The following is a 46326-nucleotide window of genomic DNA, read 5'->3' as shown; positions in this document are numbered from 1 at the left end:
GCGCCAACACCCGCACCAAGAGGATCATGAGACAGATGCACGGACGCGCCGGATTCGACCTCCTCCGGCACCGCATCCTCCTGTCCTGACAACTACCCGATGTCACCACCGACTACGGGCCAGAGCCGAACGTTTGACAGACCCGCACCCGGACCCGCACCACCACCCAGCGCCCGTCGACCGGCACGTCGGCCACCGTCCGCAGCTGATGGCCGTGCACCCGTCCTGACGATGCCCCGCACGCCGGGCAGACCGCAGCGCCCCGCGGCGTCCGTGCCCGCACCACGATCCGCTTCCTCTCATCGATCACATCCTCGATGACCAGCGGGGACAGCCCCGAGAACACTGTCTGGACAAGCTCGTCGACATCCTTCACACGGACATCAACGACCCTCGCGACTCTCCGTCACCACCGGATGTGAGACAGGGCCGATCGTTTTACAGTCCCAATGCTCGAGAGGGAGTGGGCCTGGAGAACGGCGATATTGAAGCAGATGGCGTTCGAGATCTGATCAATGAATCTGGAAATAAGCACGGCTGCCATACTTGCGATGCCACGACCCCCGGCACCAAGAACGGGGACTGGATTCCGGATCACCAGCCACCGTCTAGTCTTGTTGCTCCGGGATCTCCTCAGACGGCGTATCCTCACTGTCTGTCCTGCGCCAGGCGGCAAGGTGGAGTCGTCTCGCAGCTTTCGCAAGGAAAGAGCAAGAAGAAATGGTAGCTAACGGCCCTGTGGTTTCATTCCTGGCAAAAATCGAGCACGGATGCCTGATCTTGCGGGATGCGGGGAGTAGCAACGATGTCAGTGACTGGGACCCGGCGTCGAGCAGTTGGCATAAGGAAGGCAGTTCACTCATCTTCGGCGTTCAGGCCAGTGTCGACGGTCCTGTCGAATGCGAGGTGTGGAAGTCGGTTCCGCCTATGGTGCTTCCTGCGAACCTCTTTGAGGTGCCTCTCCCGTGTCGGTCCGGATGGCTCGTGTTGCACGATCCGAACGAATACGCCCGAATGCAATTCACGGGATTTCGTGGCTCTGTGATCTGTTCGGTAATGGTAGATGATCCGCAATTTCCGTCAAAGGTTCAGATCTTGCTGAGGAAAGGAGATGAGTAGCTTCTTTGCTCGTAGAAACGGTCGAGGATTCATTCGGATCCTCGCCGGTTTCTCGCGTGCGCGTGAGAGTGTCGTTCCGGTGAGGGATGCCAACCTTCCCGCGCCATTCTGAAGTGCAGAGTTGAAGCCCTGTGGGGTGCAGGCCCTTTGAAAAGTGATTTTATGCCCGGATTCGTCAGGCCAGCCCGAGGGCGGTGAGAGACCTCTGGGGTCCCGGCTGGTGTGGCGAAATGCTGATGCGATGTTGGTGTGACCGTCCTGTCGGTGGACGCCGGTGGCGAGGTTCCGCGGGCCTGCCGTGATCCGGGGTAGATGCCGGGCGCGTGTCTTCAGTGGAGTCCTTGCCGGAGGTGACATTGCGGACGTGGCGGGACTGGTCCTCGATCTTTCAGTGTCCGCGGATCCAGGTGGTGAGCTCGGCTCCGGTGGCCGTGCCCGGCTGGCCCTACTCGGTGATCTGCGTGCTGGAGACGGGGCGCAGATCGTGGACCGTGCCGCTGGACGTACTGCGTCTGGCCCCGGGCGATGACGCCGTCACCGCCACGGCTGACCAGATGCGTGAACTGGTTGAGCGGCTGGTCTCAGCCGGGCAGTGGGGGAGGGAGACCTGATCGTGGTGGACGCCGGATACGACGTGCCCCGCCTGGTCTTTCTGCTCAGAGATCTGCCGGTGCAGGTACTGGGCCGGATGCGCTCGGACCGGGTCGTCCTACGCCGCGCGGTCCCGCCTTGTGAGCCCGACGTCCGGGGCCGGCCGCGCCCCACCATGGAGGGCGGTCGTCTTCGGTGCCCTAATCTCCTGTTAGGGAGGACGAACTGGGACAGGGAAGACGCCAGGGGACGTGACTGGTCAGCGCAGGATGCGGCGTCCGGCTTTGGCCGGTTCGGCGACAAGCGGTCGCATGGATACTGTGCACCGCGGCCCTGCCGGGGTGCGGCCAGGGCATGTTGAGCCTGTGTGCTGCCGTGGTCCGGTACGGCGCGCTGGTGAGGAGGCACTCCGTTCGAAGGGAAGGGGAACCAGACCGTGAAGCGTGTCTGGATCACCTTGTTGTGCGGCACTTGCGCTCCATCCATTCCCGGATTTCGGCAGGGGAGAAGCGCAGTTGCCAGCCGATGCGGAAACTGGGGATGGCTTCCTTGGCGTGGTTGTCGTAGATCCAGGAGACGGGCTTTCCGAGGAACTCGGCCAGGGCAGCGACATCCCAGAGCGGCTCGGTCATGGTGCCTCCGTATGACTTGATCCTCTGGTGAGGACGAAGGTATGTAGGGGGAGCGGCCGCGCCAAAGGCGTTGTCCGTTCCTCTGGTATGCGGTCACCCTCGGTGAGAGGTAGCCGTCTGGGTGGGGGAGCGTGGTGAGGGGAGGGCGCTGGTGTCCCGGGCCGGTGGGCGGAGTCAGCACCGAGCCAGCACGACGGGCCCGAACGGACCGGAACGGGCGGCAACAGGGGTCAGCACCGAGTCAGCACGGGGGCGGCGTGAGCCCGTCCGCAGGGGACGGGCCCACGCCGTTGAACTGGTCGTTTGCCGTTCGGTGCCGCTTCTGGTACAGCGCGTTGTAGCAGTTCGAGAACATCTGGCTGAGGACGAAGCGCTACAACGAGAAAGGCCAGGTCAGAAGCGGTACGGGAGGCATCTGCTACATCCTCTTCCCGGCAAAGCCCTCCCCGGCCCTGCGCGCGCTCGGCATCCGCTGACCCGGCGTCGCCTCCGCGGCCGCGACACCCGTGCTCCGCCGTGACTCCGAGAAGCCAGTGCTCCATCCGAGAGAACGCCTCAGCGGAGGGGAACACTGTCACTCGGAGTCACGGTGGAATCCTTTTCGTCGTACACTGAACCTTTTCCATCTTGATCAGCTGGCGAGTTCGAGGGCGACGACGGCACGGACGACGGCGGTGGTCCGGGTGGTGCTGCAGCGGAGCTTCCGCAGGAGCCGCCAGTACTTGAGAGTCGCCATGGCGCGTTCACCCAAGCTGCGGATCTTGGCGTGATCCCGGTTGTGACGCCGGCGCCAGCCGCGAAGATGCTTGCCCCGGATCGGGACACGGATCGCGGGACCGGCGCCCTGATACGCCTTGTCGGCCCAGCACTTGACGTCATCGGCGGCGAGGACAGCGGGAATGCCGTGGGTCCGGGCCGCGGTCAGGTCGTGAGTGCTTCCCGGCAACGCGTCCGAGGCCCAGATCAGGCGCCCGGCTGGATCGGCGAGGACTTGCACGTTCATCCCGTGGTGCTTCTTCTTGCCCGAGTAGAAAGGGCGGTCGGCGGCGATACGGTCGATCGGCAGCACGGTGCCGTCGAGAATCACGTACGCCTTCTTGCGTGCGGTCGCCATGGCCTGCTCCAGCGTGGGCGCGAGAGCAGCCAGGAGGTCGACGGCCTCGCGTATGTAGCGGTAGGCCGTGGCGATCCCGATGCGGAAACCCGCGGCGAGGCGGGCGTAGGTGTCACCGCAGCGCAGGTGGGCCAGGACGAGCAGGGCCTGCCGGCTGCAGGTGAGGCGACGCCATCGGGAGCCGATGCGGCGTCGGTGAACTGCGAGAAGGCCGGAGAGGTGCTGCAGGGCGCGGCTGGACAGATCGATGGCGGACGGGTAGACAAGCACGAGAGCTCCTGGCGGACTGGTGATCTTGGTCGTGAACCCGTCTACCAGGAGCTTTCTTCATGCCCGCCACCGGGGTCGCTGGTCCAACCACCCGTCAGGTTGGAAGAGGCTCCCTGTGCGCCGTCTGAAAAGCAGGGCACGCAAGCGGGTCTCTACCATGCCCATCGAGCCTTTTCCAGCCCGTCTGCGGTACGGCCGTAATCCATGGTCTCCGGCCGGTTTCGGCGTCGTAACCGCCACGGTGTGCCGGGACGCTCCTGGGTCCGTCGAGCTTCCGGCTGCATGTGCTCCGGACGTCTGTGCCGCCGCACCGGCAGCGACTCGGAAGGCGTCCCCGATCCTGGACGGCGTGCTGTTGCTGACCGACCGCATCGCTCGGGCAGGTAAGGAAGGCACGGGACGAGCGTCTTGGTATCGCTGATTTGGTGGGAAGGCCGGTGCGCCGTGCCCGCACCGGGCCGTCGACGGCCCGGTGCGGGCACCCTGCTGCGGCCGCCGGGTAGCAGGGCTTGGAGAACGTTCCACTGCTGCGATACGTCCGTCGTGCGAGACCCACCGTCTGCAGATGTACGGCTCCCTGGCAGCGGGACACAGGGGTGTATGTGACATGCCGTCTTCGGTTCGTGACGTGCCCCCGATCCACCTTGAACGTGAACTTGGCGTATACGCAGGAGATGTGGCACACCCTCAACTTCATGTGAGGTTAATCACCTTGTCGTGAGGTGTGATTGTTCCGTAAGCGGTTTTCGAGAGCTTTTTCCATGCTGGACAGGCAGTTATGCGACCTTTAATTTTCTCACGGTGATCAGTCAAGATCACTGCAGATGGAGGGTCCTTCGGGGCCGGGGGAGGGGGGCTGGTGGGCGGGTCTGTGCGGACAAGCCTCGGCAACAGGGGCCTGGTCGGATCACTGGCAATGGCGGTCACCGTGGTTGTGGCGCCGCTTTCCGAGGCCGGGCCGGACCACATCGACATCTCCTCGGAGACACGTACCGCGTCGTCCACGTCGACATCGCCGGAGACGGCGCTGACGGAGGAGGCAGCGCACGCGAAAGCGGTCTCGACCAACGAGAAGGTCGAGATCATCTCGCAGCGCGGGGAGTCAAGCGAGGTCTACGCGACGCCGGAAGGCCATCTGGAAGCGGTCCAGCACCTGCGCCCGGTACGCGCCCGTGTCGACGGCGAGTGGAAGCCCGTCGACAACACGCTGCACCGACGCGGCGACGGCGCGATCGTTCCGGGCGCCACGACCGTGGACATGGTGTTCTCCGGTGGAGGCAACGGGCCGCTCGTGACGCTGGGGCAGGCCGGTCGCACGCTGTCGATGTCATGGCCGAAGTCGTTACCCGCGCCGACCCTCCAAGGAGACACCGCGACTTACGCTTCCGTGCTGCCGGGAGTCGACCTCCAGGTACGGGCGAACACGGATTCGTTCTCCCACCTGCTGGTGGTGAAGTCGGCCGAGGCTGCGCTGCATCCGGAGCTGGCGGAGCTGAAACTGGCGATCGGCGGCAAGGGCCTGAAGGTCATAGAGACCGGATCGGGCGGGTTGCAGGCAGTCGACATCAACGCGGGCGGAGTGGCCTTCGAGGCGGCGCAGCCGGTGATGTGGGACTCCCCCGTTTCTCCCGCTGCGGAAGAGTCTCCGGCTGCGGCTGAGAAGAAGACGAGCGTGACCTCGACCGAGGGTTCGCAGGAGACCGGTACCGCCGCAGAGGGACCCGGGGACGGGGCGATGCTGGCCCCGATCGGGGTCGAGGTCACCAACGGCGGGTCCGAGTTGCGGCTGACACCCGACCAAGCGCTGCTGAAGGACCCGGACACCCGGTACCCGGTTTACATCGACCCCCAGTGGTATACGCCGAAGGCCGGCGAGTGGACGATGGTCTCCCGCTACTGGGCAGACTCTCCCCAGTGGAAATTCAACGGCAAGTCGGATGCCGGCATGGGGTACTGCGGGTGGGACTACTGTGCCCCCTACGACCTGAAGCGGCTTTTCTACAAGTTCCCGACCTCCAGATTCGCCGGAAAAACGATCCTTTCCGCCCAGTTCATCGCAAAGGAGACGTACTCCGCCTCGTGCGACGGCCGGACGGTGCAACTGTGGAGAACGAAGAGCTTCAGCTCGTCCACGACGTGGAACAGCTCGTCCGACAACTGGCTGGAGCACCTGGACACCCGTGACGTGGCGCACGGTTACAGCGCCTCGTGCCCCGCCGACGACGTGGAGTTCAACGCCAAGAAGGCGGTGCAGTACGCTGCGGACCACTCCTCCTCCTACACGTCCTTCGGACTGCGAGCGGGGTACGAGGACGACAAATACGGCTGGAAGCGGTTCTCCGACGACGCCTACCTCCGGGTGCAGTACAACCGTCCACCCAAGCAGCTCGCGATGTCCCAATTGCGCATGGAGTACGGCGGCACCTGCAAGAAGCCGGACTACAAGGCGCGAGTGCGCACCCTGGGCAAGATCTACGCCGAGGACGTGACAGACCCGGACGGGGACACCGTGTCGGTGGAGTTCGAGGCGAAGTGGGACTCCGGTGACGGGCAGGGCCTGATCCGACGATGGAACCCACCGAAGACGTCGTTCAAGAAATCCGGATCGACGTTCTCCATCTCACTGCCCTCGTCGGTGCCGGCGAACAAGACGGTGCACTGGTACGCCCGGACCTACGACGGGGCGCAGTACTCGCCGTGGTCGTACACGGGTTCGGCGACCGGCTGCTACTTCGTTTACGACCTCTCCGTTCCCGCAGCGCCGAGCATCGCCTCGGGGGACTACCCGGAGTCGAACCCCGAGAACCCGGATGACCCCTGGTACGACGGGGTGGGCCGTTACGGCTACTTCACCCTGGACTCGTCAGCCACCGACGTGAACCAGTACCGGTTCGGGATCAACGGCGACCCGACGTCGCCGAACTCGATCCAGACCTCGAGTGGAGCGGCGAAGACGGCCCGGATCAAGCCGGTGAAGTCCGGCGTCAACTTCGTCACCGCGCAGGCGTTCGACCAAGCGGGCAACGGCAGCGAGATCCGCACCTACCAGTTCCGGGTCAAGGCCGGGCAGCCGGAGCGCGCGCAGTGGCGGCTGGACGAGTCGGCCGGCGTCACCCAGGCGGAGGGCTCCTCGCCACCGCGCACAGCGGAACTGCACGGGGCGACGCCCGGGGTGGAGGGTGTGCTCGGCACCGCGGTGTCGTTCGACGGCGTCGACGACTACGCCAGCACCGACATCCCGACGGTAGACACCTCCCGGGGCTTCGCGGTGTCGGCGTGGGTGAAGCTGTCGAGAATGCCGGACACCGCGGCGATCATCGCGGCCCAGCCGGGCAACAACAGCCCTGGTTTCGAGCTGTACTACTCCAAGGCTTACGACCGGTGGGCGTTCAACCAGTACTCGGCCGATACCGCCGACGCCAAACCGGTGCGCGTGGCACCGGATACCGCAGGCGGAGTGAGCGCCGACCGCTGGACCCACCTGGTGGGCATGCACGACATGACGCTGAAGGAGCTGCGTCTCTACATCGACGCACAGCTCGTCGGCACCGTCCCCTACACCACCGCCTGGGACGCGCGCCGGGGGTTGCAGATTGGAGCGGGCAGCTACAACGGCAGCCAGGGCTCCTACTTCCCCGGTGTCATCGACGAATTGCAAATCTTCGACAAGCCGGTCACGCAGGCCGAGGTGACCGCACTGTTCAGCAAGGAGCCGATCGGCAACGGGCGGCCCGCGCGAACGGTGTTCAACCTCGACGAGCCGGCCACCGCGACGCAGATCACCGGATACGCCGATGTCAAGCCGATGGTGTTCAAAGGCGGGGTCAAACCGGGGACGGCGGGCGCTGACGGCAACGCGGCAGAGTTCGACGGCGTCGACGACTACGCCGACGCTGGCGCACCGCACGTGAACACCGAGGGGAGCTTCTCGGTCGCGGCGTGGGCGAAGCTCCCGGCGACCCGGCCGAGCAAGGCGGCGATGGTGGTGGCCCAGTCGGGCAACTACAGGAGCGGACTCGAGTTGTACTACTCGGCCGCCTACGGCTGGTCGTTCAACCAGTACTCCGCCGACACCGCCGACGCGACACCGATCCGCGCGGCACAAGGCAGCACGGACAAGGTCGTCCCTGATGAGTGGACCCACTTGCTGGGAGTGCACGACACCGTCGCCAACGAGCTGCGGCTGTACGTCAACGGCGCATGGGTGGCGACTACACCGCTCGGGAAGGCTTGGTACGCCGGGAAGTCCACCCTCATAGGCGCGGGCAGGTACAGCGGTTCGATGAGCAACTTCTTCCCCGGCCAGATCGACGACGTGCGGATGTTCGACCGACCGCTGTCGGCAACCGAGGCGAAGGAGCTTTTCAAGAACCGACCTCTGGTCAAGGGACGGTGGAAGCTGGACACGGCCAGTGGCAGCCCAGCCGTCTCCCCAGACGACTCCACCGGGAGACGCGGAGTGACGCTGAGCGGCGACGCGGTCATCGACGACTCAGGCAGCTCCAACTACGTGGGCACCGGCAGCCTGCTCCTGGATGGCGACGGTGACTACGCGGCCACCGGCACCTCACCGGTGGGGAGCACCACCAGCTTCACGGCGACCGCGTGGGTGGCCACCGCTGCACGACCGGATCACAAGGTCACGGTGATGTCCCTGGCCGGATCGGTCAACAGCGGTTTCGCCGTGCGCTACGTACCGGATTCCAAAGATCCGGCCAATGCCGGCCGGTGGCAGCTCGAGATGACCGGAGCCGACACCTCCGGCGCCGACACCGTGACCTCCGAGCACGCCAATTTCCAGAACAACACCATGTGGAACCACATCGCCGTCGTTTACGACGCCTTCTCCGACCAGATGAGGCTGTACGTCGACGGCGAGCTGGAACAGGCACTGTGCCTCGACAGTGACGACGACGGGGCGCCCGACGATGCGTCTTGCACCGAGCGCGTGTCGTGGAACAACGACGTGCTGACGTTCAACGCCACCGGCGGCCTGCAACTGGGCCGGTCGAGGACCGCAGGAACCTGGGGCGAGTATTGGCCCGGCGCCATCGACGACGTGTGGGTGTTCCAGGGCGCGGCCAGTGAGGTACAGATCGCCCGCCTCGCCAACGGCGAGGATCTGGCCACTTCGCCGGGACCCTGACCTACGCGGCGCCGGGGCCCTTCGGACCGCCGAAGGGCCCCGGACGCCACTGCGGCCCGGTTCCCCGGGCCTTCACAGACGGCACCGAAACCCCCATGACGGCATCCCCACCCGGACACCCGGGGCCTCCGGGACAGCACCGTCGGCGACAGGAAGTAGTTGGAGATGGGCGGGGCAATGCGCAGACGCACACGAAAGGGGCTGCGCCGCAGGATCGCGGTGGGCCTGGCCGCCGTCATGGTCGGCACATTGATCCAGCAGGGCACCACCGTCACCGCCGAGGCGTCCGACCGAGGACGTCCTGCGGCCGTAGACCCGGACAGGCCCGTCGCCGGACACGCGCTCGAGGCCGAGCCACGCGGGACCGGCAAGGCGTCGAGGACGCCTGAGGGGAAGCCAGAAGCCGCCTGGCCCCGGGGCAGGTCGGCTATGCTTGCCGTCCCGCGGACGGGTGCCAAGGGCACGAGCGGGAAGGACACGGGCCCCACGGACGCCGACGGCCTGCCGGTCTCGGTGACTGCGCCCAAGGGCGGCGGGAAAGCCGGGAACGAGGCGAAGGCGAAAGCCGAAGCGGCACCCGAGCCCGTCGAGAAGATCAATCTCAAAGTCCATGACCGGAAGACCGCCGAACGGGCCGGAGTGGACGGCCTGCTGTTCTCGGTCGCCCGCGCGGACGGTGCCGGGGAACGGGGCGCAGTCGGAATCCGGCTGGACTACGCAGACTTTGCCGAGGCCTACGGGGCGAACTACGGCGCGCGCCTCCGCCTAGTCGAGCTGCCCTCCTGCGCGCTGGCCACCCCTGCGGTCGCCAAGTGCCGCGACACGGTGGAGATCCCCGCCATCAACGACGCCAACGGGCAGACTCTGACCGCCGCATCGCTGACCGTCGGGTCCGCGAACAGCTCCCCGACCCTGCTGGCCGCCGTCTCCGGCACCTCCAGCGACCAGGGCGACTTCACGGCCACCTCACTGTCGCCATCGGCGACCTGGAGCACCAACCTGCCATCGGGTGACTTCTCCTGGTCCTACGGCATGCCGGTGCCCAACGTACCCGGGTCGCTCAAGCCCGATGTTGGCCTGTCCTACTCCTCGGGAAGCATCGACGGGCGCACGGGGACGACGAACAACCAGTCCTCATGGATCGGCGACGGCTTCGACCTTTGGCCCGGGTTCATCGAGCGCCGCTACAAGTCCTGCGCGGATGACGGGATCAAGATCGACGGCAACGACCCGGGCGATCTGTGCTGGGGCTACGACAACGCCACGATCAGCTTCAACGGCAAGGGCGGCGAACTGGTCCCCGTCGGCAACGGGGTGTGGAAGCTGAAGGACGACGACGGCACGAAGATCGAGCGGCTAGAGGGCACCAGCCGGGACAACGGCGACGACAACGAGGAGTACTGGCGCCTCACCACCACCGACGGAACCCGCTACTACTTCGGCTACCACAAGCTGCCCGGCTGGGCGGACGGCAAGGGCACCACCGACTCCACCTGGACCGTGCCCGTCCACGGCGACGACGCCGGCGAACCCTGCCACGGGTCCTCCTTCATCGACTCCTGGTGCCAGCAGGCCTGGCGCTGGAACCTCGACTACGTCGTCGACGTGCACGGCAACGCCATGGCCTACTACTACGACAAGGAGACCAACCACTACGGCCGCGCCCTGAAACCGGCCAACGGCACCCCGTACGTGCGTGGCGGCCACCTCGACCGGATCGAGTACGGCCTGAAGTCCTCGGCCATGTACGCCGATAAGGCCCTGGCCAAGGTGGACTTCACCTCGGCCGAGCGCTGTATCCCGGAGACCGGGGTCACCTGCGAGCCTGACACCATCGACGACAAGTCGTTCTACTGGTACGACACCCCGTGGGACCAGAACTGCAAGTCCGGCACCGACTGCACCACCTCTCTGGCGCCGACCTTCTGGACCCGCAAGCGCCTCACCGACGTCACCACTCAGATCCTCAAGTCCGACGGCACCTATACCGACGTCGACACCTGGAAACTCGCCCAGCGCTGGGGCATGGCCGACATCGACTACAGCCTGCTCCTGGAATCAGTCCAGCACACCGGCAAGTCCGCGGCGACGGCCATCACCCTGCCCAAGGTCAGCTTCGCCTACCACCAGGACGCCAACCGCCTTGACAAGGCCGACGACGACACCGCTCCGTTCATCAAGCACCGGCTGGCCACTGTCGCCGACGAGTCCGGCGGCCAGATCGACGTCAACTACTCCGCCCCCGCCTGCGACTGGAACGCGCTGCCCACACCCCAGAGCAACACCACGCGCTGCTACCCGCAGTACATGGAGCTGGGCAGCGAGAACCCGGTGACGCACTGGTTCAACAAGTACGTGGTCACCTCCGTCACCGCCACCGACCGCACAGGCGGCGCCCCCGACGAGGTCACCCAGTACAGCTACCTCGACGGCGCGGCCTGGCACTTCGATGACGACGACGGCCTGACCAAGGAGAAGTACAAGACGTGGTCGACCTGGCGCGGCTACGGACGCGTACGGGTCAAAACCGGTGGTCAGAGCGGCACCATGCTCTCTCAGGAGGACCACTACTACCTGCGGGGCATGGACGGTGACAGGGCCGGCCCCGACGGCGGCACCAAGAGCGTCACCGTGCCGGACGGCGAGGGCACCACGCTGACCGACCACGCGGCGTACGCGGGCTTCGAGTACCGGACCGAGAAGTATTCCGCACCGGGTGGGAAGATCCTGGAGAAGAGCGTCAACCACCCCTGGAGCCACGAGACCGCCAAGCGCGTGCGCTCCTGGGGCACCATCACCGCGAACCTCACCGGCACCGCCACCTCCAAACGGTTCGTCTCGTTGGACGACGGCGCCGGAAGTTCGTGGCGCACCACCGCCACCGCGACCACCTATGACACGGTCGCCGGGCGGGCGGCGGAGGTGAACGACTACGGCGACACCACCACGGCCGCGGACAACCGCTGCACCCGCATCACCTACGCCGACAACACCGACAAGCGGATCCTCGACAAGCCGTCGCGGGTCGAGACCGTCGCCGTCAAATGCGCCGAGATTCCGAACCGAGCCACCGACGTCATATCCGACGTGCGCACCGCCTATGACGGCGGCGCCTACGGTGCCGCCCCGACCAAGGGCGACGCCACCACCATCGGCACTCTCAGCAAACACGACGGCAGCAAGGCCACCTACACCGAGTCCTCCGTCACCTTCGACGGCTACGGCCGCGCGCTGACCGCCACCGACCTGTCGGGCACCACCGTCTTCGACGCCGCAGGCACCTCGGCCCACACGGACGAGGCCAACAAGCGCACGACCACGACCGTGTACACCCCAGCCACCGGCCTGCCCACGCAGAAGAAGGTCACCACACCTCCCGCCAAGGCGGGCACCAGCGGCACCGCGCAGACCACCACGACCACCCTCGACCCGGCACGCGGGCTGCCGCTCACGGTGCTCGACACCAACAACAAGCGCACCGACTACGCCTACGACGCGCTGGGACGCCGGGCCGCGATCTGGCTGCCCAACCGCTCCAAGGCCAACGGCCAGACCCCCAACTACGCGTTCACCTACAAGACCGAGGAGGGCGCGCCCGCCGCCGTCGGCACCAAGTGGCTCGGCTCCGGCGGTGCCCAGCTGACCAGCTACACCCTCTACGACGGCTTCCTGCGCCCCAGGCAGACCCAGGTCCCCGGCCCCGACGGCGGCCGGCTGGTCAGCGACACCTTCTACGACGAGCGCGGGCTGACCAAGAAGGTCTTCGCGCAGTACTACACCACAGGTGCCCCGTCGACCACGCTGTTCGGACCGGACGACTCCCTCAGCGTCGAGACCCAGACCCACTTCACCTACGACGGGCTGGGCCGGACCACCGTCGAGAAGCAGATCGCTGGCAACGGCGACGGCGGCACTGAGCTCGCCGTGACCACCACGACTTACAAGGGTGACCGCACCACCATCGACCCTCCGGACGGCTCCACGCCCACCACCAGGGTCACCGACGCCCGCGGACAGATCACCGAGCTCTGGCACTACCGGGGCGGTACACCCGAGGGCGACCACGACACCACCCGCTACAGCTACACCCCGGCAGGCCAGATCGCCCGTGTCGTAGACGCCGCGGGCAACACCTGGAGCTACCTGTACGACCAGCGTGGACTGCTGACCGAGTCAAACGACCCTGACAAGGGCAAGACCGCCCTCTCCCACGACGACTACGGTCTGCTGACCTCCACCAGCAACGACCGCGGCGGCAAGCTGTACCACAGCTACGACGACCTCGGACGCAAGACCGAGACCCGCGAGGGCGCCGCCGGCGGCACCCTGCTCGCCCAGTGGACGTACGACCCACTGGGGGCGAAGGGCCAGCTCGCCTCGGCCACCCGGTATGTGGGCGGCAACGCATACAAGACCACGGTCAACATCTACGACAGCCTCTACCGGCCGAACCGCACCACCGTCACCATCCCCGCCTCCGAGGGCGCCCTGGCCGGCTCCTACCAAATCAATACCAAGTACAACGCGGACGAGACCGTCCAGTCGGTCAGCTACCCGGCCGCCGGCTCCCTGCCGGCCGAGGTCGTGACACCCACCTACGACTCGATGCAGCGCCCGGTCACGCTCGGGGGCGCGAGCACGTACGTCACCGACACCGTATACAGCAACACTGGCAAACTCCTGCAGCACGAGCTCGCCTCCGGAGGCAAGAAGACCTGGGTCACCAACACGTACGAGTGGGGCACCCAGCGGCTCAAGACCTCCCGCACTGACCGTGAGGACGTCGCTGGCGTCGATCGCCACGCCACCTACGGCTACGACCAGGCCGGCAACGTCCGCTCGGTCGTCGACACCTCGCGCGAGGGCACCGACGCGCAGTGCTTCGTCTACGACCACCTGCGCCGTCTCACCGAGGCATGGGCCCAGTCGAACAGCCAGTGTGCCTCCCAGCCGTCGGCGTCCGTACTCGGCGGCCCCGCCCCGTACTGGACCACGTACGGCTACGACAAGACTGGGAACCGGACAGAGGAGATCCAGCACGACATCCTGGGCGACACCACCAGTGACGTCAGGCGTACCTATACCTATCCCGCGCCCGGTAGTCCCCGGCCCCACGCACTGACCAAGGTGGAGACCACCGGACCGGGCGGAACCCAGCTGGACACCTTCACCTACGACGCCACCGGGAACACCACCGACCGGGAGCTCCACGGTACCGACCAGGAGCTCACCTGGGACGCCGAAGGCAGGCTCACCAAGGTCGTCGAGACGACCGAGCAGGGGCAGAAGACCACCAGCTACGTCTACGACGCCGACGGCAAGCGCCTGATCCAGGACCACGACGGCACCAGGACTCTCTACCTCGGCAACACCGAGATCACCCTTGCCAAGGGCTCCACGATCCCGAAGGCCACCCGCTACTACGACATCGGCGCGGGCACCGCGATCCGCACCGACGACAACAAGGTCTCCTTCCTCGTCGGCGACCACCACGGCACTGCCGAACTCGCCATCAGCGCCGCGGACCTGTCCATGCAGCAGCGTCGCACCACTCCCTTCGGCGGCTACCGCGGCACCCAGCCCACGAACTGGCCGGGAACCAAGGGTTTCCTCGGCGGCACCGAGGACGGAACTGGCCTCACACACCTGGGCGCCCGGGAGTACGACTCGGACACAGGTCGCTTCATCAGCGTCGACCCGGTCATGGACCTGGGCGACCCCCAGCAGATGAACGGTTACGCGTACGCCGGCAACAACCCCCTCACCTTCAGTGACCCCGATGGACTGCGCTGCCTCCACGGGGCGCCGGGCGGCGGGAAAGACGGCATCTGCGCTGGCGTGAGCGGAGACACCGACGGCGTCATCAATGGCACGTCGAACAACTGCCCGCGCACCTCGTCCTGCTACGACGCGGCCGTCGAGATGTCGCAGCACGCCCGCAAGATCGGCTCCTACGGCAAGACCCCCAGGCAGTACAAGAAGTGGCTCAACGACGGCCGTAAGGCGCGCGAGATCTACCGTTGCGGATTCGTCGGCTGCGACGGACAGGTCGCCAACCCAGCCGCCTGGTGCTACCGGAACGCGGAGCTGTGCACGATCTTCCACCTGGCGTACGAGCTAGAACCCGTGCTGCACAAGGTATGGGAGGTGGAGAAGGAACTGCTTGGCCTCGGCGGCCTGGAGGCGTGTGCGGCTGGCGACATGGATGCCTGCGTAGACCTCACGATCGACGTCACCGTCGCGTCGAAGATGAGACTCGCAGGCAGACTGCTGGGCCTGTGCAAGGCGTTGAACAGCTTCGTCGCGGGCACGGAGGTCCTGCTCGCGGATGGTTCGCGCAAGAAGATCGAGGACGTCAGGACCGGTGACAAGGTCCTGGCCACCGATCCGGAGACAGGCGAGACGACGGCCCGCGAAGTCGTCGCCACCATCATCACCGAGGACGACAAACGGTTCACCGAGCTCAAGGTCACGGCGGACGACGGCCACGCCTCGATCGTCACCACCGACCACCACCCCTTCTGGTCGCCTTCGAAGCAGGCCTGGCTCGACGCCGCCGACCTCAAGCCCGACATGACACTGCGCACACCCGATGGGGACCTGGTGGCCATCGTTGGAGCCCGACACTTCACCGACCGCCGACTCACCTACAACCTCACCGTCGATGACGTGCACACGTACTACGTGGCAGCCGGAGAGGAATCCGTGCTGGTCCACAACGGCGGCGAGGACATCGGACTCACCCGCGAGCAGCACGTCGCCCAGCTGCTCGGCGGCACCGTGGCCAAGGGGCCCAACGGCCAGGACATCAAGATCACGATGCCGAACGTCGGATCATCGGGGCTCGATGTGATCTCGGCGGACGGAGACTATGTCTTTGTTGGAGGCCCTGCTAAGGCCAAGAACCCGTCCAAGTTCGGGCAGGCTTTGAAGATCAACAAGTACGCCGCCGACCAGGCAGGAGTCAGGGCCATCTACTACTTCGAGGAGGGCACGCCCGAATCCGCGTTGAAACAGGCGCGCAAGGTCTTCGGTGCGGAGAACGTGCATACTTTCTCCATGCACAAGGGGCCTACAACCGACGGCGGGTGCTGATCCGTGTCGGACGCGTACATCGCGTGGTACAGGACGCGCACCACGGAGAGCGGATTTCTAGCCCTCGCCGACGAGTTCCAGCGCAGCGGCATCTCCATCCGGCATCCGAACCTCGGCACCGGGATCCTCCTGAACGCTGACGGCGATCAGGTGAGGATGTCGGTGGAGCGCATCGCAGAACTGGTGGGACTCGCCGTCGCGTGCCTCAACGTGGAGTGGTGGCTGACCGCCGATGTGGACGTCACCTGCCGCTTCACGTACGAGCCGCTGGGCGGGGAGTGCCAGACGTACTACCTGGATGGTCTCTCCGCAGACGAAGTGGCGTGCGTGGAAGAAGTGATCCTTCGCCAGGTCTCCAGACAGCCGGAACTGACAGACGCCCTTATTGTTGATCGGTCGGGGGCCAGTGCGGAGGTCGACTGGGACGAACAGGTTCTCGGGGGCCCGACAGAACTCACGGTGTCCCCCGACCTGATGATCCTCCCTCATGCACGGATACGGGAGATCGGCGGAGTCCTCCAGCGAGGGCGGGTCGAGGAGTACGACTCCCGCCTCAGCATCTACAGAAAGCGGTGAGTGGTTACCGGCCTGTGTTCCGCACGGACCTTCCAGGTCATTCAGCCTGGTGAACCCTCGGGAGCCAAGGTCGCAACCGGGGTCGGTCTGACCGGGGCCGTATCCAAGTGATGAGGAGATGCTTCTTTTGGTCAGGGCGGCAACGTTTCAGAGGGGCTCGGTCTGGAACTCCAGGAAAGCTTGATCCTCTGATGAGGAGGAAGGTGCGGGGAAGGTGAGGCTACCAAAAGGCTCTGTTTCCTTCTTTGGAGAGTGACCACTCTCCGTGTATGGCGGTGGTTTGACCGGAGGAGGCGTGGTGCGGGACGGGTGTGGGGGTCAGCCGACGCGCGGGAGTCAGCACGGGGGTGGCGTGGGCCCGCCCGCGGGGGACGCGCCCACGCCGGTGAGTTGGGCGTTTGCCGTGCGGTGCCGCTTCTGGTGGGGCGCGTTGTAACGAGCTCGTGCACGGTAGGCGGTGAGGCGTCGAGGACCTCGGTGAGGCCTCGGTGTTCACCTCTGTCGTGTCGGCGTCAGGTCCGCGGTTTGCTGGTGGGAGAGGAGGCCGGCGACGGCTTGGACGGTGTCGCTGATGTGCTCGCGGCGACCGAGGTGGCGGGCCAGGGCGCGCCAGTTCTTCAGATGGGCGATGCCGTGCTCGACCCGGATGCGCCGCGAGGAGTGCGCCGTGCGCTGCCGCTGGTACAGCGTCTCGTACCAGTCGGGAGCGTTCTTCTTGAACTTCCGGTGCGGTGGTGTCACCACCCGTCCGCCGGTCTGCGCGCCCAGGCCCTGGTATCCGGCGTCGGCGAGGACCTCCACGGCCGGCCCGTCGGCCAGGCGCTTGGCCAGCCCCAGTTGGCGGGCGTGGGTGATGTCCGCGCGGCTTTCCAGGCGGGTCGGGCTGCCAAGCAGCACCCGGCCGTCGGCGTCGGTGACGACCATGGTCTTGACGGCATTCTGCTTGCTTTTGCCGGAGATGAATTTGTCCCGGTCCCTGCGTCCGGCGGCCGGGCGCCGGACGCGGATCTCGGTGCCGTCGACGATGCCCGACTTTCCGCCGGCGCCGAGGTGGTCGATGACCTCGGCCAGGGTTCGCAGCCGTACGCCGGGGGCGATGGCGCAGCCTCGCTCGGCGAGCAGGGGCCGCACTTCGCCGACGGCTCGGGTGATAGTGGAGCGGTCCACGCCGAACCAGCAGGCCAGCACGTCATGCGTGGTGGCGTGACGGAGGTGGACGAGCGTGGCCAGGAGCCGGTCGACGAAGACCAGCCGGTGGGTCGTGTCTCGTTTGGTGACCGGTCACCATCGGCTTCAGCGCGAGGCTGTCGTGGGTGTTGGCGGCCGAGAGGCCAACGAGGAGGGGCAGCCCTCCTGCATCGGACAGTACGTGCATCTTGGAGCCCGGCTTGCCCCGGTCCACGGGGCTCGGACCTGCAAGTTCGCCCCCTTTTTCGCTCGCACGTGGGCGGAGTCGAGCACCACACGGGTAACGTCGATCAGCCCGGCGTCGTCGAGCCGATGGAGCACGGCCTCGTGCAGGCGGCCCCACACCCCGGCTCTGGACCAGATCAGGAAGCGGCGGTGGGCGGTGGACTTGGAGATGCCGAAGCACGGCGGCAGCGCCCGCCAGGCGCAGCCGGACACCAGCACGTAGATGATCGCGGCGAACACCGCCTCATCAGGAGTGTTCTGCGTCCCGCCGCCCTGCGGCCGCACCCTCGCCGGCGGGATCAGCGGCCGCGCGAGCTCCCACAGCCCGTCCGGAACGATCCATCCCCACCGAGCACTCCCCATGCCCGGCCCAACGAGCCGACCACCACATAGGACACGCTCTTAGGGGGACTTGAGCACGGAGTGGATGTGGGTGAGCGTCAGCGGGGAGAGCAGATTGGAGCAGCACTGGCAGGTGGTGCGGAGCCAGTCGAGCCATGTGCAGACGTCCTTGGCGGCGAGCTTGGTGAGTTTCTTCTCGCGGGTGTGGGTGTTCTCGCGGAGGTGGTGGACGGCGACGTTCCTCAGCCGGTACGTCAGGTGTGCGCCGACGGTGCCCTGCGCGGAGGGGACGGGGATGCCGCGGTTGCCGGCGGCGGGCCTTCTGTGCCTCAGGTCGTGCGGGTTTCACTCCCGGAACTCCATTGGTTGTGGCTGGTGGCCCGCCGTCCGGTGGCGGACCTGGAAGAGACGGCAGGAGACGGGGCCGTCTCCCTCCGGGGCGTCGAGGGCGTCGACCTGGTCGGTGACGAGTCCGTGCTCGGTGAGCAGGCCTTCCCACAGCTCGGACGTGAGGACCCACATCCGTACGGTCAGCCGCCCGCCACCGGCCAGGGGCAGGGTCTCCGGCCGGGCGGTGACGGTGGTCGAGGGTCCGTGTCCGTCGGAGTCGGTGTGCAGGACGGAGAAGACCAGGCGGCCGCCGGGTCGCAGTGCGGTGGCGACAGCGGGCAGGAGCCGCCGGGGGTTGATGTAGGCGAAGCCGTGGACGGAGTAGATCACGTCGTACGGCTCCGCGGTGCGCAGGTGTTCGACGGCGTCGGCCAGGATCAGGTTCAGGCCGGGCTGTCTGCCGTACCGGGCGCGGGCGCGCTCGTGCTGGGTGGCCGAGGCGTCGACCGCGTCGACCAGGGCACCGTGCTCACGGGCCAGGTGGGCGGCGTACCTGCCCGTCCCGGAGCCGAGGTCCAGCACGCGTCGACCGCAGACGTCCCCGAGGATCTCGGCACCGGGGCCGGTCGGCCGGAAACCCCAGGTGAAGCGGTCCACATCGGGTGTTTCGGTGCCGCGCGCCAGGTGATGCGCGCCGTAAGCGGTCCAGGCGTCGGAGTTCACCGATTCGGCGTTCATGATGCCGTCCTTCCGGGGGGAGAAAGTATCGGGGCAAGGCATGGTGGATCAGCTCTGTGGCAGCTTCCGCTCTTTCGGGGGCATCACGGGAGGGCGCGTTGGGTGCCGGGGCGGTGGGCGTCGCAGTGCGGATACGCGGCCGGGGCGGCTCTCCCGTGCCTGCCGGACCTCCTTGAAACCCAACGCGGAGGCCCCCTGTCGGGTCCGCCGAGGGAGTCGAGCCGCAGCGGTGCTGTCCCGTCCCGGCTGGAGCGCAGTGCACCGGACTGCGGGTCCGGCCGTCGGACGAGGTGCCGGCGACGGCTGGAGGTGCCGAACACCTCGGTGTCGCCGATGCCCGGCTTCGGGCCCGGACTGCGGGTCAGCAGCGTCATGGGAGGTGAGGCGACCTCGTACACCTCCACGGTGACCGGGCTGCGCACCGACGCCATCGAGGGCGTCAACACCGAGGCCGAGCGGACCGCGCGCCGGACGCACGGGCGAGCAGGCCGGCGGGCACACCCCTGGGCATTCGCGCTGCGCCGTCTAGACTCGCCGCACGGCGCCCGGCGGCTCGGAGGGAGCAGGTTTTCCGTGCACACCTACGACAACCCTGTGATCAGCGGATTCCACCCCGATCCGAGCGTGTGCCGGGTCGGTGACGACTACTACCTGGTGTGCTCCAGCTTCGAGTACTTCCCCGGGCTGCCGATCTTCCACAGCAGGGACCTCGTGCACTGGGAGCAGATCGGCAACGTGCTCGACCGGCCCGGGCAACTGCCGCTGCCCATACCCGGGGCCAAGGCGTCGGGCGGCCTCTACGCACCCACGATCCGCCACCACGACGGCCGTTACTGGGTCGTCAACACCAATGTCGACGGCGGCGGCAACTTCGTCGTCTCGGCCGAGCGGCCCGAGGGGCCGTGGAGCGACCCGGTGTGGATCGACCTGCCCGGGATCGACCCCGATCTGGCGTGGGAGGAGGACGGCACCTGCTGGTGCGCCTTCTCCGGGGTCGAAGGCGGCATCAACATGGCCAGGATCGACCCGGTCGAGGGGAAGGTGCTGGAGGGGCCGTTCGCCACGTGGTCGGGCAGCGGCCTCAAGTACCCCGAGGCGCCGCACCTCTACCGCATCGGCGACTGGTGGTACCTGCTGATCGCGGAAGGCGGCACGGAACGCGGCCACAGCGTGTCCGTCGCCCGCGGCCGTTCGCCGCGCGGTCCCTGGGAGGGCGCACCCGCCAACCCCCTGCTCTCCCACAGCGGTACCGGCCGTTCCATCCAGAACACCGGCCACGCCGACCTGGTGCAGGCCCCCGACGGCAGTTGGTGGATGGTGCTGCTCGGCGTCCGTCCCAGCGGCTTCACGCCCGACGTGCACGTGCTCGGCCGCGAGACGTTCCTGACCCCCGTGGAGTGGGACGAGGACGGCTGGCCCGTCGTCGCGCCCGTTCCCGAGAGCCACGCGGCCCCGGGCGGCGCCTGGCATCCCGTTCCGGCCCCGCCCGCACGCGAGGACTTCGACGGTGCCGCTCTCGCGCCGCACTGGGTCTCGCCGTTCGCCCGCCCGGAGGGCTCCTGGTCGCTCACCGAGCGCCCCGGCCGGCTGGTCCTCCACGCCACCGGCCCCACCCTCGACCGCCCCGGGTACACCTTCGTCGGCCGCCGCCAGCAGCACCACGACTGCCGCGTCAGCGTCGCGGTCGACCCGGGCGCGGGACGCGGCGGCCTCTGCGTACGCCTGGACGAGGCCCACCACTACGAGGTGGAGGCCGGGGACGGGGAGGTCGGCGTCGTCGCCCGGATCGGTCCGCTGCGCCAGACCGTGGCCGCCCGGCCGGTCCCGGCGGGGCCGCTGACCCTCACCGTGACGATCCGGACGTCCGATCTCGTGCCCGCGTCGCCCGAACTCACCGACGGCGGGACCACGGGCCCCGACACCATCGCCTTCTGGCTCGGCGATCCCGGCGCCCCGGACGCCCGGCCGCTGGCCGAACTGGACGGGCGCTACCTGTCCACCGAGGTCGCCTGCGGCTTCACCGGCCGTGTGATCGGCATGTACGCCACCGAGGGCACGGTCGCCTTCGACTGGTTCGAGTACGTCCCGGACCCGGACCCGACACCGGACCCGGCCTCGTCCCCGGAGCCCTCCGCGTGACGCCCGGCGCGCGGCCTCGTGCGGCCCCCGGGCCCGCAGCCGGCCCGGCCGGTCTGCGGTACCGCAGGCGCCGCCCCGGCGCCCTGGAGGGCCTTCTCGCCGGTTAATCTGTCCCCATGCCCCCTCGACCCGTCGGATCGCGCCCCACACTGTCCTTGGTGGCCAAGACCGCCGGTACGAGCGTGCCCACCGTGTCCAAGGTGCTGCGGGGCGGAACCGACGTCTCGGCCGAGACGCGCGCGAGGGTCATGGAAGCCGTGCAGGCCGTCGGCTACACCCGCCGGGCCGGGTCCAAGGGCGAAGGCGCGCGGGACGAGAGCGGCCTGTCCAGCGTGCTCGACCTCGTGGTCACCCACTTCGAGGGGTCGTGGGCGAACCTGCTGACAGCCGGGGTCGGGCGGGAGGCGGCGGCAGCGGGGCTCGACGTCGTGCTGACGCTCGCCGAGCCGCACAGCGACTGGGTGTCGCGGGTCCTGAGAAGGCGCAGCGTCGGCGCGATCGGGACGCTGATCGATCCCACCTCCCGGCAGTTCAACGCGCTCTGCGCCGCGGGCGTCCCCGTGGTGCTGATCGACCCGATGAGCACGCCGCCGTCAGGGGTGGCGAGCATCGGCGTGGCGAACTGGGACGGCGGCCGCATGGCCGCCGAGCACCTCCTGTCCCTCGGCCACGTGCGGATGGGGGTCGTCGCCGGCCACGCCCGCCATCTCTTCAGCCGGGCGCGCGTCGACGGTTTCCGCGCGGCGGCCGACACGGCGACCGCCGGCAACGCCACGGTGTCCGTGGCCCATGGCGGATGGAACCGCGCCAAGGCGGCGACCGCCACCCACACACTGCTCGACGGCGACCCGGGGATCACGGGGATCTTCGCCTGCTCGGACTCCATGGCACTCGGCGTCTACGACGCACTGGAGGCCCGGGGCCTGCGGATCCCCGGGGACATCAGCGTCATCGGCTTCGACGACCTGCCCGAGGCGCAGTACATCACCCCCGGGCTGACGACCGTCAGACAGCCCAGTACCGAGTTGGGCGCCGCGGCGGTCAAGCTCCTGCTCGAGCTCTCGCGGAGCGAGGACGGCGCCGCCCGGTCCCCCGCCCGCATGGAGCTGGCCACCGAGCTGGTCGTCCGTGCCTCCACCGGTCCCGCCTCGGCGACCGCGGCGCCGCACCGGTGACGTGCCGGCGCCAGGCCGGTGACGCGGGCAGGCGTACCCCGGCCGGCCTCATCGCGGCGCTGCCGTCACGACCCGCAGGACGAGGCGGCTCGGATGAGCGGCGCCGTGGCGGATCGTGTACTCCGCGGTGGTCGGCGCCGCGGTCCGCCCGGCCGGCTCGGGCTCGAAGACGTTGCATCCGACGTCCCAGCGGGGTGACGAACTCGGTGCGATGTCGACCCGCACCCGGTGGCCCGGCAGGAACGTGTGCGCCGTCGACCAGAGGTCCACGACGAACTCCTGGTCCCGGCCCGGCTCGACCGGCCGCCTGTCGCCCAGGCCCGTGACCGGGTCGACGAACCGCGCCGACCCCCGCTGCACGCCGTCGGTGACGACGAGGCTGCTGCCGTCCGGGTGTTCGTCGCACAGCCGCACGACCACATCCGCGTCCGTCCCCGTGGTCGAGAGGTGGACGACGGCGTGAACCGCGCCCATCACCGTGATCTCCTCGGCGAGCGGCACGGTGCGCCACGAGACCACGTCCTGCCGCGACTCGATCGCCGTCTGGTCGGCGGGCCCCGCCCCGAACGGCTCGAAGAGGAGCACCGCACCGCCGCGCGTCGGCACCGGGGACGCCGGATCGCTGGTCAGCCGCCGTTCACCGCTCCCGGTCGGCTCGGCCGAAAGTGATCCCCCGGCGCCCAGGTGCAGCTCGAGCGTCCGCGTGCCGCGCGGGGGGAACTCCTCAAGCTCGACCCACCGGTTCGAACCCATCAGGAACACGCGCACCGGCGGCGTGTCCGCCGTGCCCGATCGAAGGGCGGCGTCGAACCACCGCACGTGCCGCTCGGTGAGGTCCCCACCGCCGCCGAGGTCACCGGCGGACGCGCCCGGCCCGAAGTCCACCCCGGCCGTCCGGCCCGACATGTCGCCGTGCGACCAGGGGCCGACGAGAAGACGGGGCACCGGCCCGCCGGTTTCTCCCGCGCGGTGCAGCAGGCGCCGGTAGATCTCCAGAGTCGACCCGAGAAAGACGTCGAACCATCCGCCGACCAGGAAGACCGGGACGTCGATCGCGTCGATCCGGTCGACGATCTTCCCGGCGCGGTGGTGCGCCGACCCGAGCGGCTCGCGCAACCGGTCCAGACCCCATACGACGATCGACTCGGCGTCCGGGCCGGAGCGCAGGGCGCCGGCCCGGAACGCGTCCCCGGTCGCTATCGCACGCTCGGTCGCCTCCCACCGCTTCCGCTCGGCCTCCCGTTCGCCGGCGGAGCCGATGCGCGCGATCAGGTCCGGGGCGATCGCGTAGTGCGTCCAGGCGAGGGTGCTCCCGATCTCCGGCACCCCGCCGCGGAACCGGAAGCCGTCGAGCGCCGACATCGCCGGGGTCATGGCTGGAGCGATCGCCCGCAGAGCCGGAGCGCCTCCCACAAGAGCGCTGAACTGGGTCTCCGAGGCGTAGGACGCGCCCCACATTCCGACGGCGCCGGTGCATTCGGGAAGTGCCGCGAGCCAGGCCACGGCGTCGGCGCCGTCGGCCACCTCCTGTGCGCAGGGGTCGAAGACGCCTTCGGAGCCGAAGCGCCCCCGCACGTCCTGGAGCGCGACGAGGTAGCCGGCGGCGACGAGGCGCCCGACGTCGAGCATCCCGTCGTGTTCCTCACGGGTCACGTCATAGGGGTGACGCGTCAGCAGGGCCGGCCACGGCCCGGTCCCGTGCGGGACCAGCAGGACGGTCCGAAGCCGTGTTCCATCGCGCAACGCGCAGGTCACCTCGCGGCGCTCGGCGACCGGGGCAGGCGGTTCGCGGGCCGGATCGCCGTTCCCGGGCAGCGTCATGGAGATTCCTTTCCAGGGGATGGCAGAGGGCGTGCCGCGGGCCGAGCGATGCCGCCGGCCGGAGGTCCGCCCCCGCCGGGGGCATGGCGTCCGCCCCCGCCGGTGTCATGGCAGGGGCGGACGCAGAAGACGGTCCGGTCCGGGCTGGGATCCTGGCGCCGCCCTCAGCCCTTCACGGCGCCGGTGAGGCCGCCGACGATCCGCTTCTCGAAGACCGAGAAGAAGACCAGTGCGGGCAGCATGGCGAGCGAGGTGAACGCGAGGACCTTCGCGGTGTCCGTGGAGTACTGCGAGGAGAACACCTGGACGCCGAGCGGCAGGGTGAAGTTGGCCTGCGAGTTGAGGATGTACAGGGGCAGGATGTAGTTGTTCCAGCTGCCGACGAACCCGAGGATGCCGACGGTGACCACACCGGGCAGCGACAGCGGTACCACCATGCGGAAGAAGAATCCGAGCCGGCTCATGCCGTCGATCGCGGCAGCCTCCTCGATCTCGTTCGGAATGGCCCTGAGGAACGGCACCAGGATGATGACGGTCACCGGCAGGCCGAAGGCGATCTGAGGGATGATCACGCCGAGCAGGTTGTCGACGAGGCCGAGGTCCTTGACGACGAGGTACAGCGGAGTGATCGCGACGACCAGCGGGAACATCAGGCCCGCGGCGAACAGGGAGTACATCGCGCCCTTGAGCCTGAAGTCGTAGCGTGCGATCACGAAGCTCACCATCAGGCCGAGGACGACGGTGCCGGCGGTGCTGGCGATCGCGACGATGAGGGAGTTGGCGAACTCGCCCCAGAACATCGGCGACTTCAGGACGTCGATGTAGTTGCCGGCCACCCAGGGGCTCGGCAGGGCGGCCGGGTCCGTGGTGATCTGCGAGTTGGTGCGGAATCCGCCGAGCACCATGTAGAGCACCGGTGCGACGCAGACGCCGACGAAGAGCAGTGCGACGAAGTAGGTGACGGGGTGCCCCCACTTCTGCTGCTGCCCGTCGCGGTCACGGCGGCGGCCGGTGGGCGCCTTCGGCTTCGCGGCGGAGGGCGTACGGGGGTTGGCGGTCGTCGCGCCCATCACACGGTCCCCTCGGTGACGGCGCCGCGCAGGTCGCGGCGCAGGACGAAGCGCTGGTAGATCAGCGCGACGATGAGCGAGATCACGAACATCACGACCGCCACGGCGCTTCCGTAGCCGTAGTTGCCCGCGTTGCGGCCCTGGGCGAGCATGTAGATCGCCATGGTCGAGGTGCCCGCGGTGCCCGAGACGTACTGGCCCCAGATGATGTAGACGAGGTCGAACAACTGCAGCGAGCCGATGATCGACAGGAACGCCCAGATGCGGATCGTCGGTCCCAGCAGCGGCAGCGTGATGCGGCGCTGGATCTGCCAGTAGGAGGCGCCGTCGATCTGCGCGGCCTCGAAGATCTCGTCGGGGATCGACTGCAGGCCGGCGAGCATCAGGATCACCGCGAAGCCGATGTACTTCCACGAGATGATGGCCATCAGCGTCCAGATGGCCAGGTCCGGGTCGGCGATCCAGTCGGCGGCCAGGGAGTCCAGGCCGATCCGGTGCAGCAGGTCGTTGACGGCTCCGTTGCTCTGGAGCATCAGGCTCCAGCCGGTGCCGACGATGACCTCGGAGATGATGTAGGGCACGAAGATCAGGACGCGGATGACCGAGCGGCCGCGGATCCTCTGGTTGAGCAGGAGTGCGAGGACGATCGCCAGCGGACCCTGGATGACCAGTGAGAGCACCAGGATCAGGCCGTTGTGCCCGAGGACGTCCTGGAAGGCGGGGTCGGCGAGGATCAGCTTGTAGTTGTTCAGGCCGACCCAGTCGGTGGGCTCCCCGTAGCCTTTCCACCGGTAGAAGCCGTAGTACGCGGCGAGCACGACCGGGAAGATCACGAACGCCAGGAACGTGATGACCGCCGGTGCGGACAGGACCGCGATCTCGACTCGCATCCTGGCACGGCCTCGGCGGCGCGCAGCCGCTCGCGGCGGAGCCGGGGGCGCGGGCGTGGCCGCGTCCCCGGCTCCGGGCGTGCCCTGCGACTGGCGGCCGTCGGCCGTGTCAGTGCCCAGGGTGTTGCTCATGTCTGCTTACTCAGCCCTTCTCGGCGGCAGCTTTGACGTCCTTGACGATGTCGGCGGCGGAGCCCTTGCCGGCCATCAGGTTCACGACGGCGATGTTCATGGCGTTGCCGACGTTCTGGCCGTACACGGTGTCGAGGAACTGCATCGAGTAGGCGGCCTTGTTGAATGCCTCCAGTGCCGAGATGTTGTAGGGCTCGGTGACGACCCCCTGGGCCTCCTTGTTCACCGGGATCGTGTCGAAGGCCTCGGCGTAGGCCTCCTGCTGCTCCTTGGTCACGACGAACCGGAGGAAGCCGAGTGCCTCCTTCGGAGCGTCCTTGGACAGCGAGTAGCCGCCGGCGCCGCCCATGATGGCGGTCGGGTCGCCCTTGCCGCCGGGAACGGCGGGGAAGGGGAACCAGCCCAGGTCGGGGAGCGGCTTCTTGTCCGGGGTCAGGTCGGCGATCACACCGGGGTTCCAGTTGCCCATGAGTTCCATGGCCGCCTTGTGGTTGGCGAGCATGCCCGCCGACGACCCGGCGCCCTGCTGCGACGAAGCGGTCAGGAAGCCCTTCTGGAAGGGGTCGGCCTCCAGGAGCGACGCCAGGTCCTCGCCGGCCTCGGTCCAGCACGCGTCGTCGAAGGTGAGCGACTTGGCGGCTTCCTGCATGACCTCCTGGCTGCACTCGCGCAGGGCGAGGTTGTAGTACCAGTGCGCGGCCGGCCAGGCGTCCTTGGCGCCGACCGCGATCGGCGCGACATCGATCGCCTTCAGCTTCGCGACGGCGTCCTCGAGTTCGTCCATCGTCGTCGGCGGTGAGGTGATGCCGGCCTTCTCGAAGAGGTCCTTGCTGTAGTAGATGCCCTCGGGCTGCGTGTCGAGCGGCATCGCGTAGACCTTGCCGTCGATCGAGACGCCCTCGAGGGCCGCCGTGCCCACGTTCGCCCTGTCGGTGTCGGTCAGGTCCAGCGCCTGGATCTGGCCGGCGTCGACCATGGCCTGCATCTTGCCGCCACCGCGCTGCAGGAAGACGTCGGGCGCCGAGTTCGAGTTGAGCGCGTTCTGCAGCTTGCCGTCGAGGTCCTCGTTCTGGACCGACTGGACCTTGATCGTGACGTCCGGGTGCAGCGCGTGGTACTTCTTCGCGGCGTCCCTCCAGTACTCCGCACCACGCCCTTCCATCGCGTTCGTCCAGAGGGTCAGCGTGACCTTGCCGTCGGACGATATGTCGCTGCCGTCGCCGCCGCCGGCGCAGCCTGCGGCGGCGAGTGCGATGCCCAAGCCGATCGCGGCAGCCTTCACGCTGCGGGTTTTCCTCATCACCGTGGAAACTCCCTGATCTGTCGTCAGTGCTCCAACTGCCTTTAGTTTGCGCAAACTAATGGGCTGTCCGCGAAGCGGGAGCTAAGGTGTACAGTCAAAAATGAGCGAGAAGCAACCAACGGTTTTCGCAAGTTGTCCAATCGTTACTGATGCGGTCGCCGCCGTGGGAGGCCGCGAAAGGGTGCGGTGACGATCGGAGAGGGGACCGCTCGCACCCGGCCGGGCCCCGGCTTCGGGGCCCCGGTCCGCAAGGCCGGCTCTCACGCCGAACACCTCCGGCGAGCCCCGCACCGCCCCGCCCCGCACCGCACCATCCCGCACCGCACCGCACCATCCCGCACCGCACCGCAGCAAAGGAACCCCCACCATGCGGATCGCCGTTCCCAGGCAGCCGACAGCCCGGTTCTCCGACGCCTGGCGCCACTGCGTCGGCACCGGTCGGATCGACCTCGCGCTGCGGCGCGACTACCAGGAGTCGCTCGCCCTCGTCCAGAGGGAGATCGGTTTCCGGCACATCCGGGGGCACGGCCTGCTCAGCGACGGGATGGGCGTCCACCGGCCCTACGACCACGCCGGCGAGCGGCGCGTACGCCACGCCTTCACATACGTCGACCAGGTCGTGGACGCCTACCTGGAGACGGGCATCGCGCCCTTCGTCGAGCTCGGCTTCATGCCGTCCGGGCTCGCCTCCGGCGAGGACACCGTGTTCTGGTGGAAGGGCAACATCACCCCTCCCCGCGACGAGAAGGAGTGGGCGGACCTCGTACGCGCCGTCATCGGCCACCTGGTCGACCGCTACGGCGTCGACCAGGTGCGCCGGTGGCCGATCGAGGTGTGGAACGAGCCCAACCTGGCGCCGTTCTGGGCCGCGGACCAGGACGCCTACCACCGCCTCTACGAGGTGACCTCGCTGGCCGTCAAGGAGGTCGACGCCGAACTCCAGGTCGGCGGACCCTCACTGGCGCCTGGTTACGAGGACGAGTGGATCCAGCGCTTCGCCGAGTTCGTCGAGGCCCGCGACCTGCCGATCGACTTCGTCAGCCGCCACGCCTACTCCTCCGGCCCCGTCCAGCCCGTGCCGTTCGGGGCTCACCAGACGCTCATGCCGGCGTCGGCGCTGCTGGAGCAGTTCGGCGCCCCGCGGCGGCAGCTGGCGGGCACCGGGCTCGCGGACCTGCCGGTCCACATCACCGAGTTCAACTCCTCCTACCGGCCGGACAACCCGATCCACGACACCGCGTTCCACGCTGCGTACCTCGCGCCGGTGCTGGTGAACGGGGGCGACATCGCGGACTCCTTCTCCTACTGGACGTTCTGCGACGTGTTCGAGGAGGTGGGCATCCCCACCGCGCCGTTCCACGGCGGCTTCGGGCTGCTGACGCACCGCCAGGTGAAGAAGCCCACCTACCACCTGTACGCCTTCATGGCCGAGATGGGCGAGCAGATGCTCGCCCGGGGCGAGGACCACCTGGTGACACGGCACGGCGACGGGCGCGTCACCGTACTGGCCTGGGCGCCGGCCGACCCGGCCGGCGGCGAGCCCGTCGACGGCCACACCGTCCGGCTGTCCCTGCCCGTCGGTGCCCCGGACGCGCGGGGCTCCGCCTTCGCGCTGCGCCGCTCCGTGAACGAGGACGCCGGCAACCCCTGGGCCGCCTGGCGCGAGATGGGGCGGCCGCTCGCGCCCGACAACCGCCGGCTCGACGCCCTCCGGGAGGCCGCCGAACCCGCCCGCTCGCACCGGAGCGTACCCGTCGCCGGCGGGCGCGCCGACGTGGACCTCGTCCTGGGCCGCAACGAGGTGACGCTGCTGGAACTCACCCCGGTCGTCGACGAGACGCCGCAGTGGTGGAACGACGACCGGCTGTTCGGCCTCGGCACCGAGGACCTCGACGCCTTTGCGAACCGGTCGTGAGCGCCCCGGCCGCCCACCGGACCCGGCGGCGGACCGCCGCCGAAACCGCGGCCGTGCACGGCTGACGGCGTCGCGGCACCGATGTGACCGGCTTGCGCCCACCGCCGAGTTCCGGCGCGGTTACCGCTCCGGTGTCCACGGACGGCCCGGACCGCGGACACCCGACCCCCCGGGCGGCGGGCATGCCGGCTCCGCGATGATGGGCCGTCATGGGGAGAGGACGCGGGCAGGGCTGGGGACTGGCGGTGCTGGCGGCCGTGGCGCTGGTGGCGGCCGTGGGGTTCGGGGCGCGCGCCGCGCGCAGCGGCGTCGTGGTGGACGGCGCGTTCGACGGGGTCGGCGCGGTGATCGCCCTGGTGTCCCTGGCCGTGGCACTGGTCGCCGCCCGGCACAGCGCCCAGGCCCTGCGCTGGCAGGAGACCAACCTCCAGGAGGTGGCGGCACGGCTGGCCGTCGCGGTGCTCGACGAGACGCGCACCGCCCGGCAGCAGCTCCTCGGCGACCACGACAGGACCGTCGACGTCCGGTTCGTCCTGTGCCCGGCCCCGGCCCACACCGCCGCCGGCGCCGGGGCCGACGGGCGGCTCGGGGGAGTCGTGGACTACTACCGCGACCTGCGCCCCCGCAGGCTGGTGGTCACCGGGGCCCCGGGAGCGGGCAAGACCGTGCTGGCCCTCCAGCTCATGCTGCACCTGCTGTTGCGGCGCACACCGGACGACCCGGTGCCGGTACTTCTGTCCCTGGCGTCCTGGGACCCCGACGAGGACCTCGGGGAGTGGATCGCCCGGCGCCTGAGGGACACCTACCGGCTGCCCGCGGCCTCGGCCCGGGAGCTGGTCAGGGCCCGGCTGGTGCTGCCGGTGCTGGACGGACTGGACGAGATGGACGCCGACTCCATGCCCGGGTACGCCTCCCGGGCCGGCCGGGCGGTGCGCGCCCTGAACCGCTACCAGGACGCCGACGGCAAGGCCGGGCTGGTGCTGACCTGCCGCACCCGCGCCTACACGGTCCTGGAGGGGCTGCGTGGCGTGTGGGCCCAGGACGCCGCCCGCGTGGAGATCCGTCCCGTCGACGCGGCCGGGGCGGGCGGCTTCCTGCGTGCCCGGGCCGCCGACCCCGGGCGCTGGCAGCCGGTGATCGACGAGTTGGAGCGGGCCCCCGACGGCCCGCTGGCCCGCGGCCTGTCCACCCCCTGGCGCCTGACCCTGGCCTCCCTCGTCCACGAGCCGCGCGACGAGAGGACCGGCGCCTACCTGCGCGACCCGGCCGAGCTGCTCGCCCCGGAGCTGGACACCGCCGAGGCGGTGAGCGAGCACCTGCTCGGACTGCTCGTCCCCACCGCCACGGCCACCGCCGACGCCCTGTCCGGCACACGGCGCCGTGCCCGGTACACCCCCGGGCAGGTCCGCGCCTGGCTCACCGAACTGGCCGTCCACCTCGACCGCAACGCCGCCACCGGGCGGACCGTGGGCGGATGGCCGCTGTCGGGCACCGACATCGTGCTCCACGAACTGTGGCCGCTGGCGGGCTCCCGCCTGCCCCGGGCCGTCCACACCGCCCTCCTCGCGGCCGCCTGGCTCCTCTGCGCCGCCGCGCTGCTTCCCCGGGCGACCGCCAAGCCCGGTTTCCTGCCGGTGCAACTGGCGGTCGGCGGGATGTTCTCCCTGCTGGCCTGTTCGTCGCTGTTCGCGGCCTGGGTGGTGGTCATGCCGCAACCGGACCGGATGGGGCTGCGGCGGTTCCGGACCCCGGCCGACCGGCGCCGTACCGCGAAGTGGCTCGGGCTCGGGGGCATGTGCGGAATGGCAGCCGGGGGCGCTGCCGGGATCGCGACCGGGGACGTGCTCTCCGGCCCGGCCGAGGGCGTGCTCTGGCTTGCGACCGGAGGCGGTATGGGATTCGGAGGCGTGCTCGTGTTCCTGCTCGTGGTTCCCGGGGCGGTGGGAGGCGGCGACCCGCGGGACGTCATGAGGGACAACCTCGTGCTCGGCGCCGTCTTCGGAGGCGTGTTCGGCCTCGTGACCGGGGGCGGTGCTCCCATCGTCCCGGGGGGCGTCGATCCGCAGGACGGCGAGAGGTGGTTCGAGGCCGGGCTCGTGTGCGTACCGGCGTTCACACTCGTGATCGGGTTGCTGTACGGGCCCGCGGGTGCGCGGTACGCGTCGCTGCTGCTGTGCACCCGGCGGTGGAACCGCCACCGGCTCCCGTGGCGGCTCGGCCGGTTCCTCCACTGGTGCTACGGCGCCGGGCTGCTGCGCCTGGCGGGCACCGCCTACCAGTTCCGGCACCGCGAACTCCAGGACCACCTCGCCTCCCGCGTCCGCACCCCGTAGCGGTCCTCTCCCCGCGCCGGCCTCCGCCGGCGGTCGGGTGTCGTTGGCCAGGCGTCGGCGGTCAGGCGTCCGGGAGGGCGGCGCGGGCGGCGCGGGTGGCGCCGGCCGACGCGGCCACCACGCACAGCACCGCCAGCCACTGCGACCAGTACAGCGACTCCCGCAGCACCACCAGGCCGATGAGGGCCGCGACCGCCGGTTCCAGGCTCATCAGGATGCCGAACACACGCGGCGGCATCCTGCGCAGCGCCTCCAGGTCCAGCGAGTACGGGATCACCGACGACAGCAGCGCCACCCCGAGCCCCGCGGCCAGGACCCACGGCTGGAGCAGCGCCGTTCCGCTGTCGGCCACGCCGAACGGCACGGCCATCAGCGCCGCGACGGCCATGCCCAGAGCCAGGCCGCCGCCTTCCGGGGTGTGGCGGCCCAGCGCCGCGCCGAGCAGGATGTACAGCCCCCAGCACAGCCCCGCGGCGAGGGCGAACAGGCAGCCGACGAGGTCGAGTTCGCCGCGTCCCTCCATCAGCAGCACCACGCCGCCCCCCGCGAGCACGGCCCAGAAGGCGTCCAGCCACCGCCTCGCCCCGGCCAGCGCCACCCCCAGCGGCCCGAGGAACTCGATGGTCACCGCGATCCCCAGCGGGATCCGGGCCAGCGCCAGGTAGAAGCACAGGTTCATCAAACCCAGGACCGCGCCGTAGCCGAGCACCACCGTCCACGCGCGGCGGCTCATGCGCGGCGACGGCCGCCACAGCAGCATCAGCACCGCCGCCGCGAAGAACAGCCGCAGCGCGACCGTCCCGAAACTGCCCGCCGCGCTGAACAGGTTCTTGGCCAGTGCCGCGCCCACCTGGACGCTGACGATGCCGAGCAGTACCAGCGCCGTCGGCGGGACCGCGTCGAAGAGGCGGTCGGCCGACGCGGTCAGAGGGGCCCGGGGGGACGGCGGGGGCATGCCGGTTCCGGTTCTGCCGGTGTTCGAGGTGTTCGAGATGTCCGGGGTGGCCACGCGCGGAGTATCGATGACCGGGCGCCGCGCGTCACACGGTTTTCCCGTTGCCGCCCGTATCCGGGATCATCCCGTGGTGGGCCTCCGGCGCGCCCCGGCAGGCTTCCGCATCCCGGACGCGGCACGCGAACCGTCCGCCCCGGAGCCTCTCGAAGACCCTGCTCAGCGAAGCGACCTGCTCCGCGAGACCTGCGCCGCCGCCGTCTTCGCCGGGACGATCCCCGATACCCAGCCGCCGGCCGTCCCGACGTCCTCCAGGGACACTCCCGTCGCCGCGGTGACAGCGCGCCGCGCGAGATCGTCGTACGCACGGCCGGGGATCTCCGTGGAGACGCCCTGGCCGTCGGGGAGGAACCCGGCCGCGGTGAGCGCGGCAGAGACGGGCGGGCTCATCTCCCCCCATCGGATCCCGCTGTCGAGCGCCATGCCGCCCCACCTGTCGTCGAGGTCCGCGTACAGCAGCTCGAGACGGTTGGGATTCTTGAAAACGGTCATCGCGGGAAACCCGTCGCCGCACAGCTCCAGGAGGACGGACCGCTCGGCCCCCACGAACCCCGTGTGGCCGCTGGTCTCGACGATGACGCTCCAGGAAGGGTGCACGCGGCCGGCGACGAGGAGAACACCGTCTTCGGCAATGCCTTCGTCCTCTTCCTCGCGGAGCGCGTCGAGCGGGTTCTCGACGGGGTGGACGGAGACGGCTTCCGCAGCCCGCAGCGCCTCGGGCGGAGACAGCGTGGTGAACGTGAAGGACCAGCCGCCGAAGTAGCCGTCGAGGGTCTGCACCAGGTCCACGGGGCCTCCGGGGGAACGGGAGCGGTGCCCCTCGGTCTTCGAGGAGCACCGTTCAGCATACTTTCCGAATGTGACGTCCCGGTGGGCTAGAAGTCCACGATCTGCACGTAGTACCGGTCGTTGTCGTTGGCCGGATCCGGGAGGGTGTCGTCCCAGGCGAGAATGCGGTGGTTGCGCACGTAGTTCATCAGCGTGTTGCCGGCGGACCGGTTCTGGCTGAGGTCGACGGGATACACGGAGAAGTCCCAGTCCGTGTTCGAAGCACCCTCGAGAGTGGAGCGGAACGGGTACTCGTCGCAGTCCTCGACGCCCGCCTCGGGCCGCAGGGGGAGCGGCAGGCCGGTGGTGGAGTACTCGCCGGTCGAGGTGCACGCCTGATCCTTGTGGGACGTGTTGGCGTTCATCGTCGTCAGGTGGAAGTTCTCGTGCAGACGGTGCAGGCCGGCCGCGTAGTAGTCGCCGGCTACGTACTTACCGGGGATGCTCTTCGAAGTGGTGCTCGTCGGATACGTCAGGTCGGGCTGGTTCTGCGCTCTGTAGATGTGGTCGGCGACGCCCTTGTGGGGGGAGTCCGCCGCGCGCGAGTACATCATCCGCGGGATGGTCTCGAGGAATACGCAGCCCTTCTGCCAGTCCGCGTAGATGTAGGCGGCGGAGTCGCAGCGCACGAGGCGGCGGGAGAGCGAGGCGCGTGACTCGGAGCTGTATTCGCCGGTGTCGGTGTAGAACTCGACGTGGGTGCCGTGGGCGCCGAGCTTGTCACGGCCGAGTCCGTACGCCTCGCTGCTGTTGGCGTTCCAGTTGTACCAGGTGTCGACGCTGTTCCAGTTCTCCCACGTCAGAGTGATGGGGGAGCCGGTCGCCGAGCAGCCGGCGGTGTTGCCGAAGCAGTTCCCGATGACGGTCAGGTCAACGCCGGGGGCGGTCCAGATGTTGTCCCACCAGCCCCAGTCGTAGGTGACGGAGTCCTTCTGCATCTTCGCGAACATGCGGGTGGACCGCTCGTTGTTGTACTGCTGTGTGTACAGCTGCACGAGACCGGTGTTCGTGCCCATGTACTCGCGGGTACCGGTCGTGGATTCGACCTTGTAGTAATTGGCGGTGAGCTTGGTGCGCCCGCATGCGGCGAAGCGGTCGATGATCGCTTCGAACTCTGCGGTACCGTTGAAGCACAGGGATTCCAGGACGGCCGGCGGAGTGTTTCCGACCGGATATCCGACAGTGCTCTCGTTGAGGTCGTAGGAAGCGGCGAGACCCATGCTCATCCTGCTTCCGTCGCTCGCGGTCGCGGTCCGCGCTCCCTTGCCGAAGTCCTTGTAGGGCTTGGCGTGGGCTTCCTTGACGCTTTCCGCGGCCTGCCTGTAGGCATCGGAAAGCGTCAAGGGATTGCCGCTCTGCCGGTTCGCGTCGGCAGGTCGCTTGCCGGTCTGTTCCGGCTCCTCGAGCGGCCTGTTCGCCCTGACGCGGCCGCGTGCCTTTTCGATCTGCTCCTGGGTCAGGTCGACCGTCACGGTGATCTCGCTGTTCGCCGTGGTGGCGTACTGCGGTTTCAGGGCTCTGGCCTGTGCGACAGGAATGACGGTGTCCTGTCCCGCGGTCGGGCTCTGCTGGGGGAATATCCCCGCAAGAGCGGCTGACGCGCCGATTGCCGCGCATATGAGGGTGGTGCGTTTGTTCACGCTTGCGCTTCCTGTCAGGAGATGTGCTCCCGTAAAAGGGATGATCACCACAGCGGTGATGATCAAGTTTTAACCGAGAAATCGGTACAGGGCTCGTGAAAAGTCGTGCGGCGGTTCTTCACGATCCTCTTCCACGGAGGTTTTCAAGGTGATGAAGGCCGTTTTGGGCGGACGCTGCGTCAGCGGCCTTGCGGCCGACGGTCCGGTTCCCCTGCGCGGCGGTGCCGCTTCGCGGACCACCCCGGCTGCAGCGTGGAGCCGACCGGCCAGGTCGAGCCGTCCGGTTCGGTGGTCACCTCGTGGCCACGCCCGCCCGCCGTACCGGGCGTCGGGGCAACCCCGCGCACCGTATGCCGGGCGGAGGCCGTAGGTGCTTGGGCAGTGCGGGGAGAGCCGACCCCGGACGCTTCCTGCCCGTCGCGCGGACGCGGCTTCCCACCGGCGGCTTGGTACGGTGCGAGGGCCGCGCCGTTCGGAGAGGCAGGGCAGCGCACAGGGGAGAGGAATGCAGGCATCAGAGGCCCGGCGTGCGGTGGCAGCGGCCCTGTCGATCGCCTCGTCACTCGGTCTGACCGCCGACGAAGCGATCGTTCTCAACGACTCGAACAAGCTCACTCTGCGTCTGCTGCCCTGCGACGTCCTGGCCCGGGTGGCACCCGTGGCGCATCAGGTCGCGCGCTTCGAAGTCGAGGTCGCTCAGCGGCTCGCCGAAGCCGGATGCCCTGTGGCCGCCCTCGAACCTCGCGTGGAGCCACGCGTCCACGAGCGCGACGGCTTCGTGGTCACGCTGTGGACCTACTACGAACCCGTGGCACCCCGGGAGGCCGTGTCACCGGCCGACTACGCCGACGCGCTCAGACGGCTGCACACAGGCATGCGCGGACTTGACAGCCCGGCACCGCACTTCACGGAGCGGGTCGAGCAGGCACGACGGCTCGTGGAGGACCGCGACCGCACTCCGACGCTCGCCGACGTGGACCGGGAACTGCTCGGCGACACGTTGCGGAGCCTGGGACGGGCGATCGGCGAGCGTGGCGGCACCGAGCAGCTGCTGCACGGCGAGCCGCACCCGGGCAATGTGCTCGCCACGGGGAACGGGCCGCTGCTCATAGACTTCGAGACGTGCTGCTACGGGCCCGTCGAGTTCGATCTCGCCCACGCGCCCGAGGAGGTCGGCGAGCACTATCCGGGCGTGGACCAGGGCCTGCTGCGCGATTGCCGGATCCTCGTGCTGGCGGTGATCACGGCATGGCGCTGGGACCGGGACGACCAACTCCCCGGCGGACGCCGGCTGGGCATCGAGTGGCTCGGCCGGCTCCGTGCGGCACTCGGTCGCAACGGCCCGGATGCCCGTGGCCGGTGAGCGGGGCTCATGTGCGGGGGTGCCGTCGCGGCTCCGCGCCGGGGCGTCAGGACAGGGCGCGGACGCAGAACTCGTGGCCCTCCGCGTCGGTCAGGCACGTCCACGGCACCTCGCCCTGGCCCACGTCGGCGGGCGTCGCACCGAGAGCCCCTGGGCGCGCCACCAGCTCCGCCTGATGGGCCTCGGATGTGGTGGCGAGGTCGAGGTGCGCACGGGTCTTCGCCGCCGCCTTGGGCTCGGGGACGGGAACGACGTCGACGCAGACGGCGACCGGGTCCGGCCAGACGATGCCGCCGGCGGGCCCGACGTAGATGGTCGCGCCAGGGCTGTAGGCCTGCCGGCCGGGGGCCTCCGCCCAGAACCGGCCGACCGCCGGGGCGTTCAGGGCCTTGATGTTCACTTGGACGGGACGCAGCGCCATGCCGGCGATCCTGCGTACACGTTCCGCGACGGCACCCGCGTTTCCGCCGGACGGGGGCCGCCCCGCTCACCCGGCAGGTGGGGCGCCGATCAGCAACCGCCCCCCGCGGCACCGCGGGCCGGACCTCAGCGGTGTTCGACGCCGGCCCCTTCCGGGCCTACGGCCCGGCCCGCCACCGGTCGCGGCAGGCAGGCCGGTTCCCGAAGTGCGCAAGCCGGGGTGGTGCAGATGGACGCTCCTCCGTCCCCCTAAACGGGCAAACGGGCGCGTGATGGCGGGGAGGGGCCGGAGCGCGGTGGCAGGGTTCCGGGCGCCAGACGTGCCGGCGCCGTGTGGGCGCCAGAAGAGGAGACATGGCTGTGACCACTGTGCCCGTTCGTGCTCTGACATCGCTCGCCCTCGCCGCGGCGGTCCTCGGTACCGCCGTGTCCGGTGCCGCGGCGACCGAGAACCCCGCCCCGAAGCCCCCGGCCAAGAGCGCTCAGGACCAGGCGAAGAAGCACGGCCCGCTCGCCCTGAGCACGGTGGAGGACCTCCGGTCGTCCATGCAGGGCGAGGCGTACGCCCACGCCTCCTACACCTTCTTCGCCGCACAGGCCGACCGCGAGGGGAAGCACGAGGCCGCCAAGGCGTTCCGGACGGCCGCGCACACCGAGCTGTGGGAGCACTTCGCCGAGCAGGCCGAACTGGTCGGCCTGGTCGGAAGCAACGAGGCCAACCTGCGCCACGCCATCGAGGGCGAGACCCACGAGGCGTACTCGATGTACCCGGCCTTCGCCGCGCAGGCCCGCCAGGACGGCGACATCGAGGCCGCCGAGCTGTTCACCGAGATCGCCGCCGACGAGAACGCCCACCGCAAGGCCTTCGCGACCGCCCTGAAGGCCGTCACCACTGGCAAGGGCGAGATCCCCGCCCCGCCGGCCGTCGACCGCACCGAGGTGCCCGCCGGCCTGCCGAAGGTCTCCTCCCCGCGCACCCGCGCCAACCTGGAGACCGCGATGCACGGCGAGGCCCTCGCGCACGCCTCCTACACCCTCTTCGCCCAGCAGGCCCGCAAGAGCGGCAACGCGGCGCTGGCCGACCTGTTCGCCGGTACCGCGCGGGTCGAACTCCACGAGCACTTCGCCGAGCTGGGCGTCCTGGCCGGCCTGGTGTCCGACACCGCCGCCAACCTGCGCAAGTCCATCGAGGGCGAGTGGTACGAGGCCAAGGTGATGTACCCGAAGTTCGCCGAGCGCGCACGGAAGGCCGGCGACCTGAAGGCCGCCCATGTCTTCGCCGACACCGCCGGCGACGAGGCCGCCCACGCCCGCTCCTTCGAGAAGGCCCTGCGCAACCTGAAGTGACGCCCGGCCGACCGCGTCCGGCCGGACGGGCAGGAGACCGTCCGGCCGGACGTGCGCCGCAGGGGGGTCAGCGTTTGACGCGGTTGCGGACGGCCAGGACCGCCAGGCCCAGCAGGACGGGCTCGACGAGGCGGGAGGTCATCTCGATGTAGGTGCCCGTGGTGGTCAGGTCCTGTCCGCTGGAGCGGAACACCACCGAGTTGAGCGTGACGTTCAGCGCCTTCTCGAAGCGCTCGCCGGTGAACCTGTCCCCGGTGGGGTTCTGCGGGTCGGCCTTGCCGATGGTGAGGGTGACCCGGCCTCCGCCGGGCGGCACGGTGCCGGTCGCCTCCTGCTTCGGTGAGTTCTGGGGGATCCCGAAGCCCATCAGCAGCACGACGGTGACGAGCATGGCGGCCGCGAGCCAGCCCAGGGCCCGCACGGCGCGCAGCCCGTAGCCGGAGACGGCCCAGTAGGCGGCCAGCAGGGCGCGTTCGGCTCCCGGGGTGCCGGGGTCGTGGCGGCGCATCTCCATCTCGCCGTAGTAGAAGTCGGCCGCCCCGGGTTCGTTCTTGCCGTCCTCGAACGCCTTGCGCAGCGCCCGGTACACCGGCGCCAGCTGCGCCGGCCCGGCGTGTCCGGCGCCGAGTACCGCCGTGTTCCAGCCCCGGACGGCGTCCGGCCGCTTCGCGCGCCAGTGGTGCTCCTCGGCGAGGGTACGGCGCCCGGTGAACCGCACCGGTAGCCTGCGCCGCCGGTGCGTGCCGGGCGGGGCGGTGTCGAAGGCGCAGATGCCCTCCAGCCGCAGCTGGTCCAGGTGCACGGTGCCGGTGAACAGGCAGCCCGACAGGTCGACGTCGGCCAGGACCAGGTGGGCCGCGTCCACCCCGCGCAGCGTGGCGATCCGCACCGCGGCGTCGGGCGCGTGGGCGAGGGCCCGCTCCTCCACCGTCCGTCCGTCGGCGAGCACGAAGGCGTCGGGCTCCGCGGCGATCGTGAGGGGGTACTCGAAGACCGCGTGGGAGAGGTCCACCGTGGCGTAGCGCAGACGCAGCTCGGCCGTCGACGACCAGCGGGTCCGCCGGCACTCCAGGCGGCGCGCGGTCAGCGAGAGGTTCGCCGGTCCGCCGAACACCGCCCCGGACAGCACCAGCCTGCCGGCACATACCAACGGGCCGAAACCTGCCGACCGCTCGAACACCGTGTCCACGAACCAGGCGTCACCCTTGATGACGGCCGCCTCGAATACGCTGCCGCTTTGGAAGGTGGCTGCTTCGAACCTCGCGGCCCCCTCGAAGGCTGCTGTCCGGAATCGTGCGTTGTTCTTGAAAATGGTCCTCGTGAAGTCGGCGTCGCCCTTGAAGGCGGCGGCCTCGAAGCAGACGTCGCGCTCGAAGGCGGTCGACTCGAACGAAGCGCCACTCCTGAAGCCGGTCGCCTCGAACCACGCATCGTCCGCGAAGACGGTCTCCCTGAACCCGGCCGTGCCCTCGAACACGGACTCCTCGAACCAGGCGACGTCTTCGAAGACGACCCTCCTGAATCCTGCGGTTCTCCTGAAGGTGGCCGCTTCGAACCTGGCTGTGTCCTTGAAGGCGGTCGCTTCGAACCAGGCGGCGCTTTCGAAGGTGGCCGCCCCGAACCCTGCGGTTCCCTCGAAGGTGGTCGTCCCGAACCAGGCGGCGCTTTCGAAGGTGGCCGCCCCGAACCCTGCGGTTCCCTTGAAAGTGGTCGTTTCGAACCGGGCGACACCTGCGAAGGACGCCGCCTCGAACCAGGCGTTCCTCTGAAAGGTGACTGATGCGAATTCGGCGTCGCTCAGGAAGACCGCCGAATCGAACCCTGCGGCACCGAAACAAGGGTGCCCGGTGACGGGGTCGCGGAGGGCATCGAGCAACCGATCCAGCAACTCGGCGGTGAAGGTGGTACCACGGTGGTCGATGTCCGAGCCGGGGGACAGGGTGGCGAGATAGGCGTCGCGGTCTGTGTCCGACACGTGGGCCAGGCACGCTGTGTGGCCGGGGACGTGGACGCCGTGACAGCCGACCGGGTCCTCCGACGTGGCGTCGTGGCCGCAGTGCGGCCAGTCGGGCGGACGCGGGGGCGGCGTGCGGCTCGGGTGTGTCATGCCAGGAGGACGATCCGGCGCGGGCGGATAGTTGCCCGTTCCGCCTCCGGAGCCGTGTACGGGGATCCCGGTGCGAGGTGTCGCACGCTGCTGCCGGAACCTTTCGTGCGGTTCGGCGTGTGAGCGGCGAACGCATTCCTTCGAGCACCTCCACGGACAGCAAACGCGTGTGGGTGCCCTTGTTGTGTCTATGGGACATACCGTCTCCCGCGTGCCTACGGAGCCGGTTGTACGCGTTTCGGCGGCCGTTGTACGTGCTCCGTGCCGTGTCGTGACGCGGCGGAGCCGCGCTGCGCCCGGTGACGGGAGGGGACGGTATGGCCGGAGTCGGGACGGACGACGACACACAGCTCGAGTCCGAACGCGGCACGGGGGCGCTTTACGTGTTCGGCCGCCAGGTGAAGCGGTTCCGGACGCCTGGGCGTCCTTCCTCGGCCTGGCGTCCCGCTCGCGCGTCCGACGCTCGCTTCGCGCCTGTGCCCTGTGTCCCCGACTCCCTTGGGAGAACAGGGCACAGGCATGCCGTCCCCTCTACGATCACCGGTCATGGCCACCCTGATCGTGACCGTCTCGCTGGCGTTTCTCGGCTACTTGGCGACCTACCTCAACGGCCTGCGGCTGGCGCAGCGGCAGGCCCGGCTCGCCCGCGTCAACCTGCAGCTCAGCGACTTCTACGGCCCGCTGTTCGCGCTCATGGAGGCCAACGGCCGTATCTACGATGCGTACGCCGCAAAGTACGCCCGCCCCGACGGCCGCGACTTCTTCCACCACGACGAGCCGCCCACCGAGGAGGAGCTGGCGGCGTGGCGGCTGTGGGCCACGACCGTCTTCCTGCCCAACGTCCGCGCGATGCGCGAAGTGGTCGTGGCCAAGGCCGATCTCCTCATCGAGGAGGAGGTGCCACAGGTGCTGCTGGACCTGTGCGCGCACGTCTCCGGCTACGAGATCACCGCCGCGCGCTGGGAGCGCGGTGACCACACCGAGCACCTGTCGGTGATCCGCTTCCCCGGCCGGGAGTTGCGGGAGTACGCCCGCGATCGCTTCACGGGACTGAAGCACGAGCAGGCGAAGCTGCTGGGGCGTTCGGTCACGGGCCGCCGGCGTGGAGCCGTCGGCTCCGGCCGGTGACCCCGGTCGGCCGCTGTCGCCCCCCTGTCGTCGAACGCGGCTGAACGGTGCGCCCGGAGGGGAGAACGCCGGTATGAGCGATGACGAGGCGGCCGGCTCGCAGGAGACACCCGAATCCGCCCTCGACGGAGGGCAGAACGCCACCATCGGCCCGTTGGGCAGAAGGATCATCGGTTTCTGCATGGTGGGCATGGCCGTTGTGGCGCTTGTGGGCCAGACCTTGGGCCTCTGGCAGGGGATCTACGACTTGTTCGGCGGGGGGAACGGTTCTGTTCCGTCGGCGGCGGACAGCGTCGGCTCGCCTTCGGCCGAGACCTCCGGCCGGTCGGGGTCCGTGCCGCGCTGCGAGGCGTCGGGCGACCAGCAGGTGCTGATCGAGCTCAAGGGGGAGCCGACCCGTTCCGGGGCGCACGCGGTGGCCACGGTGAAGTGCGAGGTCGCTCCGGGGGACCGCCTGTCGTGGGTGGTGCGCAAGGAGACCGGTGATCCGGACCGGCCGCGCGTCCACTACACCCTGAGGTACGAGCTGGGGCAGCAGGGGCCGGGACGGTACACCTACGACGCGGACCTCGGCACCACCGCGCCGGGGTCCGAGCGGTCCCTGATCGCCGTCCTCATGGACGATGCCACCCACCGCGAGGTGAAGGCGGGCAGGGACCCCGGGACCGCCTATGTGGATCTGCCCTCGCCCGTCCCCGTCGTGTCCAACTCGCTGTCGATCACCACACCCCGGTAGTGCACCGGCAGGAGAGGGCGGCCGCCGGGGACGAGCCCGCCGGGCCGGAGGGCGCTTTACGGGGAGTGCCTGCGGCCTGGAGACTGGGGGGACGGCGCGGGGGAGGGGAACGGGGCGAACATGGCCGAGGACCAGGGGAGTTGGGGGAGACCGGTGCCGCTGGGGCAGGGCGGCGCGTCCGAGGCGGCCCACTTCGTCGCCGCGCCGCTGCTGGCCGGCGCCTGCATCGCCACCGTCGGCGTGCTGGGCGCGGACGCCGAGAAGTTCCGCTGGCCGGGGCCCGCGATGCTGCTGCTCACCCTCGCCTTCGCCGCACTCGTCGGCAGCGTGCAGTACGGTTTCCACGCCCGCCGCCACCTGTACTCCCCTGCGGACGTGGAGTCCTGGCATCCGCCGGACTCCCGCCGGCCCTCCGGCGAGGTGCTGCGGCGGGAGCAGCGCCGCCACTTCGGGGAGTGGATGCGGCTGAGCCGCCGGGCGGCCCTGACCTACAACCTGGGGATCGCCCTGCTGGGTGCGGGTGGGGCGCTGGCCCTCGCGGCCCCCGAGGGCGCCTCGTTCTGGCACGCGGCGTGCCGCTGGGCGGCGAGCGCCGTGCTGGCGGCCGGTGCCCTGGCGGAGCTGGAGTGGACGCTGAGCGAGTGGTGGACGCGCAGGGCGCTGCTGCGTGCCGCCCGGGCCGGCGGGGGAGGGGACGGGCGGGGAGAGGACGGCAGAGATGACAGGGGAGATGACAGGGGGGAGAGGCGCGATGTCTGAGTCCGTCGTGCGCGCCGTCGGCGGCCCGTGGGAGCCGGAGGTGACGCACTGCTGTGTGTGCGGAGGGCCGCTGCTGCTGCGCGGGCGCCCGCTGACGGTGCGTCCGCGCGTGTGGTCCCTGCGCAGGCAGGGATTCCTGGACGACCTGGCGTACGACCACGACGGCGGCTGCGCCGCGGCGGCGGTCCCGGCCGGCGTGCTCATCGGGATGAGCAGGGAGCAGGCCCTGGCGGAGGCGGCCCGCCGCGGCGCCTCGCAGGGAGAGGGGGACGGCGGTACGGGGTGCGGGGACGGCTGAGCCCGGGGCCCGCCCCGGCGGCCGAGTTCGGCGGAGCCGTAGCCGGGCATACGGACAACATCCTTGTCCGGCGGGGCGGTTCGCCGCCGGGAAGCCGGAGGACAGCCGAACCGAGGAGGACCGTATGGCCGTCACGTTCCGCAAGAGCATCCGGATCCTGCCCGGAGTGCGCCTGAACCTCAACCGCCGCTCCTGGTCGTTCACCCTGGGCAAGGGGAAGGGGCCCAGGCACACGTTCGGCTCCAGGGGACGCCGCACCACGTCGATGAACCTTCCCGGTCCGTTCGGATACCGCAGGACGACGACGAGCCGGAGCCGCCGCGGCGGCCGCTGACACCGTGTGCGGCACGCGCCGCACACCGCACAACGGGCCGGCCCCGGAACCCTTCGAGGGTTCCGGGGCCGGCCCTTTCGCCGTCGGCTCCGCGCCGTCGGCTCCGCGCGGGCGGTCTCCGAATGGCCGAAAAGGGGCTGCACGGGACCTTGCCAGTGACCAGTGGCGTACCTACAGTCAACCTACTCGCCGGTATTGACACGTTCACTAATACCGGAGGCCTCCCCGTACGCCCCGGCCGGGCGCGGGGCGGAGCCGCGCCACCGTACGCACCGGTCCGCCGCCGGGCCGCGCGCAGCACCCCGGCGGCGGAGCCGGACCGGGGCCGGCACCAGCACAGCACCTCGCAATCCGTATGCCACAGGCATGTCCGCGAGATGTTCGCGGGCTCCGCCGGAAGGGTGTGTCATGAAGGACGAGCAGGAGAGACCCGTGGAAGGCCGCGTCAGATGGCGCAGGTTCGCCGCCGTGTGCGTGCCCGGCTTCGCCGTCACCGGCGTACTGGCCGTCGCACTGGCCGAGGGAGCCCTCGCCGCGTCGTTCGCCGTGTCCGGCCAGCAGTTCAAGGTGTCCGCGGACCGGCTCACCGGCGACGGCTTCGTGCAGTACGGCAGCGTGGACGTCAACGCCCGCGACCAGTTGCTGCCCGTCGCGGTGACCGGCATCAGGACGGCGAGGATGGAGAGCCTGTGCCAGTCCGTCGTCACCACCCTGCCCGTCCTCGGCGACATCTCGCTGAAGCTCTCCGCCGGCACCGGCGACAAGCCGGTGGAGGCCACCGACCTGTTCGTGGACGCCACCCAGCTCTCGGGTGACGCGTCGTTCGAGAACATCGAGATCGGCCGCGACGCCTCCACGCTCGACAAGGGCCCCGACGGGGCCCAGGGCATGCAGGACGCCTTCTCCCAGCAGGCCGACACCCTTGAGATCAGCGATCTGAAGCAGACCGCGTGGGCGACCAACGCGGGCACGTTCAAACTCGCCGACCTCAGCATGAAGATCACCAAGGGCAAGCGCGAATGCTTCTGAAGTGGCGGCGCTGGCGTCGCGGCCGGCCCTTCTGGGGAGGGCTGGTCACCGTCGCCGCGGGCGTGGAGATCGCGGTCATCCCCCTGGCCCCGATGAAGGTCATGCTGCACCAGGGGGTCGCGGGCGCCGCGTCCGTCCTCCTGGGCGCCGTACTGATCGTGCTGGGCCTGTCGGCCTGGTTCACGCCGCACTACCGCACCCTCACAGGCATCCTCACGGCCATGATCGCCGCGGCCGCGCTGGTCCTCTCCAATCTCGGCGGCTTCCTGATCGGGACGGTCGCCGGACTCATCGGCGGCGGGCTCGTCTTCGGCTGGCAGCCGGGTACGGCGCCCGCGCCGGAAACCCCCCACCCCAACCCCCCCTCAGTCCAGGAGGAAGCGTGACCCTCAGCTCATCGCGTTCCCGCACCCCCCTGTCCGCCGGCGCCGCTCTGGCCGCCGCGGCCGCCCTGACGCTGGCCGGGGCCGGCAGCGCCACGGCCGGGCCGGCCGCCGTCGCGGGCTCCACGACCGTCACCCCCGCCGGGCACTACTTCGCCGCCGACCTCAGCGGCAGCGCCACCTTCAAGGCCGGCAGCGTGACGGTGACCTGCACGGTCTCCAGCTCCGCCCCCACGGGCACCGGCGACGCCAACCGCGTCCCCGGCGCGCCGGACAACAGCAACGCAGCCGGCCCGGTCGGAGGCCCCCTCAACGCGCCCACCTACAGCTCGTGCCGCACCAGCATGCCGGGCGTCTCGGCCACCGTCACCACCAGCGGTGAATGGGGCGTCTCCGTCCAGCACGGTGCGCCGTCCACCGCGACCCTGTCCATGCCCAGCGGCGGCCTGGTCGTCAGGACCAGCGGCCTGGCCAGCTGCACCGTGACCGCCGCGCCCGACGCCGGTGCCTCGATCACCGGCACCTGGACCAACGGGGCGCCCTCCAAGCTCGCCTTCACGAACGTCTCCGTGCCCGTCGACGTCGTTGGCGGGTTCGGCTGCCCGACCAGCGCCACCAGCTCCGTCTTCAACGCCACCTACGACATCACCGACGCGACCGACCCCGCCTCGCAGATCACCGTGACCGACTGACCGGGGGAGCGGCGGCTCCCCTCTCAGGGGCCCCGGGCGGCGACCGGGCAGCCGCCCGGGGCCCGCGGTGCCGGCCGGCCGCACGGCGGCGCGACGGGCCCCGCGG

At 69.7% G+C, this 46326-nt stretch carries 31 protein-coding genes and 5 pseudogenes; 20 read left to right on the top strand and 16 right to left on the bottom strand.

The genetic code is table 11. The features are described from left to right. Positions 1 to 124 precede the first annotated feature (124 nt). Positions 125 to 376, bottom strand: a pseudogene (locus tag ACLIYP_RS09900) (transposase family protein); the annotation flags it as partial. Between the two features lie 1153 nt (positions 377 to 1529). Here ACLIYP_RS09900 and ACLIYP_RS09895 point away from each other — a divergent pair. Then, positions 1530 to 1730, top strand: a complete 201-nt coding sequence (locus ACLIYP_RS09895) for a transposase (protein ID WP_412712759.1) — start codon at positions 1530 to 1532, stop codon at positions 1728 to 1730. Beyond that, positions 1712 to 2071, top strand: coding sequence for a transposase (locus tag ACLIYP_RS09890; protein WP_412712758.1), 360 nt, complete (start codon positions 1712 to 1714; stop codon positions 2069 to 2071). The genes ACLIYP_RS09895 and ACLIYP_RS09890 overlap by 19 nt, the downstream gene beginning before the upstream one ends. Positions 2072 to 2162: 91 nt before the next feature. On the opposite strand, the gene ACLIYP_RS09885 is transcribed toward ACLIYP_RS09890, so the two are convergent. Continuing rightward, the gene (locus tag ACLIYP_RS09885; protein ID WP_412712757.1) at positions 2163 to 2342 is read right to left on the bottom strand and encodes a helix-turn-helix domain-containing protein; all 180 of its coding nucleotides are present in this window, start codon (positions 2340 to 2342) and stop codon (positions 2163 to 2165) included. Between the two features lie 341 nt (positions 2343 to 2683). Here ACLIYP_RS09885 and ACLIYP_RS09880 point away from each other — a divergent pair. Beyond that, positions 2684 to 2818, top strand: a pseudogene (locus ACLIYP_RS09880) (peptidase C39 family protein); the annotation flags it as partial. A 155-nt stretch (positions 2819 to 2973) separates the two neighbouring features. Here ACLIYP_RS09880 and ACLIYP_RS09875 read toward each other — a convergent pair. Then, positions 2974 to 3726: a transposase family protein gene (locus ACLIYP_RS09875; RefSeq protein ID WP_412712756.1), complete on the bottom strand. Its 753-nt coding sequence runs from the start codon at positions 3724 to 3726 to the stop codon at positions 2974 to 2976. Between the two features lie 916 nt (positions 3727 to 4642). Here ACLIYP_RS09875 and ACLIYP_RS09870 point away from each other — a divergent pair. The 3 genes from ACLIYP_RS09870 to ACLIYP_RS09860 all read left to right on the top strand — a co-directional run bounded on the left by ACLIYP_RS09870 (position 4643) and on the right by ACLIYP_RS09860 (position 16543). Continuing rightward, on the top strand, positions 4643 to 8872 hold the full coding sequence (locus ACLIYP_RS09870) for a LamG domain-containing protein (protein WP_412712755.1): 4230 nt from the start codon (positions 4643 to 4645) through the stop codon (positions 8870 to 8872). Positions 8873 to 9049: 177 nt separating this feature from the next. Then, positions 9050 to 15967, top strand: coding sequence for a polymorphic toxin-type HINT domain-containing protein (locus ACLIYP_RS09865; RefSeq protein WP_412712754.1), 6918 nt, complete (start codon positions 9050 to 9052; stop codon positions 15965 to 15967). A gap of 3 nt (positions 15968 to 15970) precedes the next feature. After that, entirely contained in the window at positions 15971 to 16543 is a 573-nt protein-coding gene (locus ACLIYP_RS09860) for a hypothetical protein (RefSeq protein WP_412712753.1), read from the top strand. Positions 16544 to 17035: 492 nt separating this feature from the next. Here ACLIYP_RS09860 and ACLIYP_RS09855 read toward each other — a convergent pair whose 3' ends face one another. From ACLIYP_RS09855 to ACLIYP_RS09840, 4 genes and pseudogenes are all read right to left on the bottom strand, one after another. After that, the gene (locus ACLIYP_RS09855) at positions 17036 to 17773 is read right to left on the bottom strand and encodes a transposase family protein (RefSeq protein ID WP_412712761.1); all 738 of its coding nucleotides are present in this window, start codon (positions 17771 to 17773) and stop codon (positions 17036 to 17038) included. A 16-nt stretch (positions 17774 to 17789) separates the two neighbouring features. After that, positions 17790 to 18319: pseudogene (locus ACLIYP_RS09850) on the bottom strand (IS5 family transposase); the annotation flags it as partial. A gap of 45 nt (positions 18320 to 18364) precedes the next feature. Then, a pseudogene (locus tag ACLIYP_RS09845) lies at positions 18365 to 18613 on the bottom strand (site-specific integrase); the annotation flags it as partial. Positions 18614 to 18643: 30 nt separating this feature from the next. Next, a complete protein-coding gene (locus ACLIYP_RS09840; RefSeq protein ID WP_412712752.1) occupies positions 18644 to 19366 on the bottom strand; it encodes a class I SAM-dependent methyltransferase in 723 nt (240 codons plus the stop codon). 573 nt (positions 19367 to 19939) lie between these two features. On the opposite strand from ACLIYP_RS09840, the gene ACLIYP_RS09835 reads away from it, so the two are divergent. Then, positions 19940 to 21505, top strand: a complete 1566-nt coding sequence (locus ACLIYP_RS09835) for a glycoside hydrolase family 43 protein (protein ID WP_412712760.1) — start codon at positions 19940 to 19942, stop codon at positions 21503 to 21505. 158 nt (positions 21506 to 21663) lie between these two features. Then, a complete protein-coding gene (locus tag ACLIYP_RS09830; RefSeq protein ID WP_412712751.1) occupies positions 21664 to 22680 on the top strand; it encodes a LacI family DNA-binding transcriptional regulator in 1017 nt (338 codons plus the stop codon). Between the two features lie 48 nt (positions 22681 to 22728). Here the strand turns inward: ACLIYP_RS09830 and ACLIYP_RS09825 are convergent, their stop codons facing one another. The 4 genes from ACLIYP_RS09825 to ACLIYP_RS09810 all read right to left on the bottom strand — a co-directional run bounded on the left by ACLIYP_RS09825 (position 22729) and on the right by ACLIYP_RS09810 (position 27875). Then, complete coding sequence (locus tag ACLIYP_RS09825) at positions 22729 to 24501, bottom strand: CocE/NonD family hydrolase (protein WP_412712750.1); 1773 nt, start codon at positions 24499 to 24501, stop codon at positions 22729 to 22731. A gap of 164 nt (positions 24502 to 24665) precedes the next feature. Next, positions 24666 to 25571 (bottom strand): carbohydrate ABC transporter permease, encoded by a 906-nt coding sequence (locus ACLIYP_RS09820; protein ID WP_412712749.1) that lies wholly within the window; start codon positions 25569 to 25571, stop codon positions 24666 to 24668. Beyond that, positions 25571 to 26461 (bottom strand): carbohydrate ABC transporter permease, encoded by an 891-nt coding sequence (locus ACLIYP_RS09815; protein WP_459076343.1) that lies wholly within the window; start codon positions 26459 to 26461, stop codon positions 25571 to 25573. The genes ACLIYP_RS09820 and ACLIYP_RS09815 overlap by 1 nt, the downstream gene beginning before the upstream one ends. A 142-nt stretch (positions 26462 to 26603) precedes the next feature. Continuing rightward, positions 26604 to 27875: an extracellular solute-binding protein gene (locus ACLIYP_RS09810; RefSeq protein WP_412712747.1), complete on the bottom strand. Its 1272-nt coding sequence runs from the start codon at positions 27873 to 27875 to the stop codon at positions 26604 to 26606. A gap of 388 nt (positions 27876 to 28263) precedes the next feature. Between ACLIYP_RS09810 and ACLIYP_RS09805 the strand changes: the two genes are divergently transcribed. Together ACLIYP_RS09805 and ACLIYP_RS09800 are read left to right on the top strand one after the other, a co-directional pair. Next, positions 28264 to 29811 (top strand): GH39 family glycosyl hydrolase, encoded by a 1548-nt coding sequence (locus ACLIYP_RS09805; protein ID WP_412712746.1) that lies wholly within the window; start codon positions 28264 to 28266, stop codon positions 29809 to 29811. 209 nt (positions 29812 to 30020) lie between these two features. Next, positions 30021 to 32144, top strand: a complete 2124-nt coding sequence (locus ACLIYP_RS09800) for an NACHT domain-containing protein (RefSeq protein WP_412712745.1) — start codon at positions 30021 to 30023, stop codon at positions 32142 to 32144. Positions 32145 to 32205: 61 nt separating this feature from the next. Here ACLIYP_RS09800 and ACLIYP_RS09795 read toward each other — a convergent pair whose 3' ends face one another. The 3 genes from ACLIYP_RS09795 to ACLIYP_RS09785 form a co-directional block, all read right to left on the bottom strand. Further along, positions 32206 to 33153, bottom strand: a complete 948-nt coding sequence (locus ACLIYP_RS09795; protein ID WP_412712744.1) for an EamA family transporter — start codon at positions 33151 to 33153, stop codon at positions 32206 to 32208. Between the two features lie 162 nt (positions 33154 to 33315). Then, on the bottom strand, positions 33316 to 33945 hold the full coding sequence (locus ACLIYP_RS09790; RefSeq protein WP_412712743.1) for a hypothetical protein: 630 nt from the start codon (positions 33943 to 33945) through the stop codon (positions 33316 to 33318). Positions 33946 to 34031: 86 nt separating this feature from the next. Continuing rightward, complete coding sequence (locus tag ACLIYP_RS09785) at positions 34032 to 35624, bottom strand: NucA/NucB deoxyribonuclease domain-containing protein (protein WP_412712742.1); 1593 nt, start codon at positions 35622 to 35624, stop codon at positions 34032 to 34034. A 505-nt stretch (positions 35625 to 36129) separates the two neighbouring features. On the opposite strand from ACLIYP_RS09785, the gene ACLIYP_RS09780 reads away from it, so the two are divergent. Next, positions 36130 to 36987 carry a phosphotransferase enzyme family protein gene (locus ACLIYP_RS09780; RefSeq protein ID WP_412712741.1) on the top strand — a complete coding sequence of 286 codons (858 nt, stop codon included), beginning with the start codon at positions 36130 to 36132 and terminating at the stop codon, positions 36985 to 36987. A gap of 61 nt (positions 36988 to 37048) precedes the next feature. On the opposite strand, the pseudogene ACLIYP_RS09775 reads toward ACLIYP_RS09780, so the two are convergent. Further along, positions 37049 to 37408: pseudogene (locus ACLIYP_RS09775) on the bottom strand (VOC family protein); the annotation flags it as partial. 353 nt (positions 37409 to 37761) lie between these two features. On the opposite strand from ACLIYP_RS09775, the gene ACLIYP_RS09770 reads away from it, so the two are divergent. Then, a complete protein-coding gene (locus tag ACLIYP_RS09770) occupies positions 37762 to 38754 on the top strand; it encodes a rubrerythrin family protein (protein ID WP_412712740.1) in 993 nt (330 codons plus the stop codon). 67 nt (positions 38755 to 38821) lie between these two features. On the opposite strand, the gene ACLIYP_RS09765 is transcribed toward ACLIYP_RS09770, so the two are convergent. Continuing rightward, positions 38822 to 40861 (bottom strand): pentapeptide repeat-containing protein, encoded by a 2040-nt coding sequence (locus ACLIYP_RS09765; protein ID WP_412712739.1) that lies wholly within the window; start codon positions 40859 to 40861, stop codon positions 38822 to 38824. Between the two features lie 546 nt (positions 40862 to 41407). Between ACLIYP_RS09765 and ACLIYP_RS09760 the strand changes: the two genes are divergently transcribed. The 8 genes from ACLIYP_RS09760 (at position 41408) to ACLIYP_RS09725 (ending at position 46220) form a co-directional block, all read left to right on the top strand. Further along, entirely contained in the window at positions 41408 to 41989 is a 582-nt protein-coding gene (locus ACLIYP_RS09760) for a hypothetical protein (RefSeq protein WP_412712738.1), read from the top strand. Positions 41990 to 42062: 73 nt separating this feature from the next. Beyond that, the gene (locus ACLIYP_RS09755; RefSeq protein ID WP_412712737.1) at positions 42063 to 42725 is read left to right on the top strand and encodes a hypothetical protein; all 663 of its coding nucleotides are present in this window, start codon (positions 42063 to 42065) and stop codon (positions 42723 to 42725) included. A gap of 120 nt (positions 42726 to 42845) precedes the next feature. Further along, a complete protein-coding gene (locus tag ACLIYP_RS09750) occupies positions 42846 to 43484 on the top strand; it encodes a hypothetical protein (RefSeq protein WP_412712736.1) in 639 nt (212 codons plus the stop codon). After that, entirely contained in the window at positions 43477 to 43782 is a 306-nt protein-coding gene (locus ACLIYP_RS09745) for a hypothetical protein (RefSeq protein ID WP_412712735.1), read from the top strand. The genes ACLIYP_RS09750 and ACLIYP_RS09745 overlap by 8 nt, the downstream gene beginning before the upstream one ends. A 124-nt stretch (positions 43783 to 43906) precedes the next feature. Further along, complete coding sequence (locus ACLIYP_RS09740) at positions 43907 to 44116, top strand: DUF4236 domain-containing protein (RefSeq protein ID WP_410539429.1); 210 nt, start codon at positions 43907 to 43909, stop codon at positions 44114 to 44116. A 408-nt stretch (positions 44117 to 44524) separates the two neighbouring features. Then, positions 44525 to 45145, top strand: coding sequence for a DUF6230 family protein (locus ACLIYP_RS09735; protein WP_412712734.1), 621 nt, complete (start codon positions 44525 to 44527; stop codon positions 45143 to 45145). After that, on the top strand, positions 45136 to 45531 hold the full coding sequence (locus tag ACLIYP_RS09730; protein ID WP_412712733.1) for a DUF6114 domain-containing protein: 396 nt from the start codon (positions 45136 to 45138) through the stop codon (positions 45529 to 45531). Before ACLIYP_RS09735 ends, ACLIYP_RS09730 begins: the two co-directional genes overlap by 10 nt. After that, positions 45528 to 46220 carry a hypothetical protein gene (locus ACLIYP_RS09725; protein WP_412712732.1) on the top strand — a complete coding sequence of 231 codons (693 nt, stop codon included), beginning with the start codon at positions 45528 to 45530 and terminating at the stop codon, positions 46218 to 46220. Before ACLIYP_RS09730 ends, ACLIYP_RS09725 begins: the two co-directional genes overlap by 4 nt. Positions 46221 to 46326: the final 106 nt, after the last annotated feature.

The organism is Streptomyces nanhaiensis, assembly GCF_046614825.1.
GTDB classification, from domain to species: Bacteria; Actinomycetota; Actinomycetes; order Streptomycetales; family Streptomycetaceae; genus Streptomyces; species Streptomyces radiopugnans.
The sequence above is the reverse complement of the archived record's forward strand: the minus strand, read 5'-3'. Positions and strand labels throughout refer to the sequence as shown.

Excerpts from the sequence above, each read along its gene's own strand:
- ACLIYP_RS09745 (WP_412712735.1), top strand. The coding sequence starts at position 43,477 with ATGTCTGAGTCCGTCGTGCGCGCCGTCGGCGGCCCGTGGGAGCCGGAG.
- ACLIYP_RS09805 (WP_412712746.1), top strand. The coding sequence starts at position 28,264 with ATGCGGATCGCCGTTCCCAGGCAGCCGACAGCCCGGTTCTCCGACGCC.
- ACLIYP_RS09865 (WP_412712754.1), top strand. The coding sequence starts at position 9,050 with ATGCGCAGACGCACACGAAAGGGGCTGCGCCGCAGGATCGCGGTGGGC.
- ACLIYP_RS09825 (WP_412712750.1), bottom strand. The coding sequence starts at position 24,501 with ATGACGCTGCCCGGGAACGGCGATCCGGCCCGCGAACCGCCTGCCCCG.
- ACLIYP_RS09750 (WP_412712736.1), top strand. The coding sequence starts at position 42,846 with ATGGCCGAGGACCAGGGGAGTTGGGGGAGACCGGTGCCGCTGGGGCAG.
- ACLIYP_RS09760 (WP_412712738.1), top strand. The coding sequence starts at position 41,408 with ATGGCCACCCTGATCGTGACCGTCTCGCTGGCGTTTCTCGGCTACTTG.
- ACLIYP_RS09815 (WP_459076343.1), bottom strand. The coding sequence starts at position 26,461 with ATGCGAGTCGAGATCGCGGTCCTGTCCGCACCGGCGGTCATCACGTTC.
- ACLIYP_RS09735 (WP_412712734.1), top strand. The coding sequence starts at position 44,525 with ATGAAGGACGAGCAGGAGAGACCCGTGGAAGGCCGCGTCAGATGGCGC.
- ACLIYP_RS09800 (WP_412712745.1), top strand. The coding sequence starts at position 30,021 with ATGGGGAGAGGACGCGGGCAGGGCTGGGGACTGGCGGTGCTGGCGGCC.
- ACLIYP_RS09730 (WP_412712733.1), top strand. The coding sequence starts at position 45,136 with ATGCTTCTGAAGTGGCGGCGCTGGCGTCGCGGCCGGCCCTTCTGGGGA.
- ACLIYP_RS09885 (WP_412712757.1), bottom strand. The coding sequence starts at position 2,342 with ATGACCGAGCCGCTCTGGGATGTCGCTGCCCTGGCCGAGTTCCTCGGA.
- ACLIYP_RS09770 (WP_412712740.1), top strand. The coding sequence starts at position 37,762 with ATGGCTGTGACCACTGTGCCCGTTCGTGCTCTGACATCGCTCGCCCTC.
- ACLIYP_RS09765 (WP_412712739.1), bottom strand. The coding sequence starts at position 40,861 with ATGACACACCCGAGCCGCACGCCGCCCCCGCGTCCGCCCGACTGGCCG.
- ACLIYP_RS09870 (WP_412712755.1), top strand. The coding sequence starts at position 4,643 with ATGGCGGTCACCGTGGTTGTGGCGCCGCTTTCCGAGGCCGGGCCGGAC.
- ACLIYP_RS09840 (WP_412712752.1), bottom strand. The coding sequence starts at position 19,366 with ATGAACGCCGAATCGGTGAACTCCGACGCCTGGACCGCTTACGGCGCG.
- ACLIYP_RS09820 (WP_412712749.1), bottom strand. The coding sequence starts at position 25,571 with ATGGGCGCGACGACCGCCAACCCCCGTACGCCCTCCGCCGCGAAGCCG.
- ACLIYP_RS09755 (WP_412712737.1), top strand. The coding sequence starts at position 42,063 with ATGAGCGATGACGAGGCGGCCGGCTCGCAGGAGACACCCGAATCCGCC.
- ACLIYP_RS09740 (WP_410539429.1), top strand. The coding sequence starts at position 43,907 with ATGGCCGTCACGTTCCGCAAGAGCATCCGGATCCTGCCCGGAGTGCGC.
- ACLIYP_RS09780 (WP_412712741.1), top strand. The coding sequence starts at position 36,130 with ATGCAGGCATCAGAGGCCCGGCGTGCGGTGGCAGCGGCCCTGTCGATC.